Source organism: Streptomyces sp. NPDC032472 (assembly GCF_040636955.1).
In the GTDB taxonomy this organism is placed as follows: domain Bacteria; phylum Actinomycetota; class Actinomycetes; order Streptomycetales; family Streptomycetaceae; genus Streptomyces.
The window spans coordinates 1-43,924 of record NZ_JBEZVK010000057.1 but is presented as its reverse complement, the minus strand read 5'-3'; the positions used below and the strand labels follow the sequence as shown (position 1 = coordinate 43,924).

The following is a 43,924-nucleotide window of genomic DNA, read 5'->3' as shown; positions in this document are numbered from 1 at the left end:
AGGGCCGAAGCACCGCCTTGCTCCCACACCCGCCGCCAACGCCGCACACTCTCGGCACACACCCCCACCGCCCGCGCGATCTCCGCATTCGAGACACCGTCCTCGAACAACTCGACCGCCCGAACACGACGCGCCTCCGCCAACTGAGGCCGCGACAAAGGAGGAAGGCAGGAGCCGGCAGCCGAAGAGGAAGCTTGATAAGCCACCCCGACAGCCTCCCACCCACACGGCCACCACACCCACCGAACTTACGAAAAGATCAAAAGTAGACGTCGTTTCCTTTGGTGCGCGCGGTCGTTGAAGGGTTCATGACGGATCTGGTCGAACGGCTGGTGCCGACGAGTTGTGGGAGCTGTTCCGGCGGGTGGTGCCACCGACGGAGGTGATACGCCCGCAAGGCGGCGGCCGCCGGCGGGCAGGCGACCGCGAGACGCTGGCGGCGATCATCTTTGTGGCAACCTCGGGCTGCACCTGGCGGCAGTTGCCGCCCGTGTTCGGGCCGTGTTGGCAGACGGTCTACCGGCGGTTCGCCCAGTGGAGCCGGCAGCGGGTAAGGACCCTCGTTCTGCACGGTGCGGACGGAGTTTTCGGGAGGCGACATGAGTGAGCGGCCGTCCTTCTGCCCTATGCCGACCCCGCCTTCGTCACGGGTCCGTTCCCGCTGTACCGGCAGCTGCGCGAGGAGGGGCCCGTGCGCCGCGTCGTTATGGCGGGCGGTCTGGAGGCCTTCCTCGTCACCCGCTACGACGATGCGCTCGCGGCCCTGTCCGACGCCCGGCTCAGCAGTGACGTGCGCGATGCCTCGGACACCCGGCTGCTGCGGCAGCTGCCCGAGGTGGAGCGCGAATCGATGCTGAGTACGATGCTCCGCAGCGACCCGCCCGACCACACCCGTCTGCGCCGGCTCGTCTCCAAGGCCTTCACCGCCCGCAGGGTGGCCGGGATGCAGCCTCGGATCCAGTCCCTCACCGACCGGCTGCTCGATGCGCTCGCCCCGGCCGGGCACGCCGACCTCGTCGCGGACTTCGCGCTGCCGCTGCCGGTCACGGTCATCAGTGAACTGCTCGGGGTGCCGGTGGACGATCGTCACGACTTCCGGTACTGGACCGACCGCATGATCAGGCGGGGCGCGGAGCCCCCCCGACCCGGCCGTGGTGAGCGAGGCGTGGCGGCACATGCGGGCGTACGTGGCCGGGCTCATCCGCGAGAAGCGGACGGACCCCTCCGACGACCTGCTCAGCCGGCCTCATCACCGCCCGCGACGAGGAAGGGCAGCTGTCGGAGGACGAACTGGTGGCCATGGTGTTCCTGCTGCTGGCCGCCGGCTACATCACCACGGTCAACCTGATCGGCGGCGGCATCGCGATGCTGCTCGCCCATCCCCGGCAGCTCGACCTGCTGCGCTCGGATCCCGCACTACTACCGGGTGCGGTCGAGGAGTTCGTCCGCTACGACGGCCCGGTCAGCCCCGGCATCGCGCGGTTCGCGCGCGAGGACGTCGAGATCGCGGGCGTGCGCGTCCCGCGCGGCGCGACCGTGCTGATCGGGTCCGCACTCGCGGACCGGGACCCGGCACGGTTCCCCGATCCCGACCGCCTCGACATCACCCGGCGGGACAGCGCCCATCTCGCGTTCGGTCACGGGATCCACTACTGCCTGGGTGCTCCGCTGGCCCGGCTGGAGGGGGAGATCGCCATCGGTACGGCCCTGCGCCGGCTGCCCGGGCTCGCCCTCGCCGTACCGCCGGACGAGGTTCCCTGGCGGCCCGGCGGGCTGCGCGGTCCCGAGAGCCTGCCGGTGACGTTCGTCCCCGGCGGCTGAGGATTCGTCGTATGCGGTGAGATGCGCGCGGCGATGCCGGTCGTCCGTCGGCTGGTATGGGGCTTGTGACTGTGGTGTACGGAACATGTCACAGGGGTCGTACGGGCGGGTGCCGTGGCTTCCCCCAGGGGCCTGGCGGTGGGATGTTACGGGCCACAGCGGCCTGCAGCGGACCGCAGGGAGGGATGGGGTGGACATCTTGACACGGCGCCGACACTGCGTCACCGGGAAAGAGAGAACCGCCGGGAGGGCGCGGGGAATCCGCCGGACCGGAGCAAACGGCGCCACGCGGCGCGGCTGGGCGGTGGTGACCGCCGCGGCGGTGGCCATGGCCGCGTCCCTGACCCTCGGCGCGGCGGGGGCGGCAGGGGCCGCGGGGGCGGCAGGGGCCGCGGGGGACCATCCGATCGTCTTCGCCCGCTACACCGCAGCAGCCCCTACGGAGGACCTCTACGCGATCTCCCCCAGCGGCGGCACGACCTTCAAGCTCACGCACACCCCCGCCGTCAGCGAGGTCATGCCCAGTTGGTCCCCGGACGGCAAGCGGGTGGCCTTCGTCCGCTACGGATCCGGTCGCGCCATCGACGGCATCTGGACGATGAACACCGCGGGTGGGGACTTGAAGGCCGTGCCCGGCACCAAGGGCGCCTCCGACCCGGCGTGGTCCCCGGACGGCAAGCGGATCGCCTACGCCAAGCCGGTCGGCACCCAGCGCGAGATATACGTGTCCCGCATCGACGGCGCTCATGCCACCCGGCTCACCCACACCTCGGCCGACGACCTGCATCCGACGTGGTCCCCGGACGGCAAGTACCTGGCGTTCAACCGAGCGGACGCGGGCGGACACAGCCGAGTGATGAAGATCCGGCTGTCCACCCTGGCCCAGACGGCGGTCACCGGGCCGGGCTCCCACGACTGGACGCCCGACTGGTCGCGCGCCGACCGGATCGCCTTCAGCCGGGTGGACTCCTCCGGCTTCGCCCACCTCTACCTCGTCCGCCCCGACGGCACCGGCGTCCACCGCATCACCGCGGCCCGCGCCAACGACAAGAACCCGTCCTGGTCCCCGGACGGCCACAGCCTGGTCTTCACCAGAGGCGGCGTCGACGACGCGGACCCCGAACACCTCTACCTGGTACGCGCCGACGGCATCGCGCTGACCCAGCTCACCAAGACCGACTCCCATGACCTGGAGGCCGACTGGCGCCCGTGAACCACCGCCGGTCGGAGACGGGCACCCTGACGACGGGTCCGGCGAACGGGGCGCCGGCCCGCGGCGGCCGGGTGGGCGCACGGTGCCCGGCCTTGCGCTCGTCGCGCCGGTGCAGACGTCAGCGCACCGGCACACCGGGCCGCGTCGGTGCGGCGCGTGGAGATCACCCGGCTGCCCGGCACGGCCGCGGGGCCCTCGCCCGCTGCTCTCGCACACTCGTGGGAGTGCCACGCGGGGTGGCGCGGTGTCCGAGGGAGCGACCGTGGTGGCTGTGGGACGACGTGCCGCGTTGGCGGCGCTGCTGGCCGCGGGGCTGGTGCCCGGCCCGAACGCTCTGGCCGCGCCGGCGGCCCGGGGGCGCGGGACCGGTCCCGTCGTGGGTCCCCGGCCGCCGTCGGGGCTGCTCGGGCAGGAGACCCGCCGGCTGCCCCGTCCCGCAGGGTGGTGGCGCTCACCTTCAACGCCGCGTGGGACGAGAGCGGCCTGGGCACGGTCCTGGCGGAGCTGCGCCGGCGGAAGGCACCCGCCACGTTCTTCCCCACGGGGATGTACGCCGAGGCCCGTCCGGCGGCCGTGCGCGCGATGGCCGAGGCGGGGCATAGGCTGGGCAACCACTCCTACAGCCACCCCTACTTCGACGACCTGAGTACGCGGGAGCGGGCGCGGGAGGTCCGCGGGGCGGACGCGGCGATCCGTGCGGCGTCGGGGGCCGAGCCCCTGCCGTTCTTCCGGTTCCCGTACAGCTCGACGACCGAGGATTCGGTTGCGGACGTCAACGACCTGGGTTACGCGGCGATCGAGTTCACCAACGACACGAACGGCTACCTGGGGCCGGCCGGCGGCATGACCGTGGACGAGGCGGTGCGCAGGGCGGTGGACTCGCTGGAGCCCGGGGCCGTCTTGCAGATGCATGTCGGGAGCAGCACGGGCGACGGGGTGGTACTCGACGCCGAGGCCCTGCCGCGGATCATCGACGCGGCCCTGGAGGAGGAGTACGCGGTCGTGGACCTGCGCGAGTTCCTCGCGGCGGCGTCGTAGCGACGACGTCGGCGGGGTGGGCGGCGCGGGGCCTCTTGCCCCACTGCCACTACCTCCGGCGCGAGCCCGTTTCGTCCCGAGCTGTGTAAACGGCGGTGCCGGTCCCGCTCCCACGGCGCCGGCTCGCCGCGGGCGCCGAGCTCATCGAGGACCAGGCGGTGGAGCTTCACCCACACCCGCGCCTTCGTCCACTCAGTGAACCGCCGGTGGGCCGTCGCCCCCGACGGCCCGAACGATGCCGCAGGCAGCTGCTGCCAAGTACAGCCGAGGCGGCCACGAACACAATCGCTGCCAGCACCTCCCGGTCACCATGCCGGCGCCGGCCACCGCCCTGAGGCCGCGACGGCGCCTCCGGCACCACCCGCTGGAACAGCACCCACAACTCATCCGGCACCAGCCGCTCAACAATCCCCACCGCAGCAACGCCTGGGCTGACGTGAATGCCGTTGTCCGGTCCTCCGATGCTAGCGGCGCTCAGATTGTGGCCGTCGACCTTCGAGGCGGGTGCCAGGACAGGGATATCTCATTCATCGCTGTGATCTGACATACCCCACGCCTGACGGGCGTCATGGATTCTGCATCGGCTGACGACAGCGACGCTCACCGCGTTGTGGTGTTCTGAGCTGGGCTGGCAGGGGGGACGTGTCGTCCGCTTGGTGCAGGTGCGTGTCGTTTCGCGGGCAGAAGGAGTGACGCCTGTGTAGGGCCGGCGGTGCCTTCCTGGCCGATTCGCTGCTGCGGCCAGTGCATCCCGAGCTCGGCGAGGGGCAGGCCGCCGGCAGGCACGGGTCGAGCTTGTGGGTCCCCGGCGGGGATCGTTGAGCGGCTGGTGCCGGATGAGCTGTGGGTGTTGTCCCAGCGGGTTGTGCCGGATGGCGGGCAAGGCTGCCGAGGGATCACCGGACGTCCGGTTGCGGTCTTGGACGCGGCGGTGGAGCGGAACCAGTGCGGGACCTGTCGTCGGTGCCGTTGCTGGCAACGTGTCCGGTTTGAGGCTTCACCTGGCGATCGAAGCAGGAGCATCGTCCGGGACTGGAGTTCATGGTCTCCACGGGTCGGCCGCACGGATTCGAATGTTTGGAGGAGCGGCTGCTGCTGCTCGCGCTCGACTCCGTATGCCTCAGCCAACATTTCATCGCCTTCGCGCCAATTAGGTTTATGTCGTTTGTGGAACAGCGATGCTGCTGACGAAGAGGGAGCCATCATCGGCTCCTCAGGCATGAAGGGTGCAGTGCGTCTATGGCCAACGGCTTCCCCGAGGGGGAGTTTTTCCTGCTCAACACGCAGGCCATGCTGTGTCTGGCCGCCAACCCCGGCGGCACCTGGAACGCTGGCAGCTTCGTGACCAAGTCCGGCTCGGAAATCGAGTACTCGCACACCAAGCCCCCTGTGGCTCAGGTGGAATGCCCCAACCCGCCGGGCAGGAACCAGTTCCAGGGCTGGTACTTCGACACCAGCAAGGACTCCTGGGGCAAGCCGGCGAACTACCTGGTCAGTCGCATGAAGGTATCCACACTGGGACGCTTCGCGCTCCAGGGCAGTGAACTCGGCTTCGGTGTCGAGCGCCTCGAGATGTGGGGTACGGGTCGCGACAAGGTCGCCACTTGGAAGGCCGAAGGCGGGTACATCTTCCTTGACGGGAATCCCGACCGTGTTCTCAGCATCAACAGCCGCACCGACAACCCCGCGCCCGTCCTGGCAGACCGCGGTGGCGACTACCAGCGCTGGCACTTCATCCCGTTTGTCTGAACCTGACAGCCTGTCCGCGCAGTCGGGCAGACACGGTGAAGCATTGAACTGGCCTGCTTGGTCCGGATCGTCTCAGGCGGCCGGGCCCAGCAGGCGCGGAAGCCGCACACCCGAATACGCGGCCAGGGCCGCCTTGCACGACGCGCTGTTGGGCCTCACCGAGCCACTGCTTGTGCAGACCGCCATCTAACGCGAGCAGGACCCGCCAACAGCGCTGAAGCGCACGTACTCGGCCATGTGGGCGGTCATGTCCATTGCAGGAACGATCAAGCCCTGTGTTAGGTCCGTTCGCGCCGCCTTCGTGTGGAACGTTGGTGGCACGAGCCCCGCCGGAAATGCTGGCGGGAGCTGAAGAATGGAGCGAGCTATGAGCACCAATCTGCCCCCTGGCGTAGTCCAGATCCTCCCTGAGGGTGCGTCGTGTCCGCCCAAGACCCTGGGCCTGTATCGGGACTACAACTGCCAGGGCCCGGGGTACGGGATCGGAGCCGGCTTCAACGTGGACCTCAGCCAGTTGCCGCTTCCTGGCGGCGGCAGCATGTCCAAGAACGTCTCATCATGGGTGAACCTCACGGACAGCGACGTGAAGCTGATCGGCAAGGGTGAGCGCATCCTGAAGGCCGGCGAGAAGCTCGAGGAGCCGGCGGGCTACAACGACACGGTGGAACGAGTCGCCTGGGTGTAGTAGGGGCGGCCAGCCCGCGCGGGGCGAGCGTGAGACATTGCGCTCGCTTCGCGCCTGGTTCAGCCACTCCCCTTCGAGGTGTTGAGGCTGGCGATGAGCTGGCGGTTCGCGGCGCGGGCGGCGTCGAGGTCGTCGTACGCGGTCGGCGAGTTGTTGGTGCTGGGGGTACTTGCTGCAGGCGGGGGCGGATGTACCCCCCGCACCTTTTCGGTCAGTGGCATCGGGCTGGTGTCGGCCAGGCTCCGGCAGGGCGGGCGGGCACGGGGTTACCCATGGCGGGTGAGCGGCGGGCGGCGAGCAGCGCGGTCCGGCCGGTGTCGGTCAAAGTGACCGATTGGCCGACGGTCAGGGCCCGGGACGCATCCCAGGTGACGAGCCCCTGGGCTTCCAGGCGCTGGAACGACGGCACTTCGACGACGCGGCCCTGAGCGGTTCGGACACAGACCCGGTGGGTGAGGAGGTGTTCGCGCATCGTGCCGCCGCTAGCGAGCGAGAGGAGCGCGGCAAGGTCGCTAGGCGTCAGTTCCTCGTAGGTGGGGGCGGGGGCCGGGCTGGCGGCCTTGGCCTCTTCCAAGGCCGCAGCGACATCCTGCTGTAGCCGGTCGCGGGCGGCCGTGGCCTGGGCCAGGTCGTGCACGGTCCGGTGCAGGCGGTCCAGGAGCGGGGTGTCGACGGGGTAGCTGCCGGAGGACAGGCGCTTCAGTGCGTTGCGGTGGTAGGCGACCGCGTCCTCGGCGGTCACCAGGTCCCCGTGCACGGCAGCGAGTGCGGCTCGCTCGGGCGGGAGCAGCCCGCTCAGGTGGTCGTGGTGCAGGACGGTCAGGTAGCCGACGATGTGCTCGATGGCGGCGTCCAGGGCAGTTGCCGGGGATTTGCGGGCGGTCACGACGCCCGGCAGTCGCAGTCCGCCGGGATGGCGGCCAGCAGGGCCGAGCGGCGGTAGGACTTGCGGCGACGGCCGTCGCCGTGGGAGATGTCGCGGCTGGCCACTTCGTACCGGCGCAGCAGGGCGGCCAGGCGGGTCTGGGTGAGGTCGGCGTAGGTCCAGCAGCCCTCGGCTATGCCCGGCAGGGTGCGCAGCTCCGCGACGAGGTCGGCAGAGGACAGCGCGTCCGGGCTGCCGTAGCGGGCGAAGGCGTCAGGCAGGTGGCCAGGAGGCACGGAGCGGCGAAGGCGGAGACCGCGTGCTCGGCGGGGCGGCCAAGGGCGGTCGGCTGCTGCTTGGAGTCGGTGCACGGCGGGAAGCAGCTGTCGGCGCTCAGGAGGTGCGAGACCTGCTGGCCCGCCTTGGCGTGCTCGACGAGCAGGTTGCTCAGGTCGTCGAGTTCCTGGCCCTGGGCGGCCCCGGTGGTGGGCTGCGGGCGGCTGGCCAGGCGCTCAGTTCCGCCTCCACCTCCAGCTGACGTTCACGTGCATCCAGCAGGGCCTGGTGGCGCGGGTGCGGGGCCGGGCGGGGCTCGAGGAGGGTCGCCATCAGAGCCTGGAGCAGGGAGGAGGACTGGGCGGTGAGGTTGGTCATCGCGAAGGACCCTTCGGGGAAGTCGTAGTGATGCGGGCAGGCACGGGAAGTCCGGGGACCGGGAACACCGGGGCCGCAGGCGCCGTCGGGACGGCAGGGCGCGGGCGGACTTGCGGAGAGAGGGAGCGAGCTGCGTGCGCGCGGGGCCCGGCTGCGGGGCGGGGGCGGCCGACGCGGGCCCGGACGGTGTCGTAGATGTCGTGCTCGGCGCGGGGGCGTACGGCGACGACGTGGATGTCGGTGGGGTGGCTGGACCCGGGCGGGGCCGGGCGGTGGGCGATGATCTTGCGCTGAACAAACGGCCTTGGCCCACGCACGGCCGTCCTGAGATCATCCGCAGATAATCACGCTCAACGATGACCTTGGACACCTTTCCTACGAGATGGCCGGTGACGGCCCGCCCGTCGTGCTCGTGCACGCCGGTATCGCCGATCACCGCATGTGGGACGCGGTCACGCCCGCCCTCGTGGAACGGCACACCGTTGTCCGGTACGACCTGCGGGGCTTCGGTGAGTCAGCGCCCCCGACGGGGCCGTTCCGGGAGACCGACGACCTACGCCGCCTCCTGGACCACCTCGGTCACGAACGGGTCCGGCTCGTGGGCGCGTCCTGGGGTGGTCGTGTGGCCTTGGACTTCAGACTCACCCACCCGGAACGGGTGCACTCCCTGGCCATCCTCAGCGCACCATGGCCGCGATACCACTGGTCCGCGGACATGATCGCCTACGACGAGGCCGAGACGGCGGCCTTGGACGCGGGCGACCTGGACGCCGCCGTACGCATCAACCTGGACATGTGGCTGCGCGGGCCTTCTCGCGGCTGGGATGACGTGGCCGACGGCCTGACCGACCAACTCCGGGGCCCGCTGCGGACATCGATGATGAACCAGGCCGTCGTGGGCCAGCACTCCCAGGGTCCCGCAACCGGCGACATCGGCGCCGTCTCCGTCCCTACGCTGGTGGGCATCGGCAAGCTCGACGTCGCCGACTTCCAGGACATCGCCCGCCGCTACGCCACCGAGATCCCCGACGCCACCCTGGTCGACTTCGCCACGGCCGCCCACCTCATCGCCATGGACGCGCCGACCGAACTCGGAGCGTTACTCGGCCCGTTCCTCACCCGATAGCGGTGCCGTAAGGGCCTTGAGCGGCCCGCGCTCCTATACTTCAACGCATGCAGCTCATGAAGATCAGGCGTGCCGCGGAGCAGGACGCCGAAGGCCTCACCGCGCTGGTCCAGGAGTCGAGCGCCTACCGGGGCCAGTACGCCACGGTGATCTCCGGCTACCGGGTCACGCCTGATTACATCGACCGGCACCAGGTCTTCGCGGCGGTCGGCACGATGGGCCAGTTGCTGGGCTTCTATGCCCTGGTGGTGGAATCAGCCGAACTGGACCTGGCGTTCGTCTCGGACGAGGCACAGGGGATGGGAGTCGGCCGGCTCCTCGTGGAACACATGATCGACCGGGCCAAAAGAGCGGGACTGACCCACGTGCGCGTCGTGTCGCACCCGCCTGCCGAGCAGTTCTACCGGCGCCTGGGTGCCGAGCCGACGGGCACCGTTCCTCCCTCACCACCGAAGGTGACGTGGGCGCGCCCGGAGTTGCGATTCTCCGTTGCCGACCATGGTGCTACGCCCACGGACGTCACAGCCGTTCGTTGATCGCGGCGATGGAGACGGTGCCTCGATGCGGACCTCGAGCTTGTCGAACCGGGTGGGCACCGCCCTGTTCCGCCTCAGACGGTTGATGCCGACACTTGACCGCGTGCCGGTCGTGTAAGCCACACGGTCAAAGACCGCGGGTCACCGTAAGCGCCGGACATGCCCCGACGCTTACGGTGACCCGCAGGATCAGCCCGTCCCGAAATCGTGCACCGGATCCCTCGGCGATGCAGACAGGTAGGGTTCGCGCGCGACGAAGACGCCCCGTCGGCCGGGGAGAGTCCGATCAGCGGGGCGAGCTGCCGCATCGTCAGGCGTGCGCGCGGTATTACGCGGCCACACCAGGAGAACCCGGACTGTCCACGACAGGCGCCACTGGACGCCCGCAGGCGGGGCCGGCTCCCGCACCGCTCCCAACGCCCTTCAGTCGACGACCCCGGTGTTCTGGCAGGCGGTCAGCAGCCAGCGGCCGTCGGCTTGCTTCGAGACCACGTACAGCGGTGCGCCCTCGCTCTCCTCCCCCGGAGCCAGGTAGCGCTGGCGGACCTTGACCGCCGCGACGTCGGGGCGGATGAAGAGCACGTGGTCCACCTCGTAGGTGACCTTGCCGTCCCAGTTCGCCGCGGGGAGGACCTTGCGGGTGAACTCCGAGATCGCGTCCAGGCCGATGAGGGTGCGAATGAGGTCAAGCAATGACATCACGATGCGTGCGTGGTGCCGACGACGTGCCGGCCGCAAGGTGGTGGCGGCATCGGGGATCAGAGCTGTGGGGGATCAGAGCCGAGTGCGAAGGGTTGCGTACGGCAGATGAGCAGGGCGACGTCGTCCGGGTCGTCGGGACGTCGGAGTTCGCGCAGGAGCCGGTCGCAGGTCTCTTCCAGGGAAGGGTCGGGCACGTCGAGGAGGTCGAGGAGGGTTTCGAGTCGTTCATCGATGGGTTGGTGGCGGGTTTCGACCAGTCCGTCGGTGTACAGGACCAGTTGGTCTCCGGGGCCGAGGCCGAAGGTGGTGGTCTCGAAGAGGGTTCCGCCGACTCCGAGCGGGGCGCCGGTGGGCAGGTCGAGAAGTTCGGGGTGCTTGCCATTGCGTATGAGGACGGGCGGTAGGTGGCCGGCGTTGGCGATGCGGCATTCGGCCCGGTGCGGGTCGTAGACGGCGTAGACGCAGGTGGCGATGTAGTGCTCCAGCCCCGAGGTGATCTTGTCGAGGTGCTGGAGGAGCTGGTCGGGGTCGAGATTGAGGTCGGCGAAGGCGCTGGTGGCGGTGCGCAGGCGGCCCATGGCGGCGGCGGCGTCGATGCCGCTGCCCATGACGTCGCCCACGACGAGTGCGGTCCTGTCGCCGTCGAGGGGGAAGACGTCGTACCAGTCGCCGCCGATCTCGTACGTGGCCTGCGCGGGCCGGTACCGGGAGGCGATCTGCAGTCCGGGGAGGTGCGGCGGGTGGCTGGGGAGCAGGCTGCGCTGCAGGGTCTCGGCGGCGTTGCGCACGCTCTGGTGCGCGCGGGCGTTGTCGATGCACACGGCGGCGCGGGCGGCCAGTTCAGCGGCGAGGGAGAGGTCGTCCTCATCGAAGGGCACCGGGTTGCGGGCCCGCGTGAGCCCCAGGAAGCCGAGGACGTCGCCGCGTGCGATGAGCGGGACCGACATGTAGGAGTGCACGCCGGCGCTGGCCAGAAGGCCGGCAGCGTGGCTGTCCCGGGCGATGCGCGCCAGATCGGTGTCGTCCGCGTGGGCGATCAGCTGTGGCCGCCCGGTGCGTACGGTCTCGGTGGCCACGCGGTCGGCGGCGTAGGCGGCGATCTCGCCGGGCGGATCGGCGGCCTGGACCGCTTCCGTGGGGTAGGCGGCCTTCACCGCGAGCGCGCGAAAGAGCGCCGGGCCGTCTCGGGGAGCCGGGCCTGGGCGGTGCTCGTCCAGGACGGAGTCGAGCACATCGACCGCGACGACGTCGGCGAGCTCGGGAACGATGACCTCGGCCAGCTCACGGGCGGTCTGTTCCACGTCCAGAGTGGTGCCGATCCGAGCCGAGCCGTCGGCGATCAGGGCCAGGCGCCGCCGGGCCTCCGCGGCCTCCATGGCCGCCTGGTACCGGTCGGTGACGTCGACCACCAGGTCGGCCACCCCGAGGACCCGGCCCTGGGGGTCCTCCAACCGGTACAGGGAGATCGACCAGGCGTGCTGATCCGGGTCGCCGGGTGCGCGGCCGACGATGGTGGACTGGTCAACCATCGCAATCCCGGTCTCCAGCACTTCCCTCATTGCGGCCTCGGGCACCCCGAACTTCGCGGCGGTCATGATCTCGCGGTAGTGCCGACCGAGATGGTCCTTCACGGATATGCCGTGCATCCGCTCCAGGGCCGGGTTCACGGCCACGTACCGCAGATCGGTGTCGAGGATCGCCAGCCCGATGGGCGACTGCGAGATCAGCCGCGTGGACAGCGCGACATCCCGCTCCAGCTCGCGCAACGTCGACTCGTCCGCGGCGAGCCCGAGGGCGTAGAAGTCACCGCGGTCGTCCAGCAGCCGCATATTGCGGAACTCCACCAGCCGAGTGCTGCCGTCCTTGTGCCGAACGGGGAACGCTCCGGCCCAGCTCTCACCGGTGCCCATGACATGGGCGAACAGCGTGCCCATCAGTTGCCAGTGCTGTTCATGGACGAGCAGTGGCGCCGCGTACTGCCCGAGCGCCTCCTCAGCGGAGTAGCCGTACAGGTCCTCGGCCTGCGGGCTCCACAGGACGATCCGGCCATTGGCATCCAGCAGTACCGCGGCGACACCGAGGAGGTCCATCAGCCCGCTCGGCTGCGGCGCGCCTTCCTCCGGCGGGCCGGCATCGGCCCGCGGCCCCTCGGCTGCGCTCATCGCAGGCTCTCCTTCCGCCTGCCGGCGTCGCGCGGGCCGTCCGCTGACGCCGGCCCTGGCCTGGCTCCTGCGTCTGTGGGCGCTTCGGGTTCCATGGTCCCCCCGTACTGGCCGACCGCACCATCGGGACGGGATCCTGCCGTGGCTGGACGTGAGGAAAGTCCAGGCCTGCGCCGCTGGAGGGCTCAGGTGTTGCTGTTGCGGAAGCCGATGGCCACGACGCCCCACCAGCAGGCCTGTGAGACGAGGGCGGTGGCACCTCCCCAGACGAGGAGCTTGGGCTCGATCGTCTCGGTCGCGGCTTCGAGGCGTCGGGCGAGGAGGCCCGCCTGGAGGCCGTTGAGGGTGAGTGCGGCCACGAGACCGAGCTTCGTCAAGGTCAGCGGGGAGCCCATGTCGGGGTGGAGCATCAGCCCGCTGAGGACGAGCCCGCCGAGGCCGGCCCAGATGGGCACGTGGAGCCGGGAGGTCGCGCCGACCACCTCGGCCAGCGTGCAGCGCCCCGTCGCCCAGAGCAGCCCGTAGCAGTCGGCGGACAGCACGGCCCCGAAGCCGAGCGCGAGCGATGCCAGATGGGCGAAGAGCGCGGCCGTGTGCATCTTCGCGGCCGTCTGCATGTGCAGGGAGCACCACAGCCCCCTGTCAGCACGACCATCGCACCGAGCGCTCCCGCCGCCACCGTCCACCACGAGTCGTAGCGACGGATCGGACGGGAGGAGGCTCTGACTGCGGTGGACGACATGTGAGCTAGCTCCGAGGGGAAAGTGGACGGCCTGCTTCAGCCACGCGAAGGCTAGGTAAGGCTTACCTAAATACGCCTCATCGTCCATGCGGGTCCCCCCAAGACCGTGACTCCAGCCACAGATCGCCATCCGCCGTCTCGACGCGCCTGATGCGGATCCGTCCTTTCCCGCACGGATCCGGGCCGGAGGATGCTTTAGGGCATGGAGATCGCGATTCTCGTCGTACCCCACTGCCCGCACGCCGAGCCTTGCCGCGGAACGGCTGCGACAGGCACTCGATGACGTCGGACTTCACGGCACCCCTGTGACCACGCGCGTGACAACGACCAGGACGAAGCCGAGCGGTGCGGTTTCGCGGGGTCCCCGACCTTCCTGATCGACGGCCGTGACCCGTTCGCCGAAGCCGGCCGATCGCCGGGTAAGAGTTTCGCCAGACCCCGGCACAGCCTGGCGACGTCGCGGGTGTAACCCTCCCAGCCGACCGAGTCATAGAGGCTCAGCATCTCCCCGGGCCGCCGGCCGAGGACGCGCTGCGATCCATCCGGACCCCGCTCTACGTCATCATGGGCAAGCACAACCTGCACCTGCACCCCAAGCGGCAGCTGGAACGCGTACCGCGCCTCGTCTCCGGAGCCCGCGCCGAGATCATCACCGCGAGCGGGCACGGCCCGCAGATCGACCACCCCGACGTGGTCAACGCCCGGATGCTGTCCTTCATGGAGAACGTCGACTCCCTCGACCCGGCCGCGCACGGGGCATAGGGCTGCGCCAGGGAGTGACCGCGCGGGTGGCGCCCACTCCGTGCCACACCGTGCCAGTAGGGGCGGTGCACAGCGGTCAACACAGGCTCCGCAGACGGACAGCGGGATGAAGAAGGCGTCCGCGCCTTCGAGCACCGGCCGCCATGGCTCCGTAGCCGGCTGTCCGTCAGCCTGGCGCGGCGAACTGGCCGGTGCCCACGACCTTGAGGAGGGCGAGGCGTTCGGCGGTATCGCTGCCGATGGGCGGGGTGTAGAGGACCACCCGCTGGTCGCCTTCCGGGGCGAGGAGGACCTGGCAGTCCAGGTCGACCGGGCCGATCAGCGAGTGCAGGACGCGCATGCGTGAGGACCGGCGTACGGCGACCTCGTGCAGCTCCCACAGGGCGGTGAACTCCTCGCTGGCCGCTTTCAGCCGATCCACCAGGCGGGACGCGGCGACGTCGGCCGCGCGTCGGGCAACGGCCGCCCGAAGGTCCGCCACATACATGCGGCCGTAGTGGTCGTGCTCGGCGGCAGGGTACGCGGTGCGCTGGGCCGGGTCGGTGAACCAGCGCCAGATCACGTTGCGGCCGTGCTCGGACACCGAGCACACCCCGCCCAACAGGGCCTCGGCCATCGCGTTCTGGGCCAGGACGTCGCCGAGGTCGCTGAGGACCTGGACCGGGGTGGTCGGCAGCTGGTCCAGCAGGTGCAGCAGCCCCGGGCTCACATGGTGCCCAGCGGTGCTTCCGGCGGGCGGGCGCCGTCCGGCGAGGAGGTGGAGGTGGTCGCGTTCGTCGTCGGACAGGCGCAGGGCGCGGGCCAGGGCGGCCAGCGTGTCCGTCGAGGGCTGCGGGCCGCGGGCTTGTTCGAGGCGGATGTAGTAGTCGGCCGACATGCCGGCGAGCTGGGCGACCTCCTCGCGGCGCGGGCCCGGGGTGCGACGTCCGCGGTCACCCACCGCCTCCCAACCTGGCCTCTCCGCAGATGGACGTCTTACCGATTGGTAGGTTGACGTCCGCAGCGAAGCAGTCTGGGGGGAACTGGTGGGGATGCGAAGCGGGCGCCGAGGCGCCGGGGTGCTGTGGACGTGGGGCGCGGCCCCTCTGGCTGTCCTGGGCGCAGTGAGCTGGCTGCTGGCATGGGGCATGGCCCCGCCGGAGGGGTCCGTGACGGCGTTGACGGGGCGGGGGCCTGGGGGTTTGGCCACTTCGGTGCTGGGCGCGGTTGCTGCCGGGGCCTGGATGGCCGCGTCCGGTGCGCTCGCGATTGCGCTGGTCATTGGGGCGGTGGATACGGTGCGGGGCTGTTGGCGTGCTGGTCGCCGGTCGGGTATGAGCGCCGGGGCTCTGCTGGCAGTAGGCGTGGCCGGTGGGGCAGTCCTGGCCTGGGTGCACCGGCTGCTGGCGGAGATCGTCCCGGAAGGCTCCATCGAGGTGCGGCCACACCGGGGCGCCATGGGGTTCATGGAGGTTTCGTACGGGCCCGATCTGGTCGGGATCGTGCTGATGGTCGTGGCGGTGGGCCTTGTCCGGGGATGCCGCCGTGTTGGCCGTCAGCCGAGGGGCCATGAGCCAGGCGCCCGCGCGTAAACCGGCGCATGGTGCCGACTCCCGTGGGATGTCATCCCGGCCGTGAAGGCCGGCACGCGCATGGACCTCTCTTCGCTCAGTGATCACCGGAGGGCCCGTGCCCGCAGTGCCGTCTTGCCTGCTCGAACCCCTGCGGAATCAGTTCGCCGCCCTACTGCCGACGCGGGGTGAGTTCGCGGCGACCCATCCGCTGGGCTCCCACCGCCGTCGGATGCCGGACCGGGTGGTCTTCGAGCACATCGTGCAGGCTCCGGTGCACGGTTCCGGGTACGAACGGATCTCCAGTCCTGGCTGCTCGGACCGCACGAGCCGGCGCCGCATCAAATCATGGGCCCAGATGACGCTCCAGCGCGTCGACCGCAGACCGCAGCACCGCCCGACGCAGCGCCAGCCTCTCCAATCGCATGCACTGCTCCAGCACATCCTGGGCCCGGGACGACACCACCGCCGGCCCGAGAACGGTGATGCCCGCTCGGGCTTCGATCAGCGCCGTGACCCTTCTGTCGAGTGCCTCCCTTCGCGCCTCGAGGGGGCTGGCAGGTAACTCCCGTACGGTCCGCACGAGAAGGTCCGCCGCTCGAAGGAACTCGGTACAGGCCGCCCGACGATCACTCTCCAACGCGTGCTCCCGACCTGTGCGCCCCTGAAGGCGCGCGGCCCGCACGGCTACCGCCCCCGACGTGTTGCTCATGGCCCTTCGCACCGCCGGCAACGCGCTCCGTGGCCCAACTGGCCTCACGGCACGGCCGACCGATGCCGGTGCGGGCCGTCAGCCCTACGCGTCGCGGCTCCAGCCGGTCAACAACCGCGCCTTGTAGGCAGCGGTGAGGGCGACGAATCGGGTGTTGCCCACTGCGTAGCGCAGGAACATGCGGCGTGGTTCCTGGATCAGCCGGTGGAACCATTCGAGGCCGGCCCGCCGCATCCACCGTGGTGCCCTGCTGCGCAGTCCGGCCACCACGTCGAAGGATCCGCCGACGCCGACCACCAGGGCGCAGCCCAGGTCCTTCTGCGTCCGCGCGAGGAAGTACTCCTTGCGCGGACTCGGCACGGCGAGGAAAAGGATGTCCGGACGGGCTTCGCGGACGGCCGCCACCACCTGGGGCTCCTGGGTCTCGTCCCAGTAGCCGTCCCGGTACCCGACGACGTCGACACCCTGGTCGGCGGCGATACGCGCGGTCTCCTGGACCACGCTGGTTTCGGCGCCCAGCAGGTACACACGGTATCCGTGGCGCGCGGCGCTGCGCCACAGAGCCAGCATGAAGTCGATGCCCGCCACCCGCTCGGGCAGCGGGCTGCCGAGGAGGCGGCCCGCCCAGACGACCGACTGCCCATCGGCATTGACGAGCGAGCAGGAGCGGATGATCCGGGCCAGTTCCGGGTCGTCATGGGCCTGGACGATCTTGGCGGCGTTCAGCACGACGTGCTGGTGGGGGCCGCCGTCCGCGATCAGTGCCTCGGCGGCCGCCACCGACTCCTCCAGGGTGAGCGGGTGGACGGGCAGTCCGCACACTGTTACGGGCGGGCGGGGGCCCGTCGGCCTTGTCGACCCGTCGTGTTCCAGCGGTTCGGGTGTGGACACAGTGTTTCTCCGTTCGCCCCCCATACCACCACTCAGAAATTCGTGTCCCGCCAGATCCGTGAGAACGCGTCCCTGACCGTGTCCGGATCGTAGAGCGGGCGGAGTTCTCTCCAGGCCTTCTGTTGCCGATGCCGGACACCGTCGATGTCGGCCATGCACAGCGTCAGGAAATCGGTGACCGATTCGACGGTGCTGTCGATCTGTTCCACACAGCCCCGGCTGAACAGTTCCGCGCTGCCGGGCGACCTAGTCGCGGCCACGGCGCAGCCCACCTGAAGGCCTTCGAGCAGCACGAAGGGAAGTCCTTCCGCCCATCGAGCGGGCAGGACGAAGACATCGACCCCGGACCAGAACGAATGAACCTCGTCCGGTGCCAGTACACCGAGGTCCTCGTCCACGCAAGACATGTGATGAGGTGGCACGTCACTTCGTATTCCCGCGACCGAGAACTCCACGAGGGCGCCTGTTCGTTTCAATCCGGCCACCGCATCGCAGAGGATGTCGAAGCCTTTACTTCTGTGCATCGACCCCAACCAGCCGACGCGCAAGCGTCCACTGGAGTCCGATGGACGGGGCGAGGCGGCGCCCGTGGGTGCGGGATTTCTCACCACATGCACGGATGCGAATCGGCAACCTGACGCCCTGATATCTTCCGCCACGTCCTCACTGAGTACCAGCCAATGACTGCCCCCGAGCGCCTTCCTCAAAAACGCATTCGAGCGCAGTCGCGCGGGAAGCTGAGAACCGTGGAGATGCATCACGGGGGTGCAGCGGAACGCCCTGGCGAGCATGGTGATGATGGCGTCGCGCAGGAGCGGCAGGCCCCACTGGGAGATCGGGAGATAGATCGCGCTCGGTGACATCGCCGTCAGCACACGGGCACAACGCACGACGGCGGCCACCGTCGCGGCCGCCCCGGCCGACCAAGTCGCCCTGAACTTCATGGATCCGGTGCGGTCGGCGGAAAGCGAGACGACCGCGACGACCCGGCAGCACGACTCCACGACCGGCGTGAAGAATTCCGCGGCTCGCCCCATTCCACCCAAGCTCGCGCTGTGCCTCAAAACCAGGACCGTCGGCCATGAAGTCGTGGAAGGACTTCTCTTACGGATCGGGAACACTGTCCTTCTCCTGTGCATCAGCAGTGGCGTCTGCGGTGAAACGCGGAGTTTCGGAATGATGACGCTCACCCTCTGCCCCTCGTGGTCATCCTCGCCGGAGGACGGTTCTTCGGTAAAGCCCTCCCTATGAGATCACCCGTCCCGTGAGGAGTCCAGGACAACACGGAGTTGCCGCACTGTCCATTTATTCACAAAAAATCACCGACCGAATCTGCCGGGGAATCGTGACCTGATCCGCCGAGTTCGGACTGCCCGCGTGGTAGGACAGAGCGGGACGACAGAAGGAGACGTCATGGGCGCGTTGGGTGTGGACTCCGCACTGCTCGGGCTTTTGTTTTCCGCCGCCTGTGTCGGCGTCCTGCTCCTCGTATCCTTGCTTCGGAGGGTGGCGGTCTGGTGGCTGTGGGGAGCAGCTCTGGCGCCTTTGTTCCTGTTCGGCAGGGACTATGCGAAGGTAGGTCTCGATCCGGTGTACCTTATGGATGTCCTGGTCGTACTCGCGCTCCTTGCCGGTTCTCCGGTCTGGGCTTCACGAGCCCTTTCTGAGTCTCGCCTGCGGGGATACCGCATGTGTGCCATTCTGCTGGCCGTCGCCGCGACCCAGGCGGTAGTCCGTGGTGTGGTACAGGGCTATCCGGGCGCGATGAAGGGTTGCATCCTGGGGCTGTATCCCCTTTTCGCCTGGGCCGCCGCGACATGGTTTCTCACGCAGCCCGTCGAGGAGTTCCTCCGGAGGAGATGGGTCCTGTACCTGCCGACCACGGGTGCACTCCTGATGATGGCGCTGGGCCGGTTGGTCATGCCCGCCGCCGTGGGGCTGTACCTGGCGATCGCGGGAGCCTTCGGCATGGTCCTGCGCAAGAGAGGGGACAGTCGGCTGCTTCTGTGGACGCTGATCGGGGCCGCCTGCCTCACGGCGGCAGCCGACAAGCGCGGACCCCTGCTCGCGGTGGGTGCGGCGATTGCCGCGACCGCGCTGGCCAGCCGGGCGTGTCGCCGTAGGACGGTCCAATGGCCCGCGCTGACCTGGAGTTTCCTCATCGTGGGGCTGGTGGCTGTGCTCAGCGTGTCGGTGGCGAACCGGCAGTCTTCGGACCTGCCGGTCGTCGGGGGGCTGGTGAGCCGGATGCAAGCAAGTGAGAACGATGCCGACAGCGAGGCGGCCAACAATGTGGAACTGCGATACGTCATGTGGCGCACGGCACTTGATGTCGCACGGTCCGAGCCACTCCTCGGCACCGGAGCGGGCCGCCCGATCGAGGTCGTGTTCCAGGGTGCGGAGCTCGACAATGCCGCGTCGGGCCCCCACAACTCCTTCGTCGGGTACGTCTACTACCTGGGGTGGCCGGCGGGCACCGCGTTCGCGCTGCTGATCGTGGCGACGTTGTGGCGCACGTGGCGGGCGCGGTCCCATCCTGTCGCGTCCGCCTGGTTCGGGGCGACGGTCGGTGTCTGCTGTATCGCCTTCACGAACGTCGCCTTCGAGACCACGTACATCGGTCTGCCGTCGTGGCTGGTCGTGGCGTGTGCCTTCGCCCTCGTCGGTGTTCCGCGTGCCGCAGTGCCGGCCGGGGACACCGGCTCGGCGCCCCCTCACACGGCAGAGCAGCCCGGGCATCGCCCTTACTCCGGCGCTCTCCGGCCCCGGGCCCTCGGTCGCCACCGCCCATCGGTCCTGGCACTGGTGACCGGTGCTCGCCCTGGATGCCGACCCGCCGTCGCGCGCGGAGGACTGGCGCTCCGCTGTCCACTTGGCCCTTGAGGAGTATCCGATGCACGAAACGCAAACCCTGGGCTTGCGGTCCCCCGGTCCGCCCGGGGGCGCCGTCGAGCGCGCCGGGACTCGGCTCGCCCCGCGGAGACTTCTCGTGAGGTCCTCGGCGGTCGTCCGGGACCGCAGTCGTGGATACGCAAGTGCTCGGCGGCGTGTCCGGTCCGAGAATCCGGACGGCCCATGACGCGTAAGGGGACGGCAGGCGTCTCCGCGTCGCGCGTCCCGGCGTCGCTCCACGGAGAGGCCTCGCTGGCTCTTCTCGGCGTGGTGGGCGGAGCGATCACCGCGCTTGTGGGGTCACTCCTGGTGGCGCGGCTGCTCGCGCCGACCGAGCGGGGCCACTACGCGTCCATCGTGGTGTTCACGACTCTTGCGCTGACGTGTCTTGAGATGGGCGGTGAGGTGGGGGTCCTCAGAGGCCTCGCGGACGTGCGGAAGGAAGGGACGTCTTTCGCTGCCGGTTACTTCGTCTGGACGCTCCTGGCCACCGCTTCGGTGGCCGCCGCCGCGCTCGCGGTGGGCGGTTGGACGCCCCCCTGGTTGCAGCCGTCGTGGCTTCTTCCGTTCTGTGTCACCGCCGCCGTCTACGGCGGACTGGTGTTCAGGCTGACGACCGGGATGCTGGTGAGCAGCGGTCGGCTGCGTCGGTTGATCCTGGCACGGACCCTCGGGAACTGCGGACCGGTCCTCGGCTGTCTGCTCTGCGTTCCCCTCGGGCTCACGACGGCTCTGGATGTGGCCACGGTGTCGTTCGTCGCGCAGGCGGTGGTGAACTCCTTCCTCCTCCTCCGCCTCTCATGTTCCGGAAGACCGCTGCTGCCGTCCGCCCGGCACCGACGGGGGAGGGCGGCGTGGCACCGGAACATGTCCCTCGTCTGGTGCCGGGGGAACGTTGATCTCCATGTCCTCAACGGGTCCACCTACGTCCTGCAGCGTTCCGACCAGATGGCGCTCTCCGTCGTCGGGGCGGACAGGACTCTCGGGATCTACGCCATCGCCACCAATGTCTCCGAGGTCGTCAGCTATCTCCCCGCGGCGCTCTTTCCTCTCGTCTCGCGGGGGCGGCCGGGCCACCCGGTCGAGTTGCGCAGGATCCTGGTGCTGCTCGCCGTCTGCGTCGGAGCCTTCACCCCGTTGGCCTACTTCGCCCTGCCCCTTCTCTACGGTGAGGCCTACCGGGCCGCGCAGCCCGCGGCCCTCCTCCTGGTACCGGCCACGGCTCTCCTGGCGGTGGGGCGCCTCTTCCAGGGCGTTGAGCTTCGTGACGCCGGACGACGCAGGCGCTTGGCAGTGATCGCCGTGGCAGCCGCGGCGACCGAGTTCGCCGCCGTGTCCCTGTTCGGCGGGGCGGGGCCTGCGGCAGCCGCCCTCGCCTGCGCGGCAGGTTACGCCGTCTTCACCGTGTGGATTGCGCTGTCCCGCACGACGACGCCGTCCCGGTGCGCACGGCCTGCGAGGGACACCGTGCCGGTGCAGGGCGGTCTGCCGGCCGGGGACGTGGTCGACGGCCGGAAGGACTGAGCGCGGTGTCCGTGCGCCGGAGCGGGTCGGGCCACTCAGTTCCGGGGACGGCCCAGCAACTCGACGAAAGGCGCATCGGGCCGGCAGGCGGCGAAGTTGTACCCCCGGGTCGGTTCGACCTTCACCGCGGCGATCTCCCGGAGGGTCAGCGGGCGGGGTCTGCCCGGTGACATGACCACCATCCCCATGTCCAGGAGATGACGGCTGACCTTGCAGGTGGGGTCCAGGCCGTGGTCCTCGAACAGGAAGACGACCTCGCGTTCGGCGAGGGTCTCCTTCGCGCCTTCGACGGCCGGGATCTCCGCGCCTTCCACATCCAGCTTCACCACGACGGGTCCGGTCAGTCCGGCGCAGTGGCGTCGTACGAGCGTGTCGATGGTCACCGATGCGACGTCGAACGACCGCCAGCCGTTCCGGCCCGCATCCGCGTCTCTTTCGCACACGGACGCCGCCGCGTGGCACAGATGGTGGCCGACAATGGAGAGCGAGGCGTCGTCCTGTCCCCAGAGGGCGGCGTGGACGGCTTCGACTCCCCCGCCGTTCAGGGCGATGTTGTCCGTCAGCCGGTGGAAGGTCTCCGGGCTCGCCTCCACCGCCACGACGCGTCGGGCCCGGTGGCGGGTCAGCACCGACCAGAAGCCGATGTTGGCGCCACAGTCCAGGACGATCGTCTCGGGTGTGAGCACCCTGTCGAACATGTCTCTGATCTCCGGCTCATAGGCGAAACCGGGATCCAGCAGTTTCATCCAATAGCCGTCATCGAGGTACACGCACAGTCGTGAGCCCTCGCCGATATGGACGGTGACCCGGTTGTCCCTGTCGAAGTGCTTCGACAACATCCATGTCAGGCGCTGGACACCCCGATGGCCGACCGGCCTGGCGGCTCGCGCCAGCAATTGAACGGCGGCTGCCTGGAGACGGGCCCCCACGCCCCCGTGAACCGTCACCTTGCGCGATCTCACGCGGTCCGTACGGTATTCCGTCTTCTTGCTTGCGTCGTTTTCGCGGGTATCGGCCTCAGTGCGACTCATACGCGAAACGTATCCACGGGCGGGATCACAGTTACCGGAGATGAGCGGGCGCACGCATTCGATTCACGCTTTCAGCGGGAAAAGCTGATTTCATTACAACAGCGAGCCCATCACAGTGATACTTCTCGTCGCATCAAGTAAAGCCCCATGCCAAGCGGCCGGTCGTCAAACGCAAACCTTGCGGCCAGGGTTAAAGTGACCACCGCCGATGCGGACGACGAGTGTTCAAGTCGCTTCACCTCCCAAAGGGGCAGCCCACCTATGCCAGTCAAGAGTTATCGGACACTTCACGGAATCCGTGGTGTTGCGGCCCTATGTATCGTCGTCCTGCACTCCCCGCGACTGTTCGGATCGGCCCCGGTCTTCCTGGCACTGGCTGTCGATCTTTTCTTCGCACTGAGTGGCTTTGTGCTGGCCCATGCCTACGAGGATCGCCTCCGTCGCGGGATGACCCCTCTGGCGTTCCTGCGTCAGCGCTGGGCGCGGCTGTACCCGCTCTATGGTGTGGGATTTCTCCTGGGTGTCGCGCATGCAGTATTGTGCATTAAATATAATTCACCCACGGAACATTGGAGTTGGGGGGAGCTGTCCATCACCCTTCCGTTTGCGGCGTTCATGATTCCCGCGCCGGTGGTTCAGGGGCTGTTCCCTCTCAATGGGCCGATGTGGTCGATCTTCTTCGAGCTGCTCGCGAATCTTCTTTGGGTTGTCTTCTGGCGCCCGCTGCAATCCGTTAAGATTCTTTTCGGTACCGTTCTGGTGTGCGGTGGACTTTATGTCTGTGCCTTGATGTACGTCGAAGCCCCGGCGCTGGGCCTTACTTGGACAACCTTTCCCGGGGGGCTGGCGCGGGTGTGTTACTCCTTCGGTGCGGGCCTGCTGGTCCACCGTCTCGAGGGCAAGCTGCGCACGCCGAAGATTCCACCGTTGATGCTGATGGGCGTGCTGCCGGTCATGGCGCTCTTCAGCCCCGGTCCGATCGTGCAACTGCTGTCTGTACTGCTGGTGTTTCCGCTCATTGTCCTGCTCGGCGCGAGTAACGAGCCGAGGGCTGCCGCCCAAGGCATCTACGAATCGTTGGGCAAGGCGTCCTACTGCGTGTACGTACTGCACCGCCCGCTGGCAGCCCTTCTGTATGGGGCCGTCCTGCAGTTCGCCGGATGGCGGCTCGAAGCCATTGCTCCATGGGGCGGACTGGTCTTCCTGGCCGGGCTGGTAGCAGGAGGCCTCGTCCTTACGGACGTGTTCGAAACACCGGCACGACGGTGGCTGACTCGCCGTCTGACCAGAAAGAGCGAGGAACCACTGCGCATCCGGGTCTGCGATGGTCTGCCACGTGATCGCGTCGGGGAGGACTGCCCGACAGCCGCCCAGACACAGGCTTCGGAACGCTCCATGTGAAGGACGCCTCACAGCAGCCGCCCCACACTGCCCGGCGCTGGGCCGGCGGCGGAGATGCTCGTTGCGATCCCTGCCAAGGCTGGGGCCGCGGCCCGCGGCCGCCGGACCGCGCCCCCCGGGCCATGACGCTGAGCCGCCGACCGTTCCATCTGCGCCTCGCGGGCCCGAAGGGGGACGATGCGCCATGACTCGGTCCTGTCAGGGAGACGAGCCTCCAGCGGGCGCGGAGGGGTTCCGCGCAGGTCCGTCTTCTGAGCGGAGACGCCGCTCAGCCGCGGTTTCGCGCGAAGAGCCCGAAGGTGGTGGCCGGACCGAAACGTTCCCCCAAAGCCTGCAGCGCTCCTGATTGAGTCGACCAGTAACGCTGCACCTCCACATCCTGAAAGGCCGGTTCCAGGAGTTTCTGCAGGGCCACCTCGTCCACTCCTTGCCGGACGACGTGGTACTCCGACATATCCGCCTCGTTCGTCTCGTCGTAGTGACCGCGCAGTCGGCGCACCCTGGTGGCCAGGCCGCGGCGCAGTTCGCCCTGACCGAGCCTCCACAGGAGATAGGCGCCACGATCCAGGTTCATGGAGAGTCCTGACCGGCGCGGGTACCACAGTGGGTCCTGGGCGCTGAAGAAACCGCCGCCGGGGGCGATCCGCTGAATGAGATGTCCGACGGCACCCAAGTAGTCTGGGATGTGGTGCAGTACGGAAATGCACACCACGGCGTCGACCGGCTCCGAGCGGAAGATCTCCTTGCCTTCGATGTCATGAACGACGGTGACGTTCGGATTGTTGCGGAAGCGCTGTCGGAGGACCGCCGCGCTGGGGGCGCTCATTTCCGTCACGTCGACCCTTGCCCCGGCCGCCACCAGATGGTCGGTAAAAGTTCCGTGCCCAGCGCCGACCTCGAGGACCCGGCACTGGCCGTTCCGTTCGATGACCTCGCCCACGAGAGTATGCAGGCCCGAGATCACGCGCTCGCGGACGCTGTGATGCCGGATATGCGGAGAGCCGTTCGCATAATCATGCCCATCGCCGTGGGCCCGTTCTTGGAGTTGCCCAATGGTGGGCCTGCTCAAGGTTTCTGTCATGCCGGGACACTATTCCGGTAGCCGCCTTCATGGCCCGTCCCCCCGTGCTTGGGAAACGTAATTCACACATCCGGCCGTAACATGTGTCCGTCGGCACGGCGTGCTTGTCAGGCGATGAGTGTCCTTCAGGTCCATTCTGTTAGGCGCCTCCCGAGTTTTCGCTGTACCGCAGTCGACCGGTTCGCCTGTGGCGCCCTCCGAAAGGAAAATCTCCCGGTGTTTTCCACCGTCTGCGTCGTCGGCCTCGGCTACATCGGCCTGCCCACCGCCGCCGCGCTCGCCACGAACGGGATCGACGTCATCGGCGTCGACGTCAACCCGACCACCGTCGAACTCATCAACGCCGGCCGCGCCCCCTTCGTCGAACCGGATCTGGCGGTGGCCGTCAGCGGCGCCGTGGCCATGGGGAGGCTGCGCGCGACGGGCACACCCGAGCCGGCGGACGCCTTCATCATCGCCGTCCCCACCCCGCTTCAGGAGGACCACACGGCGGACCTGTCGTACGTGAGCAGTGCCGCGGCGGCGGTGGCGACCGTACTCAAGGCGGGTGACCTCGTCATCCTCGAGTCCACCTCACCCCCCGGCACCACCGTGGAGCTGTCCCGGTGGCTGGGCAAGCACCGCCCCGACCTGACGTTCCCCCACGAAGAGGGCGACGCGCCCGACGTGCGGGTGGCCCACTGCCCCGAACGCGTCCTGCCGGGCCGGACGATGATCGAGATCGTGACGAACGACCGTGTCGTCGGCGGCGTGGGGGTGGGCTGCGCCGAACGGGCCCGCGCCCTCTACGAGGTGTTCACAAAGGGGGAGTGCCTGCTCACCGACGCCACCACGGCGGAGATGGCCAAACTCGGCGAAAACGCCTTCCGGGACGTCAACATCGCCTTCGCCAACGAGCTGTCCATGGTCTGCGACCACCTCGGCATCGACGCGGGCGATGTCATCGCACTGGCCAACCGTCACCCCCGCGTCGACATCCTGCGTCCGGGGCCGGGTGTCGGCGGCCACTGCATCGCCGTGGACCCCTGGTTCATCGTCGGCACGGCGCCCCGGCAGTCGCGTCTCATCCGACTCGCCCGCGAGGTCAACGACGAGCGGCCCGACTACGTGCTCGGCGAGGTCGTCCGGACAGCCGGCCGGTTCAGGGACCCCGCGATCGCCTGCCTCGGCCTGGCCTTCAAGGCGAACATCGACGACCTCCGCGAAAGCCCCGCCCTGTACATCGTCACGCAACTCGCCGAGCGGCAGGTCGGCCGTCTGCTCGTCGCGGAGCCGCACATCAGGGAACTGCCGGACTCACTGGCACGCACGGGCCGGGCCGAACTCGTCGACGTCACCACCGCCGTGCGGGACGCGGACGTCGTCGTGCTGCTCGTGGACCACGACTCCTTCCGCGGCGTCCACCGGACCGCCCTGCGCGGGAAGGCCGTGTTCGACACCCGCGGCTTCTGGCGCTGACGCGGCACCGCCCGCGGGGTCCGGCGCGGCGGCGCCGAACTCCGCGGGGCGCCCGCACAGCCCCATCCAGTGCCCGATCGCCCGTACGGTACGGTCCGCGGCCCGCCCGTCGCCGTACGGGTTGACGGCCTTCGCCATCGCGGCGTACGCCTCCCGGTCGTGCAGGAGCCGGTGCACCTCCTTCACGATGTGCTCACGGTCGGTGCCCACCAGCAGGGACGTGCCCGCCCGCAGGGCCTCGGGACGTTCCGTGATGTCCCGCATCACCAGCACGGGCTTGCCGAGGCCCGGCCCCTCCTCCTGGACGCCTCCGCTGTCGGTCAGGATGAGGTGCGCGCGGTTCATCAGCCGGGCGAACGCCCCGTAGGCCAGCGGTTCCGTCAAGCGGATGTTGCCGAGGTGGGCGACCCGGGGCAGGATCGCCGCCCGCACGACCGGATTGGGGTGCAGCGGGAGCACGATGAGGAGTTCGGGCTCGGCACGGGCCAGATCGGCGAGGGCACCGCCGATGGACTCCATTCCACTGCCCCACGACTCACGGCGATGGGCCGTCACCAGCAGGACCCGGCGGGCGGTGTCGTCGAGGTCGGTCAGTGCCGGGTCTCCGTAGTGCGTGTTCTGTCGGACCGCCCAGCGCAGGGCGTCGATGACCGTGTTCCCGGTGACCACGACGGACGACGGGGGCACACCGTCCCGGAGCAGGTTGTCCCGCGCGTGACGGGTGGGCGCCAGATGGATGGAGGCCAGCTGGGTCGCGAGTCGGCGGTTGATCTCTTCAGGGAAGGGGGAGTACCGGTCGTCGGTGCGCAGTCCCGCCTCCAGGTGGGCCACGGGGACCTGGTTGTAGAAGGCGGCGAGGGCCCCGGCGAACGCGGTCGTGGTGTCCCCCTGGACCAGCACCGCGTCCGGGCGCTCGCGCCGCAGCAGGGGACACAGCCCGTCGAGGACGCGCACGGTGATGTCGGCGAGGGACTGGCGCTCGCTGAGGATGTTCAGGTCGTGGTCGGCGCGGATGCCGAACAATGCGTGCACCTGGTCGAGCAGGCCGCGGTGCTGGGCGGTCACTGTCACCGTCGGTCGGAGCATCGAAGACCGGTTGAGGGCTTCGATGACGGGGGCCATTTTGATGGCCTCCGGTCTCGTTCCATAGACGACCATCAGTCTCTTCACTCGAGTCTCCTTCCGAGCGGCGTCGGACCGCGGCCGGGGCGGCCCACACCGGTGGCCGCATTCCCCGGAGCGGGAGAAGCGCTCTCCGGACACCAACGAATCGGTATTCCGTGACAGTGCCCGCCATGCTGGAGGCGTGTTCACCCCTTCGTATGGCGATGTTCGTCCGTCTGGTCCGCTCCGCAGGAAAGATGGAAGTTCCGGTGAAGTGCCCTCCCTACAGTGCGCCGTGGTCCGCGTTTCCCCTCCTGTAAAGGCAGGAAATGAAAACAGTGCTCCTGTCCCCGCGCACCGGTTCCATCACGGTGGGAGAAGTTCCCCCTCCCGAAGCAGCCGTCGGGGCGGTGGTGATCCGCAACGAATGGTCGCTCATCAGCGCCGGTACGGAGCGGGCCACCGTCTCGACCGGCGCGCAGAGCCTCATCGGCAAGGCGCGGCAGCGGCCCGAGCAGGTGGCTCAGGTCCTCAACAGCGTGAAGCGGACGGGCCTCGCCGACACCTACCGGACGGTCCAGGACCGCCTGGACCGTCCGGTGCAGCTCGGATACTCCTGCGCGGGCACGGTCCTGCGGACGGGCGAAGGGGTCGACGACATCCGCCCCGGGATGCGGGTCGCCGCAGCCGGGGCCCGCTACGCCTCGCACGCGGAGATCGTCGCGGTACCCCGCAACCTCGTGGTTCCCGTGCCGGACGGCGTGGACACCCAGTGGGCCGCCTTCGCCACGGTCGGCGCGATCGCGCTGCAGGGAATTCATCAGGCCGAGGCGGTGCCGGGCTCCCGGATCGCCGTCATCGGCCTCGGCCTGGTCGGTCAGATCACGCTCCACCTGCTGCGCGCCTACGGGTACGACGGGCTCGGCATCGACCCCGATCCCGGCATGGTGGCGCTCGCCGAGTCGGCGGGTCTGGTGGCCTTCCCGCGTGGCGCGGACGGCCTGTCCGGCGCCGTCTCCCGGCACTGGGCAGGCGCCGGTGCGGACGCGGTGCTCATCACCGCCGCGACGTCCAGCTCCGACCCCGTCGAGTTCGCCGGCAGTCTCGCCCGTGACCGCGCCACCGTGGTGGTCGTCGGTGACGTCGGCGTCGCGCCGCCACGGTCGTCGTACTACCACAAGGAACTGTCGATCCGTTATGCGCGGTCCTACGGCCCGGGCCGGTACGACCCCCGCTTCGAAGAAGGCGGCCACCCCTACCCCGAGGGCTATGTCCCGTGGACGGAACGGCGCAACCTCGCCGAGGTGCTCCGGCTGCTGGCGACGGGCGTGGTGGACTTCGCCGGGCTGCAGCCGCGGGTCTTCCCCGTCGAGCAGGCGGCCGACGCATACGAGGCGCTGAAGCCGTCGCCCGGCGGCCGCAGCGTCGCCCTGCTGCTGCGCTACGCCGGAACCGCGCAGCTCCCGCCCCGGCCGGCCCCGGAGGCGGGCCCCCGCGCATGGACCTCCCCGCGGGGCACACTGCGGGTCGCGGCGATCGGGGCGGGCAACTTCGCGACGAGGACGCTCTTCCCCGAGCTGGAACGGGAGTCCGGCGTCACGTTCTCCTGGGTCGCCGGCGGGCGGGGACTGTCCGCCGCGCACCAGGGCCGGCGGTGGGGTTTCCGCACCGTCGCGGAGAGCGTCGAGACCGGCCTCGCCTCGGGCGACGCGGACTGCGTGATGGTGCTCAGCCGCCACGACAGCCACGGCGGGTACGCGGCGCGGGTGCTGCGCGGTGGCGCCGCCCTGTACTGCGAGAAGCCCCTGGGCCTCACGGAGAGCGAACTGGAGGACATCGCGGACGCGTGGCTGGCCTCCGGCGCCCCGGCGATGGCCGGGTTCAACCGGCGGTTCGCCCCCGCGGTGCGGGACCTTCGCGCCGCGCTCCCACGGGACACACCCCTCCAGGTGGTCTACCGGGTGTTCGCGGGCCGGCTCCCGGCCGACCACTGGTACTTCGATCCCCGGCAGGGCGGCCGGCTGCTCGGCGAGGTGTGCCACTTCATCGACACCGCGGGTTTCCTGGTCCCGGGGAGGCCGGTCGGGGTGCGGGCCGTCGGTGCGGACGCGAGGGACCCGGCCGCCGCACAGAACGTCACCCTCCTCCTCACCTACGACGACGGGTCGGCCGCCTCCATCGTGTACGGGGGGCTGACCCCGCCCGGCGCCCCCAAGGAACTCCTGGAAGTGGCCACCGACGGGGTGGCGGCCAGGATCGACGACTTCGGCTCGCTCACCGTGTGGAAGGGGGGCCGGGCGGTCACGACGAAGTACCGTGGCGCGCCCAAGGGCCACGCGGACGAGATGCGCTCCCTCGTCCGGCTCGTCCGGAACGAGTCCCTCGACGAGGAGACCGCTGCCGCCGCCGGCTTCGCCCCGGCGCTGTGGAGTTCCCTCGTCGCCTGCCGGGCGGCCCGTTCGCTCACGGAGGACCGCGTCGTGGAGTGCGCCCCCGCCACACCGGCGCTGGCCAGGGCACTGGGGTGCCCGTCGCCCGGTCCCGACGCCGCGGCCGCCGTGCCGAGGCCGGGCGGACAGGCGGCCCGCCCCGGCGGTGGTTCCGCTTCGACCACGGCGGCGCTCTGATGTGCGGTTTCGTGGTCATGCTGAACCGGACCGCGCAGGGCTGGCCGCCGGCGCACCGGGACCCGTGCGCGGCGCTCGCGCACCGCGGCCCCGACGCGAGCGGGCATCTGGATCTGGACGGCGGTAACTGGCACGCTGCGCTGCACTTCCGCCGTCTGGCCGTCGTGGACCTCGACCCGAGGAGCGACCAGCCCTTCGGCTCCCCGGAGCGGGGCGTGATGGTCTACAACGGCGAGATCTACAACGCTCCGTACCTGCGCGAGGTGCTGCGGAAGCGGCACGTGACCTTCACGACCGAGGGTGACACCGAGGTCCTCTACGAACTGCTGCTGCAGCCCGACGCACCGCGGCTGCTCGACGAGGCGGACGGCATGTTCGCCTTCGCCCTCGTCCTGCCCGACGGCGAGGTGCGCTACGGGCGGGACCGACTGGGCGTCAAACCGCTGTACGCGGCCTCGGACGCGGCGGGCCGTCTGGTCGCGCTCGCGAGTGAGATCGAACCGCTGCGGGCAGCCGGGCTGACCGGCGACGCGGACCCGGTCGCGGTGGCGCAGGGCGCCATGTTCCTGTGGACGCCGCCGCCGCGGACCGGCTGGCAGCGCGTTCGTGCCGTCACGGCCGGGACGGTGCTGTCCCGGCGCGCTCCCCGCTATGACGAGGCGTCACCCTGGTGGCGGGCCGGTGCCGCTGTGCCTGCCGCGGACATCGGTGCCGCGGTCCGCGCGTCGGTCGCCCGGCAGGTGCGGGCGGACGTGACGGTGGGGCTGCTGCTGAGCGGCGGGCTGGACAGCACCTGGCTGGGCGTGGAGATGAGCAGGGAGGGCTTCGCCGGACCCGCCTTCGCCGCCCGAGCGCGCACCGCGGCGGCCACCGCGGAGCCGTTCGAGGACGACGCCCCCTACGCCGCCCGGGTCGCCCACTGGCTGGGCCTGCCACTGACGTGGGTCGACCTGGACGTCGACGTGCTGCGCCGGATCCCGGAGCTGGTCACCACCATGGAGCTCCCCTTCGGGGACCCGGCCGCCGTCGCCCTCATGCAGCTCTCCCGCGCCGCACGCGGTGAGGCGACCGTGCTGCTGTCGGGGCTCGGGGTCGAGGAGCTGTTCCTCGGATACGAGCGCTACCAGGCCGTGCTCCTGCTGCAACAGCTCCCCGTGTGGGCGCGCCCCACCCTCGGCGCCGCCGCCTTCGTCCCCGCACCCCGGCGCTACCGGGGCCGTGCGGACAAGTTCGGGCGACTGCTCCACCTCAGCCCCCGCGACTGGTCGTGGGCGACGCAGTCGTACTACTCCGGGCGGGAGTGGGCGGCGCTGTCGCCGCTCGTCGGGCTGGAGGCGGTCACCGAGCGGCATCGCGAGGTGGCAGGCGCCGTGTTGGACGCGGGCGGGACGCCCCTCGCGGCGCTGGCGGAGTGCGACCGGCGGCTGTTCCTGCCGGGGCTGAACCTGCTGTACGGCGACCGCGCGTCGATGCGGGCGAGTGTGGAGCTGCGGGTGCCGTTCCTGGGCGAGTCGGTGGTGGCCTCCGCCCTCGGCGCCGTCGCGGAGGAGCAGCTGCGGCTGGGCGACGGCAAGGCGGGCTTTCGCGCGGCCGCGGTGGCGTCTGGTGTGCCGGAGTTCGTCGCCCGGCGCCCCAAGACGGGCTTCGGGGCGCCGGTACGGTCGCTGCTGCGCGAGCACGGTGACCGTCTGTGGAGAGAGGTACGGCGCTCCCCGCTGTTCGACGACGTCTTCGACCGGCGGACCGCCGACCGCCTCGTCGCCGAACACGTCCGGGGCCAGCGTGACCGGGGGCTCGCGGTGTTCGGGCTGTTCTGCGCGGCCGTGTGGTGGGAGCGGAACGCGGCGGGAGGCGCGGGGCGGACCGCGGACGTCTTGGCGGGCTACGAGGCGGCGGTCGTCGGCTGAGCGGCCGGGGCGGCGGGGTGCCGGCCGGCCGGCAGGACGGCGTGGAGGGCGGTCAGCGCGTCCAGGAGGGGAGCGGCGCTCCATCGGGGCGACTCCCACAGTGCCCTGTTCCCCTGCCAGCCCTTGGCCCGCGCGTCCGTGCCGAGACCGGGATAGCGGTCCGCGACGGCTGCCAGCACGGACCGGGCGAAGTCAGCCTGGACGAAACCGTGATGGGCCACCCACGCCGCCATCCGTACCGCTGTCGCGTCGTTGTTCGGGTCCCGTCTGCTCCGGCCGTCCGCGAAGTAGCGGGGCAGAGGGCCGTCGAACAGGTGCCGCAGGTAGTGGTCCACCCCCCGTTCGAGAGGGCGCCGGACGTCGATGCCGAGCAGCGTTCCCGCCTGTTCGAGGCGCAGCAGTACGTACCCCGTGTGGAAGCCGTCCACCCAGCCCAGCCGCGGGCCCCGTCCGTACGGCCACGAACCGTCGGGGCGCTGACCGTCCAGGCTCACCTCCACCGCACCGCGGGCGGCGTCGACCAGGCGGTCCGCCAGTCCGCCGGGCAGCGTCCCGGTGCGGGCCAGGCGGGCGGCGAGCGCGGCACCCATGAGGTTGGCGTTGTGGACGAGGACGTCGCCGGCCGGTGTGTAGGTGAAGAACTCGCCGTTGTGCAGGTGTTCCAGGAGCCCGTGGGCGAGCGACCGTACTGCCTCGTCGCCGAGCGTTCCGGTGTCCAGACAGCCGTCCGCGCAGAAGGTGGTGGCCACGAGGTTGGGGACGGTGGCGGGGTAGTACGCCCAGCGGGTCTGCACGTCGAACTCGTAGCGCCACAGCCCGGCGTAGCGCCCGGACAGCTGCTCGGCGGCCGCCAACCCGCCGAGCCGCAGGGCGCGCTCCCGCCACACGGGGGAGGCCGAGAGCCGGGCGCAGGCGCCGGCCGCGGTTCCGGCGGCCGTCGCGGTGCGCAGCGGGCGGATGCCCAGGACCGGACGCAGGTCGATCCGGCTGCGTTTGACGGCCTGCAGGAGCGCCTGCCGAAGCACAGGGTGCACGGCCAGCCGTCCCAGCGGGCCGGTCAGCCCGTCGTACGGGTCCGGGCCCGCCCAGTCGCGGGCGTCGGCCCACCGGAAGAGCCGGTCTGCCAGGGCGAGGACGTCCGTGGCCTCGCGGGGCGAGCCGAGGCGGTCCCCGGCGGCGTGGTGGTCCGGGCCGAAGCGGTCTCGGGGTGAGTGGTCGGTGGGGGTTCCGGGCGGCATGGGCCCTCCAGGAGGATCGCCAGTGCTGGGGATGTCGTCGGTGCCGTCGAGTGGGGAGCGGGGCCGGCAGCTGCTCAGTAGGCGCCCCTGCCCGCTACGACGGCTCCCACCGTCCGGCACAGCACCCCGAGGTCCACGGACGGGGACCAGTTGTCCACGTACCTGAGGTCCAGGGCGACCGTCTCGTCCCAGGAGAGGTCGGAGCGGCCGCTGACCTGCCACAGGCCGGTGAGCCCCGGTTTGACGGCCAGCCTGCGCAGCTCCACCTCGTCGTACCCGGCGACTTCGTCGGGCAGCGGCGGCCGCGGGCCGACCAGGGACATGTGGCCCTGCACCACGTTGAACAGTTGGGGCAGCTCGTCCAGGGAGTAGCGGCGCAGCACCCGGCCAACACGGGTGATCCGGGGATCGCGGCGGATCTTGAACATCCGGCCGTCCTGCTCGTTGGTCCCGGTCAGCTGGTGCCTCAGCCGCTCCGCGTCGGTGACCATGGTGCGGAACTTGGCCATGGTGAACGGTTTTCCGCCGCGGCCGATGCGTGTCTGCCGGTACACGATGGGGCCCGGGGAGTCCAGCCGTACGGTGAGGGCGACCGCCACGAACACCGGGGCGAGCAGCACGATCAGCAGCGCGGCGCCCAGCCGGTCCGTCACCGCCTTGAGCAGCGTCGCAAGCCCCCGCCTCAGGGGCGGGGCCACGTTCAGCATCGTGAGCCCGGCCACGGAGAGGACGCCCACCCGGCGCCCGGCAACCTCGGTCAGGCCCGGTACGACCACGAGCGGGCGCTCCTCGCTGTGCAGGGCCCACGACAGCCGCCGCAGGCGCGTTCCGCTCATGTACGGTCCCGGCACGACGAGGACCGCGTCCACGTTGAGCAGCCGGACCGCCTCCAGCACCGGGATGGAGTCAGCCGACATGTGCCCCGGTGCCTGCCTGCCGAGGCGGGCGGCGACCGGGGCCAGCGCATGCGGGTCCTCGTCGCCGACCGGGCACACCCCGACGACGACGAGCTCGTGGTCGGTTCGCTTCGAGAGGTGGCTCACCAGGCCGTCGACAGCGTTCGCCTCCCCGATCACCAGGGCCCGGCGGACGGTCCGGCCGTCGCGGCGTCGAGCCACCAGATGACGGTGGATCAGCGCGTGCACGACGGTGCTCGTCGGCGCGCAGGGCACCAGGGCGGCGAGTGCGACGAGGAACGGGGACTCCTCGCCCGTCGCCGCCCGCACCACCGCGAGCAGTCCGACCAGCACCAGCCAGTCCTGCAGCGCGGGGCCGGTGCTGTCGCGCTCACCGAGACGGCGCTCGTAGTAGCGGCCCCGTGCGCCGCGCACGAGCAGCCATGCTGCGGCCGCCACCGTCGCGTAGGCCGCGGCATGCGTGCTGCCGGCCAGCGCGAAGGCCAGATACACCGGCACGGCGGCGCCGGCCGCTTCGCCGATGACGGCGGCCGGCGCGTACCAGAGGGGCTTGCCGGTGCGGCGCCTGGTCGGCGGCTGCTCCCGGATAGCCTGTGTCTGCGCAGGTCTTGCCACTGGTACGCGGGGCATTGTCTCCTCGAACAGCCGCATTCGCCCTCCAAGCGCGTCAAAAAGGGACTATTCGAGTGTGTATGGCTGTCCACTGAACAGCAGGGCGCGACGCTGGGCCGCGGGCAACTCTCACCCGTTGAGCAGAGCTCTATGCCCTGTGCATATGCAGACGCCGGGGCCGGGCGGCGCGGAGTCCCCGGCAGGGTGCTTCTGTGGGAGGGCGCTGCAGGGCGGTGCGGTCCGCCGGTGACCGGCGCACGGGTGAGGGGGCGTACGAACCCCGCCTGCTTCACGTGCTCCGGCTCCGGTTCGCTCTCCGTGTCCGCCTCACCCGCAGGGCCGACCGGCATCTTCACGGAGTCGCGGAGCAGCGGGGCGACGTCCACGGCCGCCCTCCGGTTCAGCCGCCGGGGGCCGCCCGTCTGTCAGGCCGGGACCAATACCACGCGGAACATTCTGGGCCAGAACTTCCCGGTGATCAGGAACTGATCCGTCCCGGGGACCGCCGCGATGCCGTTCAGCATGGACCCGGGGACGAGCTCGTCGTCGCGCAGCAGGCCCGAGGCGTCGATGCTCGCCGTCACCGCTCCGGTGGCGGGATCGATGCGCACGATGCGGTTGGTGAAGAGCACGTTGGCGTACACGGCGGCGCCGACGCACTCCAACTCGTTCAGCTCCGTCACCGGCCGGCCCCCTTCGGTCACGGTGACCTCGCCCGTCTTCGCGAGCGTCCCGGGGTCACGGAACGTCAGCCGTGACGAGCCGTCGCTGGTCACCAGCCGGTGCCGGGCCCGCTGGAGGCACACGCCCCAGCCGTCGTCCGGGTACGGGACGCGACGCAGCTCCGCGAGCGTCTTGGCATCGCGCTCGATGGCGGTCCGGTTCCGCCAGGTGAGCTGCCACAGGGTTCGGCCGAGCACGGTGATGCCCTCACCGAACAAGGGCGCGGGGAGTGCCGCGCGGACCGTGGGCTTCTTGCCCGGAGGCCCTGCCCGTACCGAGGACCGGCCGGAGATGCCGGTGCCTTCGTAGAGCGTGTCGCCAGCCATCTCAAGTCCCTGGGTGAACGCCTGCGGGTCGTGCGGAAGGGTCTTGAGCACCTTGACCCGCAGGTGCTCGACCCGGTGCACCGCGGCCTGCCGCCCACCCAGGGCTCGGCCTGCCGGGTCGTCGGGGGCGCGGTCTGCCGGGGGGCGTGACGCGAGCAGCAGCGAGGCCGCGAGCACGGCCCCCGCCGTGCGGCGCACACGCTCAGACACTGCAGGCACCTGACGACTTGAGCATCGTCCGCAGCGGCGTGACCAGGGACTGCCGCAGCAGTGTCGGGGCGCCGTCCGCGTGCGGCTCCAGCAGATGCAGCACCAGGGTGCGGCGGGAGCCCACGGGCAGCTCCAGGTCCAGCGTGAACACGGAGTGGCCGCGTTCGACGCCGGACGCGAGCAGCGCGCGGCGGCCATCCAGGGTTGCGTCGGCGAGGGTGGCTCCGACCCCGGCGTAGTACGACACCTGGAGGCGGTTGTCACCCGGCCGGGTGCGGTAGGGAGGGGAGTCAGCCCTGATGGTCACGTAGTCGGGCAGGCCGGAGGCCGGCGCCCGGTTGGTCAGGGTCATGGTCACGGTGACCGCGCGGGCGCTGCCGGAGCAGGCACCCGCTTCCCAGGTCAGGCTCCGGTCAAGGTAGTAGTCCAGCTTGCTGCCGGCCGCGTTGTTCACCACCAGTCCCGCGAAGGGGCCAGGGGCGTTGGGGAGCGTGCCCGAGTAGGGGCGGGACTCCAGGAGGCGCTGCTCCGCCGCATGCGCGCTCCACACCTTCAGCCGTCCGTCCCCCTGGGCGTCGTTCAGGGCGACGAGCAGGGCGGGCAGTCGGCGCGTGTCGTCGAGTGCCCCCATCAGCCGTGCGGCGGCGGAACGGGCGGCGTCGACGAAGAACGCCTTGCGCCGGGCGATGTCGTCGTACTTCGCGTAGCTGGCCCGTTCGGTGAGGTCCACGACGTTGTCGGCGGTGAGTTCGGTGCCGTCGGCCATGCGGGCCGGGCCGGTGACCTGCAGGAGACGGCTCAGTGTGACCGGGTCGACGGCGATCGCCCCGTCCACGCGTTCGCCGGTGTGCTTGCGCCATGCCGCTGCCCAGATGCGGGCCGCGTAGGGGAAGTGCGGGCTCATGTTGGAGTTGGGCCACACGTGGGTGGGGTCGCTACCCGCGTAGCGGGCGTTGAACTCGGCTCCGAGGTCGATGTCCGGCTTCGCCGTTTCCATCTCCGTGTTGTTGCCGAACCGCTCGAAGGACAGTCGGCCGCGGTCGGCCCGCAGCACGGCGAAGGCACCCGGAAGACCCCCGGTGCCGCGCGCCTCGGCGATGTTCTGGAACGCGAGGAAGTAACGTCGTTGTCCTTGCGTGCCGAGCATGGACGGCAGGACGCGGGCCGCCAGGGAGGCGTCGGTCATGGCCGGGGCGAGGCGGTCGAGCTGCTGTTGCAGCGCGGCACGGGCCCGGTCGGCCGCCGGCAGCCAGGTGGACCGGGGCAGACCGTGCACGTCGGTCCGCACCTCGGCAACGACGTCTGCGGCCCGGGCGATTTCCGGGCCGTGCCGCTGCAACGCCGCGAGGGCCTCGGACATCCCGCCGCCGCTTCCGTGCGGCGTGGACGGCGGCAGGACGCCGGTCAGCGGAGACAGCACGTCGCTGGCCAGCCGGTCCGCCGCGTATGCGGCGCCGCGCACGGTTCTGACGGGACCCCCGAGGAAGGGCAGCTCGGCGGCGGAGTACCAGGCCGGCCCGGTGGTGAGAAGATGCGCCCGAGCCGCGTGGACGGCAGCCGAGCGCACTGCCTGTTCCGGTACCCGGGCGGGCGCGGGCGCGGTCGCCTTTCCGGCGGCGGAGCCGGGCGCCGTCGCGACCGCCACCAACTGCCGCAGCGCGTCGAGGTCCCGCCCAGCCTCGGTCAGCTCCGAACGCGCGAGCAGCCCGGTGACACCGATCCAGACGGCGCCGGCCAGCGGGAGCGCCGCGGCGGTCAGCAGGGTGTTCCTGAGCACGCGACGGCGGCCCGGTACCCCCTCGCGGGAGCGGCCGGGCCTGCGGAAGGCGTCTCGGCCGGGACCGGGACGCCGTGGTTCCGCCGTGCCGATGTCTTGCTCCGTCATGAACTGCGGCGACGGCGCACGGCCAGCATCGTGCCCCCGCCCGCCGCAATCAGCCCGGCCGTGATGCCGCTCACTGCCAGGGCCTGGCTGCCGGTGGCAGCCAGGGCCTGCTCGCTGCCGGTGCCAGCCAGGGCTTGCTCGCTGCCGGTGGCAGCCAGGGCCGAGCGATGATGGGAGTTCCCCCGTCCGGCGGAGTCGTGCTGGCCGGGCCCACCCTGTCCGTCACGATGGTCGGATCCGTTCGATCCGTCGGACCAGTCGGACTGCTCGGGCCCCCTGCCACCCTGCTCATGTCTCACGCGCAGCACCTTGATGTGGGCGAAGAGCTGGAGCCTGGACTTGGGGCCCTCCAGCTCGAAGGTGTGGTCCCCCGGCGTGGTCTTCCGCGGGATGGTGACCTTGCCCGTGACAACTCCCTCCGCGTCCGCCCTGAACCTGCCCAGGACGACCTCATGCGAGTGCAGTTCCGCCACTACCTGCTCGAAGGGGGCGAAGCAATTGCCCCTGAACGTCAGCGTGCCCCCGGCAGGCACCACGGTGCGGCTGAGGGTGAGCTGCCGGGGCACCGGCGGGTACGAGTGGCACCTTGGAGAAGGCGGCTGTGCGTGGGCGGTCTGCGCCCCCACCAGCGGTGCGGCAACGAGCACAGCAGCTGATACTGCCGATGTCAGCGCAACCCGCCATCTGGGCGATGTCGTCATCTTCTTCACTCTCCTCGACTTCAGTCCGGGCCAGGCCGCAACGTCGCCCGTAAGCAACATCTGGATACCAACATCTGGATACATGGAATAAATGGGACATATAGCACCGACTGGCGTGGCGCTGTTCAGAAGTCACCCGATGGTGTAGCGCTTGCTTCTCGATGGCCCACGCCGTCACCCCCGGCGGGCCGATGTGCGTTCGCGCGGGTCGTTTGGCGGGCGACATAGGGGTGGCTCCCCCGGTTGACACGCGCGAGTCCCTATCGTCGGCTGCGTACATAGGGAACAGAACATCCCATTTCGGGTGGTTCCCTCGGTCCCATGAGGGGTGCAGCTTGGATCTCCACGGATTCCTGAAAGCTCTTGCCAGACGCTGGCCGACCGTCGTGGTCTGTCTGCTTCTCGCTATCGGGGCGGCGCTCGCCGTGACGAGCTTGAGCACACCCGTCTACGAGGCGAGGACCCAGCTCTTCGTCGCCACGCGCACCGGCGAGGACACCGCCCAACTGAACCAGGGGCAGACCTTCTCGCAGGCGCGCGTTCAGTCGTACGCCGCGATCGTGACCACCCGTCAGGTGACCCGGCCCGTGGTGGAGGAACTGCGGCTGCGCACCACTCCGGAGGAACTGGCATCGCGGATCACCGCCGTCGCCCCGCTCAACACCGTGCTCATCGACATCACCATCCGGGACACCGAGCCCAAGCGTGCGGCGCGCATCGCCAATGCCGTGGCGCAGCGGTTCAGCGCGGTGGTCGAGCGACTGGAGGCGCCCAAGCGCACACCCGGCTCGGAGCGGTCGGGAAAGAGCCGCCGTACGGACGACGGCACCTCGCCCGTCTCCCTGGGCGTCACCCAGGAAGCCGTCGCCCCCGTCGGCCCGGTCTCACCCCGCCCACTGCTGAACCTGGCCGCGGGAGTGCTCGGCGGCCTGCTGCTCGGTGCCGGACTCGTCGCCCTGCGTGAGACCCTCGACACCACCCTCAAGACCAGCGAGGCGCTGGGCGAGTTCACCACGCTGCCGGGTCTCGGCACCATCCCGTACGACAGGAACGTCCCCAAGCAACCGCTCGTCAGCGCCGACGGGCACTCCCCCCGCGCCGAGGCCATCCGCAAGCTGCGCACCAACCTGCAGTTCTCGCAGGTCGACGACCCGCCCCGGATCATCGTGGTGACGAGTTCGATGCCCGGTGAGGGCAAGACCAACACGGCAGTGAACCTTGCCCTCTCGCTCGCCGAGGCAGGTGTCTCCACCTGCCTCGTGGACGGCGACCTGCGCCGTCCGTGTGTGGCCTCGACCTTCGGTCTCGTCCAGGATGCCGGTCTGACCACGGTGCTCATCGGACAGGCCTGCATCGAGGACGTGATGCAGCAGGTCGGCGGCGGGCTCTCGGTGCTTGCCAGCGGCGCCGTACCACCGAATCCCACGGAGCTGCTCGCCTCGGCGCGGATGGAAGAGGTGCTGCGCGACCTGGCGGGCACCTACGAGGTCGTGATCGTCGACACCGCACCGCTGCTGCCCGTCGCCGACACCGTCGGACTCGCCTCGCTCGCCCAGGGCGCGCTGCTCGTCGTCCGCGCCGCGAAGACCAGCCGGGAACAGGTCCGCACCGCCGCGGAATCGCTGGACCGCGTGGGTGTCCGCGTCCTCGGCACCGTCTTCAACATGGCGCCGGTCCCCAGGGGCGACCGCTACGGCACCTACGGGTCGTACGGCGCGCTGCCCGCTCCTCGCGTGGCGGATTGCCAGAAGGAGGACGCCGCGGCCGCGGCGACGCATCTCGCGGGTGAGAAATGACCCGGATCCTGTTCGTCTGCACGGGCAATGTGCACCGCTCGGTGCTCGCCGAACGGCTGCTGGCCGCGAGGCTTCCGCCCGGCTCAGCCGTGCGGCCGGAGAGCGCAGGCACCGAGGCGTGGCCCCGGCCCGGCATGGAGAGCTCCACCAGGGCAGTGCTGGAGAAGCTGGGCGGTGACGGCTCCGGCTTCGCGGCCCGCCCGCTCACCGCGCAGCTCGTCGGGGAAGCGGCGCTGGTCCTCGGGCTCGCCATCGAGCACCGGGAGGCAGCGGTGCGGCTCGCGCCGTCGGCGATGCGGCGCTGCTTCACCCTGAAGGAGTTCGTACGTCTCGCCGTGGGGGGAGTCGACGAAGTGCGGGGCGGGGAAGGTGCGGCGACCGCGCAGGGCGGCGTACCGGATGGGGAGGGCCCGCGGGTCGTGGACGGTTTCGACGTCGTAGTCGCGGCCGCGGCCGGCCGTCGGGGTGCCGCCGCCCCGGTCCCGCTGGCCGAGGATGACGTCGCGGACCCGCGGGGGAGGCCCCACCCTGTGCTGTACGGGTGCGCCCGCGAGATCGACGGGGCGGTGAGCGCGCTCGCCCGGCTGCTGGGCGGCGGGGCGAGCGTCTGAATCGAGGGTGCATGGGGCTTCCACTCCGATCACGGATCGCCCCATACGCGTCGTGGCAGTTCGCAGAGCTGTGTTCCGAGCTTGGGGTCATGCGCTCGATGGGCGCGCGGCAGCAGTGCGGACAACGCGACCTGCGAGAGCTTCCACACGTCCCTGAAACGCGAGAGCCTCCAGATCGCCCACGACCAACCAGGGCTCTCGCCACCAAGGTGACGCTGCCGCCTGCAGGACCACCGTTGCACGATGCCTGAGCCGCCCCGAAGTTTCCGGACACCGGACCAACTGGTACTCCAGTGCGGTTTCGTGATCTCTCCGGAGAATCCGTCAGTTGACCGTCGCCGGTAGTGGTTGCGGCGGGCTGTTGCCTGGTGTTGTCGGCGCCAGTTGGACCAGTGCAGCATCCTGGCTGGTGTCACGGCTGGTGGGTTGAGGACTACGGCGAGCAGGTGGCGGACCTCCGGGACGGTCAACGCGATCGGGTCGCTGCCGCGAATGTGGTGGTGCGGGTCGGTGGGCCGCCTTGGGGCCGTGCTGGCGGCGATGGCGGTCAGGAAGGCCAGGGCGAGCATGGCGAGCGTGATGTGCCGGTGCCAGGCGGTCCAGTGGCGGACCTGGTAGTGGTCGAGTCCGACCTGGCCCTTGGCGGCCTGCACCTTGCCGCTGCGCACCGAGACCAGCCGCCGAGACCAGCCGGTAGTAGGCACTACCGGCTGGTCTCGGCCTGCGAGTCCTCCTACACGAACAGGAAGTACGGCACGAGGACGGCGGGCACACCGAGCGGCAGACCGGTGGCGCTCCGGCGACGGCGGTGACGCCCGCGTCGCCCGCCGGCTGTGGCGTTCTTCATCGAGAGGTGTACTCCCTGCAAATCACCGTGGATCAGGCAGGTCAGCGCTGCAGGGTGAGGACGCCCGGCCGGTACGGCAGTCGGTCGTATGGGCCGCCCGCGTTGGGGGACTTGCCCTGGTAGAGGAATTGCAGGTTGCAGGGGTCGATGGTCATGGTCTGGTCGGGGTTGTCGCGGACCAGATCACCGTGGCTGATGTCATTGGTCCAGCTGGCACCGCTGTTGGCCTTGCCGGCGAAGGGGTTGCTCTCGCTGGCGGCCTGCGGGGTCCACGAACCGCTCAGGCTGGAGGCCGTGAACGAGCGGAAGTAGCGCTGCTCATTCGCACCCCGGGCCTCGACGATCATGAGGTACTGGTTCTGGCCCTGGACCTTGTAGACCTGCGGCGCCTCGAACAGGTTCTTCGCCGTGTCGCTCATGACCGTCGTGTACGACGAGCCGAAGCTGCCCGGGAAGTTCCCGATCGGCATGCTCGCCCGGTAGATCTTGCCGTTGTCACCGGCGAAGAACAGGTACATGTTCTGGTCGTCGGCGATCAGGGTCTGGTCGATCGGGCCGGTGCCGGAGTCGGGGAGGCTCCCGGTGAACAGCGGCTGCGGCGCGGACCAGCCGTTGGGGTTGGTGGGATCACTGGACGTGCGGTAGCTGAAGGGCGACGCACCCCACTGGTACGCCAGCACCCAGATCTTCTTCGGCGCGAAGTAGAACAGCGTGGGCGCCACCGCGTTCTGGTTCATCTTGGTCTGGCCGGCCGACGCCATGTCCGACCAGTTCGTGAAGGGACTGAACGCCATCGAGCCGTACGAGGTTCCCTCTGCGCTCGACGCGTAGACCAGGTGCTTGCCGTTGTGCACCACGTGGGTGAAGTCCTTCACCGCGGCCCAGCCGTTCGACGGCTGTGCGAGGGCACCCGTCGAACTCCACTTGTACGTCGAGGGAAGAGCACACGTGCCGCCGCCCGTCCCGGACAGGGCGGTCCACTTCTGGTTGTCGACGGACGCGCAGGAGTACAGCTGGATCCTGGTGCCGTTGGCGGTGGCCGCGCCGACGGCGTCGAGGCACAGGCCGGACTGGACGCCGGTGATCGTGCCGTTGGTGTTGATCTTCCACTGCTGGTTGGCGCCGCCGTTGCAGTCCCAGATGACCACCCTCGTGCCGTTGCTGGTGCCCTTGGCCATGGCGTCCAGGCACTTGTTGCCGTTGATCACCAGCTGCTTGCCGGAGGTGTAGGTCCAGCGCTGGTTCGTCTGTCCGTTGCAGTCCGACAGCTGCGCCTGGGTGCCGTTGACAGGGGTGGAACCGTTGATGTCGATACAACGACCGGAGGGGACGCCCTTGATCTGCCCGGTACCGGTTCCGCCGGGCTTCCCGCCCGGGGCGGTACCGGAGGCGGCCTTGAGGGCGTTCATGACGGTGGTGTAGGCGGCCTTGGGGTTGCCGTTGTTGTCGAACAGCAGGGGGCTCTCGCCGCTGCGCCAGGAGTCGCTGTCCCGGATGCCCCATACCGTGAGGCCGGTGCACCGGGTCACGGACAGGCAGGCGTTGACCGCGTTGGCGTAGTGGGTGGGCGACGCCTGGGCGATGTCCAGCTCGGTGATCTGGACGTCCACGCCCAGGGCGGCGAAGTTGGACAAGGTGGTCTGGAAGCTGGACGGTGGGCCGCCGGGGCCGAAGTGGCTCTGGAAGCCGACGCAGTCGATCGGCACGCCGCGGGACTTGAAGTCCCTGACCATGCTGTAGACGCCCTGGGTCTTGGCGTCCGACCAGTTCTCGATGTTGTAGTCGTTGTAGCAGAGCTTGGCCGAGGAGTCGGCCGCCCGGGCGG

Annotated in this window: 33 protein-coding genes and 7 pseudogenes; 20 read left to right on the top strand and 20 right to left on the bottom strand. The window is 70.1% G+C overall.

Annotated features, from left to right (window positions below):
- The coding region (locus AB0F11_RS29135; protein ID WP_362179844.1) for a helix-turn-helix domain-containing protein at nt 1-206 on the bottom strand (206 nt) is incomplete at its 3' end.
- A 102-nt stretch (nt 207-308) separates the two neighbouring features.
- Between AB0F11_RS29135 and AB0F11_RS29130 the strand changes: the two are divergent.
- The 5 genes and pseudogenes from AB0F11_RS29130 to AB0F11_RS29110 all read left to right on the top strand — a co-directional run.
- Nucleotides 309-553, top strand: a pseudogene (locus AB0F11_RS29130) (transposase); the annotation flags it as partial.
- Between the two features lie 138 nt (nt 554-691).
- Nucleotides 692-1,348: a hypothetical protein gene (locus AB0F11_RS29125; RefSeq protein WP_362179841.1), complete on the top strand. Its 657-nt coding sequence runs from the start codon at nt 692-694 to the stop codon at nt 1,346-1,348.
- Complete coding sequence (locus AB0F11_RS29120) at nt 1,300-1,821, top strand: cytochrome P450 (RefSeq protein WP_362179847.1); 522 nt, start codon at nt 1,300-1,302, stop codon at nt 1,819-1,821. The genes AB0F11_RS29125 and AB0F11_RS29120 overlap by 49 nt, the downstream gene beginning before the upstream one ends.
- Before the next feature lie 304 nt (nt 1,822-2,125).
- Complete coding sequence (locus AB0F11_RS29115; protein WP_362179839.1) at nt 2,126-3,034, top strand: hypothetical protein; 909 nt, start codon at nt 2,126-2,128, stop codon at nt 3,032-3,034.
- A 444-nt stretch (nt 3,035-3,478) separates the two neighbouring features.
- Nucleotides 3,479-4,072 carry a polysaccharide deacetylase family protein gene (locus AB0F11_RS29110; protein WP_362179836.1) on the top strand — a complete coding sequence of 198 codons (594 nt, stop codon included), beginning with the start codon at nt 3,479-3,481 and terminating at the stop codon, nt 4,070-4,072.
- Nucleotides 4,073-4,194: 122 nt separating this feature from the next.
- On the opposite strand, the pseudogene AB0F11_RS29105 reads toward AB0F11_RS29110, so the two are convergent.
- A pseudogene (locus tag AB0F11_RS29105) lies at nt 4,195-4,487 on the bottom strand (transposase); the annotation flags it as partial.
- Between the two features lie 824 nt (nt 4,488-5,311).
- On the opposite strand from AB0F11_RS29105, the gene AB0F11_RS29100 reads away from it, so the two are divergent.
- Both AB0F11_RS29100 and AB0F11_RS29095 read left to right on the top strand, forming a co-directional pair.
- The gene (locus AB0F11_RS29100; protein ID WP_362179834.1) at nt 5,312-5,821 is read left to right on the top strand and encodes a hypothetical protein; all 510 of its coding nucleotides are present in this window, start codon (nt 5,312-5,314) and stop codon (nt 5,819-5,821) included.
- A gap of 367 nt (nt 5,822-6,188) precedes the next feature.
- A complete protein-coding gene (locus tag AB0F11_RS29095; protein ID WP_362179831.1) occupies nt 6,189-6,506 on the top strand; it encodes a hypothetical protein in 318 nt (105 codons plus the stop codon).
- Nucleotides 6,507-6,717: 211 nt separating this feature from the next.
- On the opposite strand, the gene AB0F11_RS29090 is transcribed toward AB0F11_RS29095, so the two are convergent.
- The 3 genes from AB0F11_RS29090 to AB0F11_RS29080 all read right to left on the bottom strand — a co-directional run bounded on the left by AB0F11_RS29090 (nt 6,718) and on the right by AB0F11_RS29080 (nt 8,025).
- Nucleotides 6,718-7,392 (bottom strand): hypothetical protein, encoded by a 675-nt coding sequence (locus tag AB0F11_RS29090; protein WP_362179829.1) that lies wholly within the window; start codon nt 7,390-7,392, stop codon nt 6,718-6,720.
- Nucleotides 7,389-7,667, bottom strand: a complete 279-nt coding sequence (locus tag AB0F11_RS29085) for a DUF3631 domain-containing protein (RefSeq protein WP_362179826.1) — start codon at nt 7,665-7,667, stop codon at nt 7,389-7,391. Before AB0F11_RS29085 ends, AB0F11_RS29090 begins: the two co-directional genes overlap by 4 nt.
- A gap of 151 nt (nt 7,668-7,818) precedes the next feature.
- A complete protein-coding gene (locus AB0F11_RS29080) occupies nt 7,819-8,025 on the bottom strand; it encodes a hypothetical protein (RefSeq protein WP_362179823.1) in 207 nt (68 codons plus the stop codon).
- Nucleotides 8,026-8,407: 382 nt separating this feature from the next.
- Between AB0F11_RS29080 and AB0F11_RS29075 the strand changes: the two genes are divergently transcribed.
- Nucleotides 8,408-9,151 (top strand): alpha/beta hydrolase, encoded by a 744-nt coding sequence (locus tag AB0F11_RS29075; RefSeq protein WP_362179821.1) that lies wholly within the window; start codon nt 8,408-8,410, stop codon nt 9,149-9,151.
- 47 nt (nt 9,152-9,198) lie between these two features.
- Nucleotides 9,199-9,687 (top strand): GNAT family N-acetyltransferase, encoded by a 489-nt coding sequence (locus AB0F11_RS29070; protein ID WP_362179818.1) that lies wholly within the window; start codon nt 9,199-9,201, stop codon nt 9,685-9,687.
- Nucleotides 9,688-10,110: 423 nt separating this feature from the next.
- Here the strand turns inward: AB0F11_RS29070 and AB0F11_RS29065 are convergent.
- From AB0F11_RS29065 to AB0F11_RS29055, 3 genes and pseudogenes are all read right to left on the bottom strand, one after another.
- Nucleotides 10,111-10,359, bottom strand: a pseudogene (locus tag AB0F11_RS29065) (SgcJ/EcaC family oxidoreductase); the annotation flags it as partial.
- Nucleotides 10,360-10,445: 86 nt separating this feature from the next.
- Nucleotides 10,446-12,551: a SpoIIE family protein phosphatase gene (locus AB0F11_RS29060; RefSeq protein ID WP_362179815.1), complete on the bottom strand. Its 2,106-nt coding sequence runs from the start codon at nt 12,549-12,551 to the stop codon at nt 10,446-10,448.
- A gap of 185 nt (nt 12,552-12,736) precedes the next feature.
- A complete protein-coding gene (locus AB0F11_RS29055) occupies nt 12,737-13,168 on the bottom strand; it encodes a hypothetical protein (protein WP_362179812.1) in 432 nt (143 codons plus the stop codon).
- Between the two features lie 644 nt (nt 13,169-13,812).
- Between AB0F11_RS29055 and AB0F11_RS29050 the strand changes: the two are divergent.
- Nucleotides 13,813-14,055: pseudogene (locus tag AB0F11_RS29050) on the top strand (alpha/beta hydrolase); the annotation flags it as partial.
- Between the two features lie 166 nt (nt 14,056-14,221).
- On the opposite strand, the gene AB0F11_RS29045 reads toward AB0F11_RS29050, so the two are convergent.
- A complete protein-coding gene (locus AB0F11_RS29045) occupies nt 14,222-14,995 on the bottom strand; it encodes a helix-turn-helix domain-containing protein (protein WP_362179810.1) in 774 nt (257 codons plus the stop codon).
- A 728-nt stretch (nt 14,996-15,723) separates the two neighbouring features.
- Between AB0F11_RS29045 and AB0F11_RS29040 the strand changes: the two are divergent.
- Nucleotides 15,724-15,963: pseudogene (locus AB0F11_RS29040) on the top strand (IS5/IS1182 family transposase); the annotation flags it as partial.
- Between the two features lie 438 nt (nt 15,964-16,401).
- Here the strand turns inward: AB0F11_RS29040 and AB0F11_RS29035 are convergent.
- The gene (locus AB0F11_RS29035) at nt 16,402-17,208 is read right to left on the bottom strand and encodes a WecB/TagA/CpsF family glycosyltransferase (RefSeq protein WP_362179807.1); all 807 of its coding nucleotides are present in this window, start codon (nt 17,206-17,208) and stop codon (nt 16,402-16,404) included.
- A gap of 32 nt (nt 17,209-17,240) precedes the next feature.
- Entirely contained in the window at nt 17,241-18,398 is a 1,158-nt protein-coding gene (locus tag AB0F11_RS29030; protein WP_362179804.1) for a glycosyltransferase family 4 protein, read from the bottom strand.
- 223 nt (nt 18,399-18,621) lie between these two features.
- Between AB0F11_RS29030 and AB0F11_RS29025 the strand changes: the two genes are divergently transcribed.
- Together AB0F11_RS29025 and AB0F11_RS29020 are read left to right on the top strand one after the other, a co-directional pair.
- Nucleotides 18,622-20,091: an O-antigen ligase family protein gene (locus AB0F11_RS29025; RefSeq protein ID WP_362179802.1), complete on the top strand. Its 1,470-nt coding sequence runs from the start codon at nt 18,622-18,624 to the stop codon at nt 20,089-20,091.
- 192 nt (nt 20,092-20,283) lie between these two features.
- Nucleotides 20,284-21,624 carry a hypothetical protein gene (locus AB0F11_RS29020; protein WP_362179800.1) on the top strand — a complete coding sequence of 447 codons (1,341 nt, stop codon included), beginning with the start codon at nt 20,284-20,286 and terminating at the stop codon, nt 21,622-21,624.
- Between the two features lie 35 nt (nt 21,625-21,659).
- Here AB0F11_RS29020 and AB0F11_RS29015 read toward each other — a convergent pair whose 3' ends face one another.
- A complete protein-coding gene (locus AB0F11_RS29015) occupies nt 21,660-22,655 on the bottom strand; it encodes an FkbM family methyltransferase (RefSeq protein WP_362179798.1) in 996 nt (331 codons plus the stop codon).
- Between the two features lie 261 nt (nt 22,656-22,916).
- Between AB0F11_RS29015 and AB0F11_RS29010 the strand changes: the two genes are divergently transcribed.
- A complete protein-coding gene (locus AB0F11_RS29010; protein ID WP_362179795.1) occupies nt 22,917-24,056 on the top strand; it encodes an acyltransferase in 1,140 nt (379 codons plus the stop codon).
- Nucleotides 24,057-24,324: 268 nt separating this feature from the next.
- Here the strand turns inward: AB0F11_RS29010 and AB0F11_RS29005 are convergent, their stop codons facing one another.
- Nucleotides 24,325-25,137: a class I SAM-dependent methyltransferase gene (locus AB0F11_RS29005; protein ID WP_362179792.1), complete on the bottom strand. Its 813-nt coding sequence runs from the start codon at nt 25,135-25,137 to the stop codon at nt 24,325-24,327.
- Nucleotides 25,138-25,218: 81 nt separating this feature from the next.
- Between AB0F11_RS29005 and wecC the strand changes: the two are divergent.
- A pseudogene (gene wecC / locus AB0F11_RS29000) lies at nt 25,219-26,532 on the top strand (UDP-N-acetyl-D-mannosamine dehydrogenase); the annotation flags it as partial.
- On the opposite strand, the gene wecB reads toward wecC, so the two are convergent.
- Complete coding sequence (wecB, locus tag AB0F11_RS28995) at nt 26,434-27,765, bottom strand: UDP-N-acetylglucosamine 2-epimerase (non-hydrolyzing) (protein ID WP_362179790.1); 1,332 nt, start codon at nt 27,763-27,765, stop codon at nt 26,434-26,436. The pseudogene wecC and the gene wecB overlap by 99 nt on opposite strands.
- 263 nt (nt 27,766-28,028) lie before the next feature.
- On the opposite strand from wecB, the gene AB0F11_RS28990 reads away from it, so the two are divergent.
- Nucleotides 28,029-30,326 (top strand): bi-domain-containing oxidoreductase, encoded by a 2,298-nt coding sequence (locus tag AB0F11_RS28990; RefSeq protein WP_362179787.1) that lies wholly within the window; start codon nt 28,029-28,031, stop codon nt 30,324-30,326.
- A 17-nt stretch (nt 30,327-30,343) separates the two neighbouring features.
- Nucleotides 30,344-32,233 (top strand): asparagine synthase-related protein, encoded by a 1,890-nt coding sequence (locus AB0F11_RS28985; protein WP_362179784.1) that lies wholly within the window; start codon nt 30,344-30,346, stop codon nt 32,231-32,233.
- Here the strand turns inward: AB0F11_RS28985 and AB0F11_RS28980 are convergent.
- The 5 genes from AB0F11_RS28980 to AB0F11_RS28960 all read right to left on the bottom strand — a co-directional run bounded on the left by AB0F11_RS28980 (nt 32,209) and on the right by AB0F11_RS28960 (nt 38,854).
- Complete coding sequence (locus AB0F11_RS28980) at nt 32,209-33,471, bottom strand: hypothetical protein (RefSeq protein WP_362179781.1); 1,263 nt, start codon at nt 33,469-33,471, stop codon at nt 32,209-32,211. The two genes, AB0F11_RS28985 and AB0F11_RS28980, sit on opposite strands and share 25 nt — an antisense overlap.
- A 74-nt stretch (nt 33,472-33,545) precedes the next feature.
- Nucleotides 33,546-35,003: a sugar transferase gene (locus AB0F11_RS28975; RefSeq protein WP_362179779.1), complete on the bottom strand. Its 1,458-nt coding sequence runs from the start codon at nt 35,001-35,003 to the stop codon at nt 33,546-33,548.
- A gap of 422 nt (nt 35,004-35,425) precedes the next feature.
- On the bottom strand, nt 35,426-36,259 hold the full coding sequence (locus tag AB0F11_RS28970) for a glutaminyl-peptide cyclotransferase (protein ID WP_362179776.1): 834 nt from the start codon (nt 36,257-36,259) through the stop codon (nt 35,426-35,428).
- On the bottom strand, nt 36,252-38,036 hold the full coding sequence (locus AB0F11_RS28965; RefSeq protein WP_362179773.1) for a DUF4012 domain-containing protein: 1,785 nt from the start codon (nt 38,034-38,036) through the stop codon (nt 36,252-36,254). The genes AB0F11_RS28970 and AB0F11_RS28965 overlap by 8 nt, the downstream gene beginning before the upstream one ends.
- Before the next feature lie 104 nt (nt 38,037-38,140).
- Nucleotides 38,141-38,854, bottom strand: coding sequence for an LPXTG cell wall anchor domain-containing protein (locus tag AB0F11_RS28960; protein WP_362179771.1), 714 nt, complete (start codon nt 38,852-38,854; stop codon nt 38,141-38,143).
- Nucleotides 38,855-39,006: 152 nt separating this feature from the next.
- On the opposite strand from AB0F11_RS28960, the gene AB0F11_RS28955 reads away from it, so the two are divergent.
- The 3 genes and pseudogenes from AB0F11_RS28955 to AB0F11_RS28945 form a co-directional block, all read left to right on the top strand.
- Nucleotides 39,007-40,641: a polysaccharide biosynthesis tyrosine autokinase gene (locus AB0F11_RS28955; protein WP_362179768.1), complete on the top strand. Its 1,635-nt coding sequence runs from the start codon at nt 39,007-39,009 to the stop codon at nt 40,639-40,641.
- Nucleotides 40,638-41,252, top strand: a complete 615-nt coding sequence (locus AB0F11_RS28950) for a low molecular weight phosphatase family protein (protein WP_362179766.1) — start codon at nt 40,638-40,640, stop codon at nt 41,250-41,252. The genes AB0F11_RS28955 and AB0F11_RS28950 overlap by 4 nt, the downstream gene beginning before the upstream one ends.
- A 38-nt stretch (nt 41,253-41,290) precedes the next feature.
- Nucleotides 41,291-41,423, top strand: a pseudogene (locus AB0F11_RS28945) (IS3 family transposase); the annotation flags it as partial.
- A 717-nt stretch (nt 41,424-42,140) separates the two neighbouring features.
- Here AB0F11_RS28945 and AB0F11_RS28940 read toward each other — a convergent pair.
- Nucleotides 42,141-43,924: non-reducing end alpha-L-arabinofuranosidase family hydrolase (locus AB0F11_RS28940; RefSeq protein ID WP_362179763.1), on the bottom strand; the 1,784-nt coding region annotated here is incomplete at its 5' end.

Coding starts and splice junctions, on each gene's coding strand:
- AB0F11_RS28955 (WP_362179768.1), top strand. CDS start 39,007: ATGGCCCACGCCGTCACCCCCGGCGGGCCGATGTGCGTTCGCGCGGGT.
- AB0F11_RS28990 (WP_362179787.1), top strand. CDS start 28,029: ATGAAAACAGTGCTCCTGTCCCCGCGCACCGGTTCCATCACGGTGGGA.
- AB0F11_RS29095 (WP_362179831.1), top strand. CDS start 6,189: ATGAGCACCAATCTGCCCCCTGGCGTAGTCCAGATCCTCCCTGAGGGT.
- AB0F11_RS28985 (WP_362179784.1), top strand. CDS start 30,344: ATGCTGAACCGGACCGCGCAGGGCTGGCCGCCGGCGCACCGGGACCCG.
- AB0F11_RS28980 (WP_362179781.1), bottom strand. CDS start 33,471: ATGCCGCCCGGAACCCCCACCGACCACTCACCCCGAGACCGCTTCGGC.
- AB0F11_RS29075 (WP_362179821.1), top strand. CDS start 8,408: ATGGCCGGTGACGGCCCGCCCGTCGTGCTCGTGCACGCCGGTATCGCC.
- AB0F11_RS28950 (WP_362179766.1), top strand. CDS start 40,638: ATGACCCGGATCCTGTTCGTCTGCACGGGCAATGTGCACCGCTCGGTG.
- AB0F11_RS29055 (WP_362179812.1), bottom strand. CDS start 13,168: ATGCAGACGGCCGCGAAGATGCACACGGCCGCGCTCTTCGCCCATCTG.
- AB0F11_RS29100 (WP_362179834.1), top strand. CDS start 5,312: ATGGCCAACGGCTTCCCCGAGGGGGAGTTTTTCCTGCTCAACACGCAG.
- AB0F11_RS29070 (WP_362179818.1), top strand. CDS start 9,199: ATGCAGCTCATGAAGATCAGGCGTGCCGCGGAGCAGGACGCCGAAGGC.
- AB0F11_RS29015 (WP_362179798.1), bottom strand. CDS start 22,655: ATGAGTCGCACTGAGGCCGATACCCGCGAAAACGACGCAAGCAAGAAG.
- AB0F11_RS29060 (WP_362179815.1), bottom strand. CDS start 12,551: ATGAGCGCAGCCGAGGGGCCGCGGGCCGATGCCGGCCCGCCGGAGGAA.
- AB0F11_RS29020 (WP_362179800.1), top strand. CDS start 20,284: ATGACGCGTAAGGGGACGGCAGGCGTCTCCGCGTCGCGCGTCCCGGCG.
- AB0F11_RS29025 (WP_362179802.1), top strand. CDS start 18,622: ATGGGCGCGTTGGGTGTGGACTCCGCACTGCTCGGGCTTTTGTTTTCC.
- AB0F11_RS29120 (WP_362179847.1), top strand. CDS start 1,300: ATGGTGTTCCTGCTGCTGGCCGCCGGCTACATCACCACGGTCAACCTG.
- AB0F11_RS29080 (WP_362179823.1), bottom strand. CDS start 8,025: ATGACCAACCTCACCGCCCAGTCCTCCTCCCTGCTCCAGGCTCTGATG.
- AB0F11_RS29005 (WP_362179792.1), bottom strand. CDS start 25,137: ATGACAGAAACCTTGAGCAGGCCCACCATTGGGCAACTCCAAGAACGG.
- AB0F11_RS29010 (WP_362179795.1), top strand. CDS start 22,917: ATGCCAGTCAAGAGTTATCGGACACTTCACGGAATCCGTGGTGTTGCG.